The sequence below is a fragment of the Bacillus sp. FJAT-49711 genome, assembly GCF_018343715.1.
Classification (GTDB): domain Bacteria; phylum Bacillota; class Bacilli; order Bacillales; family Bacillaceae_C; genus Lederbergia.
The window spans coordinates 1258001-1315671 of the sequence record NZ_JAGYPL010000002.1; the positions used below are offsets into that span (position 1 = coordinate 1258001).

The 57671-nt window shown below is 38.0% G+C and carries 57 protein-coding genes and 1 riboswitch (1 of these 58 cut by a window edge); of the genes, 48 read left to right on the forward strand and 9 right to left on the reverse strand.

Features of this window, described 5'->3' with window-relative positions; genetic code table 11:
• Positions 1–248 precede the first annotated feature (248 nt).
• Positions 249–353, forward strand: a complete 105-nt coding sequence (locus KHA96_RS13350) for a YjcZ family sporulation protein (RefSeq protein ID WP_213129752.1) — start codon at positions 249–251, stop codon at positions 351–353.
• A gap of 85 nt (positions 354–438) precedes the next feature.
• Here the strand turns inward: KHA96_RS13350 and KHA96_RS13355 are convergent, their stop codons facing one another.
• The gene (locus tag KHA96_RS13355) at positions 439–1620 is read right to left on the reverse strand and encodes a M14 family metallopeptidase (protein ID WP_213129753.1); all 1182 of its coding nucleotides are present in this window, start codon (positions 1618–1620) and stop codon (positions 439–441) included.
• A 320-nt stretch (positions 1621–1940) separates the two neighbouring features.
• Positions 1941–3152 (reverse strand): ROK family transcriptional regulator, encoded by a 1212-nt coding sequence (locus KHA96_RS13360; RefSeq protein ID WP_213129754.1) that lies wholly within the window; start codon positions 3150–3152, stop codon positions 1941–1943.
• 156 nt (positions 3153–3308) lie between these two features.
• Between KHA96_RS13360 and KHA96_RS13365 the strand changes: the two genes are divergently transcribed.
• The 7 genes from KHA96_RS13365 (at position 3309) to KHA96_RS13395 (ending at position 11880) form a co-directional block, all read left to right on the forward strand.
• Positions 3309–4466, forward strand: a complete 1158-nt coding sequence (locus KHA96_RS13365) for a galactokinase (protein ID WP_213129962.1) — start codon at positions 3309–3311, stop codon at positions 4464–4466.
• Between the two features lie 18 nt (positions 4467–4484).
• Positions 4485–5474 (forward strand): UDP-glucose 4-epimerase GalE, encoded by a 990-nt coding sequence (galE, locus tag KHA96_RS13370; RefSeq protein ID WP_213129755.1) that lies wholly within the window; start codon positions 4485–4487, stop codon positions 5472–5474.
• 135 nt (positions 5475–5609) lie between these two features.
• A complete protein-coding gene (gene galT, locus KHA96_RS13375; protein ID WP_213129756.1) occupies positions 5610–7136 on the forward strand; it encodes a UDP-glucose--hexose-1-phosphate uridylyltransferase in 1527 nt (508 codons plus the stop codon).
• Between the two features lie 402 nt (positions 7137–7538).
• Positions 7539–8414: an ROK family protein gene (locus tag KHA96_RS13380; RefSeq protein WP_213129757.1), complete on the forward strand. Its 876-nt coding sequence runs from the start codon at positions 7539–7541 to the stop codon at positions 8412–8414.
• Positions 8415–8673: 259 nt separating this feature from the next.
• A complete protein-coding gene (locus tag KHA96_RS13385; protein ID WP_213129758.1) occupies positions 8674–9933 on the forward strand; it encodes an ABC transporter substrate-binding protein in 1260 nt (419 codons plus the stop codon).
• Positions 9934–10092: 159 nt separating this feature from the next.
• Entirely contained in the window at positions 10093–11040 is a 948-nt protein-coding gene (locus tag KHA96_RS13390) for a carbohydrate ABC transporter permease (protein ID WP_213129759.1), read from the forward strand.
• A gap of 21 nt (positions 11041–11061) precedes the next feature.
• Positions 11062–11880, forward strand: a complete 819-nt coding sequence (locus tag KHA96_RS13395; RefSeq protein ID WP_213129760.1) for a carbohydrate ABC transporter permease — start codon at positions 11062–11064, stop codon at positions 11878–11880.
• Positions 11881–12225: 345 nt separating this feature from the next.
• On the opposite strand, the gene KHA96_RS13400 is transcribed toward KHA96_RS13395, so the two are convergent.
• The gene (locus KHA96_RS13400) at positions 12226–12867 is read right to left on the reverse strand and encodes a YigZ family protein (protein ID WP_213129761.1); all 642 of its coding nucleotides are present in this window, start codon (positions 12865–12867) and stop codon (positions 12226–12228) included.
• Positions 12868–13143: 276 nt separating this feature from the next.
• Here KHA96_RS13400 and KHA96_RS13405 point away from each other — a divergent pair, with 276 nt between their 5' ends.
• The 24 genes from KHA96_RS13405 to KHA96_RS13515 all read left to right on the forward strand — a co-directional run bounded on the left by KHA96_RS13405 (position 13144) and on the right by KHA96_RS13515 (position 36730).
• On the forward strand, positions 13144–14286 hold the full coding sequence (locus KHA96_RS13405) for a sensor histidine kinase (protein WP_213129762.1): 1143 nt from the start codon (positions 13144–13146) through the stop codon (positions 14284–14286).
• 104 nt (positions 14287–14390) lie between these two features.
• On the forward strand, positions 14391–15071 hold the full coding sequence (locus KHA96_RS13410) for a response regulator (RefSeq protein WP_213129763.1): 681 nt from the start codon (positions 14391–14393) through the stop codon (positions 15069–15071).
• Between the two features lie 450 nt (positions 15072–15521).
• Positions 15522–16364 (forward strand): DegV family protein, encoded by an 843-nt coding sequence (locus KHA96_RS13415; RefSeq protein WP_213129963.1) that lies wholly within the window; start codon positions 15522–15524, stop codon positions 16362–16364.
• A gap of 184 nt (positions 16365–16548) precedes the next feature.
• Positions 16549–16683: a hypothetical protein gene (locus KHA96_RS23370; protein WP_349305748.1), complete on the forward strand. Its 135-nt coding sequence runs from the start codon at positions 16549–16551 to the stop codon at positions 16681–16683.
• The gene (locus KHA96_RS13420; protein WP_349305749.1) at positions 16680–17888 is read left to right on the forward strand and encodes an ATP-dependent helicase ComFA; all 1209 of its coding nucleotides are present in this window, start codon (positions 16680–16682) and stop codon (positions 17886–17888) included. The genes KHA96_RS23370 and KHA96_RS13420 overlap by 4 nt, the downstream gene beginning before the upstream one ends.
• 155 nt (positions 17889–18043) lie before the next feature.
• Positions 18044–18592 carry a ComF family protein gene (locus KHA96_RS13425; RefSeq protein WP_249315512.1) on the forward strand — a complete coding sequence of 183 codons (549 nt, stop codon included), beginning with the start codon at positions 18044–18046 and terminating at the stop codon, positions 18590–18592.
• Positions 18593–18650: 58 nt separating this feature from the next.
• Entirely contained in the window at positions 18651–19055 is a 405-nt protein-coding gene (locus KHA96_RS13430; protein WP_213129766.1) for a TIGR03826 family flagellar region protein, read from the forward strand.
• Between the two features lie 104 nt (positions 19056–19159).
• Positions 19160–19417: a flagellar biosynthesis anti-sigma factor FlgM gene (gene flgM, locus KHA96_RS13435; RefSeq protein WP_213129767.1), complete on the forward strand. Its 258-nt coding sequence runs from the start codon at positions 19160–19162 to the stop codon at positions 19415–19417.
• Between the two features lie 209 nt (positions 19418–19626).
• Positions 19627–21648, forward strand: coding sequence for a hypothetical protein (locus KHA96_RS13440; RefSeq protein ID WP_213129768.1), 2022 nt, complete (start codon positions 19627–19629; stop codon positions 21646–21648).
• Positions 21645–21941, forward strand: a complete 297-nt coding sequence (locus tag KHA96_RS13445) for an EscU/YscU/HrcU family type III secretion system export apparatus switch protein (RefSeq protein ID WP_213129769.1) — start codon at positions 21645–21647, stop codon at positions 21939–21941. Before KHA96_RS13440 ends, KHA96_RS13445 begins: the two co-directional genes overlap by 4 nt.
• A 48-nt stretch (positions 21942–21989) precedes the next feature.
• The gene (gene fliS, locus KHA96_RS13450) at positions 21990–22418 is read left to right on the forward strand and encodes a flagellar export chaperone FliS (protein ID WP_213129770.1); all 429 of its coding nucleotides are present in this window, start codon (positions 21990–21992) and stop codon (positions 22416–22418) included.
• 21 nt (positions 22419–22439) lie between these two features.
• Entirely contained in the window at positions 22440–23255 is an 816-nt protein-coding gene (locus tag KHA96_RS13455) for a flagellin N-terminal helical domain-containing protein (RefSeq protein ID WP_213129964.1), read from the forward strand.
• Between the two features lie 113 nt (positions 23256–23368).
• Entirely contained in the window at positions 23369–23806 is a 438-nt protein-coding gene (locus KHA96_RS13460; protein WP_213129771.1) for a YaaR family protein, read from the forward strand.
• Between the two features lie 15 nt (positions 23807–23821).
• Entirely contained in the window at positions 23822–24307 is a 486-nt protein-coding gene (locus KHA96_RS13465) for a flagellar protein FlgN (protein WP_213129772.1), read from the forward strand.
• Positions 24308–24327: 20 nt separating this feature from the next.
• On the forward strand, positions 24328–25803 hold the full coding sequence (flgK, locus tag KHA96_RS13470; RefSeq protein WP_213129773.1) for a flagellar hook-associated protein FlgK: 1476 nt from the start codon (positions 24328–24330) through the stop codon (positions 25801–25803).
• A 13-nt stretch (positions 25804–25816) separates the two neighbouring features.
• Positions 25817–26692, forward strand: coding sequence for a flagellar hook-associated protein FlgL (flgL, locus tag KHA96_RS13475; protein WP_213129774.1), 876 nt, complete (start codon positions 25817–25819; stop codon positions 26690–26692).
• Positions 26693–26777: 85 nt separating this feature from the next.
• Positions 26778–27311, forward strand: coding sequence for a DUF6470 family protein (locus KHA96_RS13480; RefSeq protein WP_249315513.1), 534 nt, complete (start codon positions 26778–26780; stop codon positions 27309–27311).
• Positions 27312–27329: 18 nt separating this feature from the next.
• Positions 27330–27767, forward strand: coding sequence for a flagellar assembly protein FliW (fliW, locus tag KHA96_RS13485; RefSeq protein ID WP_213129776.1), 438 nt, complete (start codon positions 27330–27332; stop codon positions 27765–27767).
• 4 nt (positions 27768–27771) lie between these two features.
• Positions 27772–28005, forward strand: a complete 234-nt coding sequence (csrA, locus tag KHA96_RS13490; protein ID WP_213129777.1) for a carbon storage regulator CsrA — start codon at positions 27772–27774, stop codon at positions 28003–28005.
• 165 nt (positions 28006–28170) lie between these two features.
• Positions 28171–28992 carry a flagellin Hag gene (hag, locus tag KHA96_RS13495; RefSeq protein ID WP_213129778.1) on the forward strand — a complete coding sequence of 274 codons (822 nt, stop codon included), beginning with the start codon at positions 28171–28173 and terminating at the stop codon, positions 28990–28992.
• Positions 28993–29106: 114 nt separating this feature from the next.
• Positions 29107–31041, forward strand: coding sequence for a glycosyltransferase family 2 protein (locus tag KHA96_RS13500; RefSeq protein ID WP_213129779.1), 1935 nt, complete (start codon positions 29107–29109; stop codon positions 31039–31041).
• A 171-nt stretch (positions 31042–31212) separates the two neighbouring features.
• Positions 31213–33630 (forward strand): bifunctional glycosyltransferase/CDP-glycerol:glycerophosphate glycerophosphotransferase, encoded by a 2418-nt coding sequence (locus KHA96_RS13505; protein ID WP_213129780.1) that lies wholly within the window; start codon positions 31213–31215, stop codon positions 33628–33630.
• A gap of 278 nt (positions 33631–33908) precedes the next feature.
• Positions 33909–35375 carry an SGNH/GDSL hydrolase family protein gene (locus tag KHA96_RS13510; RefSeq protein ID WP_213129781.1) on the forward strand — a complete coding sequence of 489 codons (1467 nt, stop codon included), beginning with the start codon at positions 33909–33911 and terminating at the stop codon, positions 35373–35375.
• An 815-nt stretch (positions 35376–36190) separates the two neighbouring features.
• The gene (locus tag KHA96_RS13515) at positions 36191–36730 is read left to right on the forward strand and encodes a D-lyxose/D-mannose family sugar isomerase (protein WP_213129782.1); all 540 of its coding nucleotides are present in this window, start codon (positions 36191–36193) and stop codon (positions 36728–36730) included.
• Positions 36731–36796: 66 nt separating this feature from the next.
• On the opposite strand, the gene KHA96_RS13520 is transcribed toward KHA96_RS13515, so the two are convergent.
• A complete protein-coding gene (locus KHA96_RS13520; protein WP_213129783.1) occupies positions 36797–37006 on the reverse strand; it encodes a hypothetical protein in 210 nt (69 codons plus the stop codon).
• A 711-nt stretch (positions 37007–37717) separates the two neighbouring features.
• On the opposite strand from KHA96_RS13520, the gene KHA96_RS23555 reads away from it, so the two are divergent.
• From KHA96_RS23555 to KHA96_RS13530, 3 genes are all read left to right on the forward strand, one after another.
• Positions 37718–37882, forward strand: a complete 165-nt coding sequence (locus KHA96_RS23555) for a glycine zipper domain-containing protein (protein WP_481748233.1) — start codon at positions 37718–37720, stop codon at positions 37880–37882.
• Between the two features lie 112 nt (positions 37883–37994).
• Positions 37995–38387 (forward strand): globin domain-containing protein, encoded by a 393-nt coding sequence (locus KHA96_RS13525; protein ID WP_349305750.1) that lies wholly within the window; start codon positions 37995–37997, stop codon positions 38385–38387.
• 44 nt (positions 38388–38431) lie between these two features.
• A complete protein-coding gene (locus tag KHA96_RS13530; RefSeq protein ID WP_213129965.1) occupies positions 38432–38881 on the forward strand; it encodes a DUF2269 family protein in 450 nt (149 codons plus the stop codon).
• Positions 38882–39118: 237 nt separating this feature from the next.
• Here the strand turns inward: KHA96_RS13530 and KHA96_RS13535 are convergent, their stop codons facing one another.
• Together KHA96_RS13535 and KHA96_RS13540 are read right to left on the reverse strand one after the other, a co-directional pair.
• A complete protein-coding gene (locus tag KHA96_RS13535) occupies positions 39119–39577 on the reverse strand; it encodes an NUDIX hydrolase (RefSeq protein WP_213129785.1) in 459 nt (152 codons plus the stop codon).
• A 105-nt stretch (positions 39578–39682) separates the two neighbouring features.
• Positions 39683–40144 (reverse strand): chemotaxis protein CheX, encoded by a 462-nt coding sequence (locus tag KHA96_RS13540; RefSeq protein ID WP_213129786.1) that lies wholly within the window; start codon positions 40142–40144, stop codon positions 39683–39685.
• Between the two features lie 89 nt (positions 40145–40233).
• A riboswitch (cyclic di-GMP riboswitch) is annotated at positions 40234–40334 on the reverse strand.
• A 177-nt stretch (positions 40335–40511) separates the two neighbouring features.
• Between KHA96_RS13540 and KHA96_RS13545 the strand changes: the two genes are divergently transcribed.
• Entirely contained in the window at positions 40512–41261 is a 750-nt protein-coding gene (locus KHA96_RS13545; protein WP_249315514.1) for a hypothetical protein, read from the forward strand.
• A gap of 98 nt (positions 41262–41359) precedes the next feature.
• On the opposite strand, the gene KHA96_RS13550 is transcribed toward KHA96_RS13545, so the two are convergent.
• Together KHA96_RS13550 and KHA96_RS13555 are read right to left on the reverse strand one after the other, a co-directional pair.
• Positions 41360–42292 (reverse strand): aldo/keto reductase, encoded by a 933-nt coding sequence (locus tag KHA96_RS13550; RefSeq protein WP_213129787.1) that lies wholly within the window; start codon positions 42290–42292, stop codon positions 41360–41362.
• 12 nt (positions 42293–42304) lie between these two features.
• On the reverse strand, positions 42305–43297 hold the full coding sequence (locus KHA96_RS13555) for a Gfo/Idh/MocA family protein (RefSeq protein ID WP_213129788.1): 993 nt from the start codon (positions 43295–43297) through the stop codon (positions 42305–42307).
• Between the two features lie 308 nt (positions 43298–43605).
• On the opposite strand from KHA96_RS13555, the gene KHA96_RS13560 reads away from it, so the two are divergent.
• Together KHA96_RS13560 and KHA96_RS13565 are read left to right on the forward strand one after the other, a co-directional pair.
• Entirely contained in the window at positions 43606–44130 is a 525-nt protein-coding gene (locus KHA96_RS13560; RefSeq protein WP_213129789.1) for a DoxX family protein, read from the forward strand.
• Positions 44131–44273: 143 nt separating this feature from the next.
• On the forward strand, positions 44274–46391 hold the full coding sequence (locus tag KHA96_RS13565; protein ID WP_213129790.1) for a sensor domain-containing phosphodiesterase: 2118 nt from the start codon (positions 44274–44276) through the stop codon (positions 46389–46391).
• Between the two features lie 301 nt (positions 46392–46692).
• On the opposite strand, the gene KHA96_RS13570 is transcribed toward KHA96_RS13565, so the two are convergent.
• Positions 46693–46911 (reverse strand): hypothetical protein, encoded by a 219-nt coding sequence (locus KHA96_RS13570; RefSeq protein ID WP_213129967.1) that lies wholly within the window; start codon positions 46909–46911, stop codon positions 46693–46695.
• A 734-nt stretch (positions 46912–47645) separates the two neighbouring features.
• Between KHA96_RS13570 and flaG the strand changes: the two genes are divergently transcribed.
• The 10 genes from flaG to secA form a co-directional block, all read left to right on the forward strand.
• Positions 47646–48011, forward strand: a complete 366-nt coding sequence (gene flaG, locus KHA96_RS13575; protein ID WP_213129791.1) for a flagellar protein FlaG — start codon at positions 47646–47648, stop codon at positions 48009–48011.
• Positions 48012–48037: 26 nt separating this feature from the next.
• Positions 48038–50113 carry a flagellar filament capping protein FliD gene (gene fliD / locus KHA96_RS13580; protein ID WP_213129792.1) on the forward strand — a complete coding sequence of 692 codons (2076 nt, stop codon included), beginning with the start codon at positions 48038–48040 and terminating at the stop codon, positions 50111–50113.
• Between the two features lie 46 nt (positions 50114–50159).
• Positions 50160–50564 carry a flagellar export chaperone FliS gene (gene fliS / locus KHA96_RS13585; RefSeq protein WP_213129793.1) on the forward strand — a complete coding sequence of 135 codons (405 nt, stop codon included), beginning with the start codon at positions 50160–50162 and terminating at the stop codon, positions 50562–50564.
• Positions 50564–50911, forward strand: coding sequence for a flagellar protein FliT (fliT, locus tag KHA96_RS13590; RefSeq protein WP_213129794.1), 348 nt, complete (start codon positions 50564–50566; stop codon positions 50909–50911). Before fliS (KHA96_RS13585) ends, fliT begins: the two co-directional genes overlap by 1 nt.
• Positions 50912–51024: 113 nt before the next feature.
• Positions 51025–51579 (forward strand): ribosome hibernation-promoting factor, HPF/YfiA family, encoded by a 555-nt coding sequence (hpf, locus tag KHA96_RS13595; RefSeq protein ID WP_249315515.1) that lies wholly within the window; start codon positions 51025–51027, stop codon positions 51577–51579.
• 188 nt (positions 51580–51767) lie between these two features.
• On the forward strand, positions 51768–53378 hold the full coding sequence (ggt, locus tag KHA96_RS13600; RefSeq protein ID WP_213129795.1) for a gamma-glutamyltransferase: 1611 nt from the start codon (positions 51768–51770) through the stop codon (positions 53376–53378).
• Positions 53379–53631: 253 nt separating this feature from the next.
• A complete protein-coding gene (ggt, locus tag KHA96_RS13605) occupies positions 53632–55245 on the forward strand; it encodes a gamma-glutamyltransferase (protein WP_213129796.1) in 1614 nt (537 codons plus the stop codon).
• 163 nt (positions 55246–55408) lie between these two features.
• Positions 55409–55975, forward strand: a complete 567-nt coding sequence (locus tag KHA96_RS13610) for a chromate transporter (protein WP_213129797.1) — start codon at positions 55409–55411, stop codon at positions 55973–55975.
• Complete coding sequence (locus tag KHA96_RS13615) at positions 55972–56505, forward strand: chromate transporter (protein ID WP_213129798.1); 534 nt, start codon at positions 55972–55974, stop codon at positions 56503–56505. Before KHA96_RS13610 ends, KHA96_RS13615 begins: the two co-directional genes overlap by 4 nt.
• A gap of 156 nt (positions 56506–56661) precedes the next feature.
• On the forward strand, positions 56662–57671 hold the beginning of the coding sequence (gene secA / locus KHA96_RS13620; RefSeq protein ID WP_213129799.1) for a preprotein translocase subunit SecA. 1504 nt of this gene lie beyond the right edge of the window; the window shows 1010 of its 2514 coding nt (coding positions 1–1010); its start codon is at positions 56662–56664; its stop codon lies beyond the right edge, outside the window.

A 57671-nucleotide genomic window follows, 5' to 3' on the forward strand; every position in this document is an offset into this window, starting at 1 on the left:
AAATATTTACAAAAAAAGGGAACTGGGTCGAAATAGACTGAGCGTTACCTTTTTTTAAAAAATAGAATGAAAGCGACTGGAAAATTTTTACTTTTAAATCAAAAGTTACATTTATTGGTTATCGTGCAACACTAGTGGTGAGTGCCTGGCACTCACACAACTTGGGTGCATTGCATTTCAAACGTCCACTCGCATTTTAGTGTATTGTCATATGATAGATCATCCTGTGATAAAGGTGGTGTAAGTGTATGAGTGGTGGCGGTAATGGAGCAGGTGGTTTTGCGTTGATCGTTGTTTTGTTTATTTTGTTGATCATTGTAGGAACTGCTTTTGTTGGCGGAGGTTATTATTAAAATGTTCTTTCAAGGGATGGGCGATGATTCGTCTGTCTCTTTTTCCGTTTTACGGAAAACAGGTCCTCCACGCTTGGGGGACCTGTTAGATTAATGCCCTAACTAATAACGGTTTTACGTGGGCATAAATTTCATCGAATTGAGAAATAGGGAGAGGATTTTGCCCGAGTCCAAGTTCAATTGTGAATCCTGGCCTGCGGAAGTCTTGAATGAACCAATCTTTATATCCAGCAAAGCTATCAACGTAGCGAACTGCTGTATAACCGCTTAGCCTTGCGAAATCATTCGCGAGTGTTTCCGATTCAGGGGGCTCCAATCCTTCATAGCCCCAATAAATTTCTCTTCCTTGTGTATGCAATGCAAGAAGGCGAGCAAAACTTTCGTTTCTGACAAGGTCAGCCATTGCCTTTGTTTCTGGCTCGGATAATGGGGAAGAGCCTGGATAATCCCGTGGACCCGGAACCTTAGGTTTTCGTTCTTTCTCAAACTCCCAATTCGCCGGGAACTGTTTATTCAAATCAACTCCGCGAATATTTGCTTTCCATCCTGAAAAATCTGTGCTTCCTCGATTCAACCGAATGACTTCCTCGCGTTTCGCAGCAGGAGGGCCGTTTAAGACAAGGCTGACGCCGTCGGGATTTACCATTGGAACAGCGGAAAGCTGGGATTGTTGATAGATGGATAATGCTGATACTCCACTAATATTTTGACCATTCGTTAATGCAAGCAAATACTCATTTAAAAATTTCATTAAAATAGGCGAGGTAATCCATTCATTTGCATGGAAAGAGGCATTCATTTGAATTTTTCGGTTGGTTTTCCCAACACGTAAATCGTACAGCGGTAAATTGTCCACACTTTTACCAGCTTCTCTTCTTCTAATGAAAGGATAGATAGCCAATAACTTTTCAATGTCTGCTTTCATTTTTTGGAAATCGTAATGATCTCTGCTATTCATCGTTAATGCCGTGACTCTCAAAGGTAGACGAATGTTTTGGCCAACCTGTAGTTGACTTGGATTTATATTTTGATTCATGAGCAATAGGGCATCGATATTAAGATGATGTGATTGGGCTATTTTCCAAAATGTATCCCCAGAGCGAATGGTGTAAGTATGTTCTGTAAATCCAGGAATTTTTATCAGCTGCCCTACTTGGAGAGCATTCGGATTAATACCCGGATTGGAATCAATGATCAAAACTGTAGGAATAAAAAATAACTGGCTGTAATGCCAAAGTGTATCTCCTGACCGGACTCTTATCTCCATTTACGTCCCTCCAAAAAAAGCTTTATCAATTTAGTAGTATGTGAAAAGCTAAGAAAGATGACAGAAACCTCTTTTAAAGGATGGATAGGTAGGCGAAAGGGATAGCTCTCTGTAAATTGTTCCGGAATTCCCGGTGAAATGAGAACCTTAATTAGTTTCGTCGAGAATAAACGTGGAATTCTCGACGAAATGTAAAACGTAATTAGATACATCGAGAATAAGCATGGAATTCCCGATGAAGTTTACATATTTACAAATATCATCGAGAATCGTTGCAGTCTACAATTTTGCGCAAAGAAAAGAAAGGGTTCCCTAAGCCTTCAACTAACAATTGAAACTTCTCCTTCAAAAATTTCACCAAGGATAAGAGCACATGCTCCGATGGCTGTTCCGTATGATCCGAGATTAGAACAATAAATCGGAGTGGATTTTGCCTGGCTTGTCAGTCCACGCTTTAAGATTGTTTCTTTTATTTTAGGTAAAATAATGGGGCTGGCATTTGCAACTCCGCCGCCAATAATTATTTTTGCTGGATTTAATATGTGAATTAAATTTGTAAGTCCAATCCCAATGTATTCCCCTGTTTTTTCTAAAATATCTTTAGAAAGTGCATCTCCACTTATTGCCGCTTCAAATACAGTTTTCCCCTCAATTTTAGTTAAGTCGCCTTCAATCATTTTAAAAAGAATTCCATCTGAATGAATATCAATTTGCTTTACAGCTGCTTCCGCAATAGCTGGTCCGGAAATTAACGTTTGCCAACAGCCAATATTACCGCAAGAACAGCGATTTCCATTTAGATCAATTGTCATATGGCCAATTTCCCCGGCCAAATCATATTTCCCGTGAAAAATCCTTCCATTTAAAACGATTCCAGCACCGACGCCATTACCGATATTAACTGTCACAATGTTTTCATCCTTTTTTTCTTCCATAAACCAATATTCACCAAAAGCCATCGCCCTTACGTCATTGTCTATTCTCACAGGAACATCAAATTCAGCTTCTAGTATTTTTTTTATCGGAATATCCCTTAAGTTCAATCCAGGTGCAAATAAACTTGTCCCTTTATCCACATCAACCGCACCATGCATGCCAACCCCAATGCCAATCACTTCTTTCGTCTCATGTTCAGAAGTCAAATTGGAGATCGTCTCATTTATAAGTGCAAGTAAATCATCACCGGAAATTGAAGAAGGAATAAGCTTTTGCGTTTTATTAATTGCATTTCCGGATAAATCAATAAGAATAGCACGAATCTTTTTCGCTCCAACATCCAATCCTATAATATAGAAGCGTTCACTATTGATGATTAATAATGTAGGTTTTCGACCGCCAATGGATTCACCTTGCTCGCTTTCGATTACAAATTCTTTCTCAATCAACTCGCTGACGAGGCTGCTCACAGTCGGCGGAGTTAATTTCGTTTCTTTCGCAATTTGGGCACGAGAAATCGGTCCATCCGTGCGAATTTTATTTAAAATAATCGTTCGATTTAAAGATTTCATCCATTGAAAGCTACCTTTTTTCATGAAAAAGCACTTCCTTAATATTTAAAAATATTGTTGCAAAACAATTACTCATATAATACCATATAAGTAAATTAAATTAATTAACAAAGTCGACTTTCATGAAAATTTTTTAAAAGTAGTTCATCATAAAATAAGAGGTGACAAGTCATGGAAAAAATGAAAGAATTACGCGAAAGGTTTACCGAAGTTTATGAGGGAAATGGAGAAATTCGTACATTCTTTGCACCTGGAAGAGTGAACTTGATTGGCGAACATACAGATTATAATGGTGGTCATGTATTTCCGTGTGCACTAGATGTTGGTACAACACTATTGGCACGGAAAAGGGAAGATAACCTTCTGCGTTTTTATTCAATGAATTTTCCAGAAATAGGTGTAATTGAGTCCCAGTTAGATACTCTTTTATATGAAGAAAAAGATGATTGGGCAAATTATCCAAAAGGTGTGATTGATGTCCTGCAAAAAGCAGGGATATCGATTCCATCAGGAGTAGATTTACTATTTTACGGGAATATACCAAACGGTGCGGGTCTTTCTTCGTCTGCATCCATTGAGCTTGCAACAGGTGTGATGCTCAACGAATTATTTGAATTAAATATTGATCAAATACAGCTCGTTAAATATGCTCAAATGGCTGAGAACAATTTTGTCGGTGTAAACTGCGGAATCATGGACCAATTTGCAAGTGGAATGGGAAAGGAAGGGCATGCGATATTACTTGATTGCCAAACCTTGGAATATACATATAGCCCGCTGCAATTATCAGATCATGTGCTTGTTATTGCTAATACGAATAAACGCAGGGGCTTGGCTGATTCTAAGTACAATGAACGCCGATCTGAATGTGAAAGAGCTCTCGCGCAATTACAAACAGAGCTTGATATTCAATCACTTGGTGATTTGACAGTGGATGAATTTGAAGCCCATAAGTATATCATTGAAAATGAAACCGACCGCAAACGCGCGAAACATGCCGTATCAGAGAATGCCCGTACTCTTGTTGCCGTTGAAAAACTAAATGAGGGTGATCTCGAAGCTTTCGGAAAATTAATGAATGCATCACATTTATCTCTAATGAAGGATTACGAAGTAACAGGTGAAGAGCTGGATGCTTTAGTTGAAGCTGCTTGGAATGAGGATGTGCTAGGTGCAAGAATGACAGGTGCAGGCTTTGGCGGCTGTACGATTAATCTAGTAAGTAAAGAAAAACTGGATGATTTTATAAAAAATGTCGGAGATGCGTATGAAGAAGCTACTGGTTTAAAAGCTGATTTTTACGTCGTGGGAATCGGCGATGGAGCTAGAGAAATATAAAACCAAGGAGGAATTTGGATGGCGATTTTAGTATGCGGTGGAGCTGGATATATAGGAAGTCACGCGGTAGCGGAATTACTGGCACGAGGGGAAAAAGTGGTTGTTATCGACAATTTGCAAAAAGGCCACTCTGCGGCGCTCTCTGAAGGAGCGGTGTTTTATGACGGAGATTTGCGGGATGAACCTTTTCTAGATCTTGTTTTTTCTGAAAATAACATTGATGCCATTATGCATTTTGCTGCAGATTCATTAGTCGGAGAAAGTGTGCAAAATCCGCTTCAATATTACGATAATAATGTTGGCGGTGCGATTTCTCTTGTAAAAGCAATGAACAAATACAATGTAAAAAATATTGTTTTTTCGTCAACAGCAGCAGTATACGGGGAACCTGAGGAAATTCCAATTCTTGAATCTGTTTTAACAAACCCAACGAATCCATATGGTGAAACGAAACTTGCCATTGAAAAAATGTTGAAATGGTGTGAAGGGGCTTATGGTATTCGTTACGTTGTACTTCGCTACTTTAATGTTGCGGGTGCACATACGAACGGGGTAATCGGAGAAGATCACACTCCTGAAACGCATTTAATTCCAATTATTTTGGAAGCGGCACTTGGAAAACGAGACGAAATTGCTATCTTTGGCGATGATTACGATACACCGGACGGCACATGTATCCGTGACTATATTCACGTTATGGATTTAGTAGATGCCCATATTTTAGCGATTGAAAAGCTGCGGAAAACCGAAAGCAGCGGCACGTACAATTTAGGAAATGGCAATGGATTCAGTGTGAAGGAAGTTATTGATGCGTCACGAAAAGTGACCGGAAAAGAAATCCCAGCCGAGGTAGCACCAAGACGCGCGGGTGATCCTGGTAAGCTCGTTGCATCATCTGAAAAAGCGAAAAAAGAACTCGGCTGGAAGCCAAAACACGCTTCAATTGAATCTATGATTGAAAGTGCTTGGACTTGGTTCCAAAAACATCCAAATGGGTATGTAGAGTGATTTAATATGCGGGAGAGGGTCACGAGGAATATTATTTCTATACTGTGTGGCATTACTCTTACAGTAAGTCCCAACTGTCTACTCCATACCGGAAAATCCCCGCACAGCAATTAGAAAAAGGAAAGTGGCGATCACATGTATATATATGAAGCTTTGGAAGAGCTCATACAATATGGATTGAAAAAAAGACTCATTGAAACGTGGGATGTTGACTTTGTACGGAATGAATTGCTGGCCACGTTGCGTCTTGAAGAATGGAAATCTGTTGATGTGCAGGACCCGGACGATCATTCGCCCGCAAGAATTCTTGCCGCCATTTTAGATTGGGCTGCAGAACATGATAGGCTGCCACACAATACGGTTACGTTTCGCGATTTACTCGATACGGAATTGATGAGCAAGTTTATTGCTCGTCCATCGACGATTATTCACAACTTTTATGAAATTTATAAAACAGAGGGAGCAGAAGCGGCGACGAGTTTCTTTTATCGCTTAGCGCAAGACTCTCATTATATTCGAACAGATCGGGTGGCTAAAAACGAGCATTGGTTTTCGCCGACTCCTTATGGTGATCTTGAAATTACGATTAATTTATCGAAACCGGAAAAAGATCCTGTTGCCATTGCCGCCAATAGAAATAAAAAGGAAGCTGCTACATATCCAAAATGCTTGCTTTGTAAGGAGAATGTCGGTTATGCAGGGAGAGTCGACCATCCAGCGCGGCAAAATCATCGAATCATTCCTCTAAACTTAAATGGAGAAGAATGGTTTCTGCAATTTTCACCATACGTTTATTATAATGAGCATGCAATTGTTTTTTCAGGTGAACATCGCCCGATGAAAATATCTAAAGCCGGTTTTGAGAGATTGCTTGCTTTTGCAGATCAGTTTCCTCATTATTTCATCGGTTCTAACGCTGATATTCCAATCGTTGGAGGATCGATATTGAGCCATGACCATTTCCAAGGCGGAAATCATATTTTTCCAATGGCAAAAGCGGAAATGGAAGAAATCTTTACATTTCCGGGGTACGAAGGAGTTGAAGCAGGCATCGTGCGCTGGCCAATGTCTGTCATTCGCCTTCGTGGGAAGGACCGCAAGCAAATTGCCGATCTTGCGGCATATATTTTAAACACGTGGAAGTACTATAGTGACCCTTCCGTGGAAATTCAAGCAACAAGCGGAGCTGAACCTCATAATACGATCACTCCCATTGTTCGCAAGGTAAATGGAAAGTTCGAATTTGATCTCGTTTTAAGAAATAATAGAACGAGCGATGAACATCCGCTTGGCATTTTTCATCCTCATGATGAGGTTCACCATATTAAAAAAGAAAACATCGGTTTAATCGAAGTGATGGGTCTTGCCGTGTTGCCTGGACGGTTAAAAGAGGAACTTCAACTCGTTGGAGAATATTTACTTAAACCTGACTATAAAACGAATCTTTATAAAGATGACGTCACTAACAAACACGCGGATTGGGCGTGCAAAGTGATGGAAAACCATCCAGAATTAAATGAAACAAATGCTCAAAATATTTTACGAGAGGAAGTAGGTCACGTCTTTTCTACTGTCCTTGAACATGCTGGTGTTTTTAAAAGAACGCCGGAAGGTCAAGCAGCATTTAAGCAATTTTTCAACCATTTGATAAAAAATTCTTAAGTCAGCCCACGTGCTGACTTTTTTTCATTGTCTAGCACCAGGCGCAGGCCCTCGAGGCCAAATAACCTGAGTCAATAAAAGTAAAGACCGGACTTTTTTGACTCAGAACTTTACTTGTCGGAGGCTCGCAGGATGCGGGTCAGGAAGGCGTTGCGACGTACAGGGAAGTACTAGTGCAGGCGAAGCGACAGGACGTCGCTGCACTGAGCATGCAACAGGACGTTGCGCCTTTAGCCTTCCTTTCCCCTTCAGGCGTCTTTCGCTTTTCCAACCTCGCCGTGTTTCCTTTATCTCGAAGTTTGTACGTTGCTAAACAGGCGCCTTGCACTTTTCTTATAAAAAAGTCCCATCATATGGTAAACTGAAGTGGATAAGAAACTTATTAGGATGGAGTGTCAGAATATGCTGGGAGCGATTGAAGCGGGCGGTACGAAATTTGTTTGTGCAGTTGGGACAAAGGAAGGAACCATCATTGAACGGATTAAAATAGATACGTTGACTCCGGAAAAAACGATGCCTGAAGTGATAAACTTTTTCAAAAAACATAATGTGGAAGCGCTTGGAATCGGTTCTTTCGGTCCTGTCGATATTGATAAAAACAGTCATACATATGGAAATATAACCTCAACGCCCAAAACAAGTTGGATTAATTTTCCTTTTCTTAAGACGATGGAAGAAGCACTACATATACCGATTGAATTCAATACAGATGTAAACGTTGCTGCGCTTGGAGAATTGATGAAAGGCGCTGCTCAAGGTCTGGATAGCTGTTTATACATCACAGTGGGTACAGGGGTTGGAGCAGGAGCCGTCGTTCAAGGGAAATTGCTTCAAGGTCTTTCTCATCCTGAAATGGGGCATGTGCTAGTAAAAAGACATCCCGATGATTCATTCGTTGGAAACTGTCCTTATCATAAGGATTGTCTTGAAGGAATGGCGGCTGGCCCTGCGATTGAAAAACGTTGGGGGCAGAAAGGCCATGAACTTCAACAAAATCAAAAAGTATGGGAAATAGAAGCTTATTATCTTGCCCAAGCACTCATGCAATACATTTTAACGATCTCACCGAAAAGAATCATTATGGGCGGAGGGGTTATGAAGCAAGAGCAAATTTTTCCACTCGTTCGAAATCAAGTTCAAAAATTATTGAATGGGTATGTTCCGCTGGTGCAAATTACGGAACAGATTGATGAGTATATTGTCCCACCAGCACTTGGAGATGACGCAGGGATAACGGGTGCATTAATGCTTGCAAAGCACGTTTTAGAATCAGAATAAAATGACAAAAACCAACATATTCGATGGAGAATATGTTGGTTTTTTGTCAAATAGTTCGAAAGTTCTAGTTAGAGTGAATAATTGGAAGTATCAGATTTTCGGATTGACAAATGATATAAACTTTTCTATGATTTTTTAAAGATGATAAATGTCTTTAGTATAATCATTTATCATTTTGTCACCTAGAGTCTTTAACCTTCTTTGTGCAAGCGCTTTCCATATTTAGGGGTACTTAAAACTAGAAAACGGGGTGCAAAGTATGACAAAAAGAAAAGTTTTTAGTTTTTTGACAATCATTTTGTTAGTGTTTTCAATGGTTGGATGTAGTAAATCTTCTTCAGGGGAGAAAGACGGAAAAGTTACTCTTACTCTATGGTATTGGAATCGGTCGATTGATGATGAGTTAATCAAAAAGGCAAGTGAGCAGTTCCCTGACATCAATATCAAGGCACAAAAAATTGATGGCGGCGAGTATAAAACAAAGCTGCAAACAGCCTTAACAGCAAGTACAGGAGCACCGGATATTGTTGGATTAAATGACTGGGTCACAGAATTTTTACCGAATCATGATAAGTTTGTAAATCTATTAGACTATGGTGCTGATAAAATAAAAGATGATTATTTAGAGTGGAAATGGAACTTTGGATTAACACCTGATCAAAAGAATCTAATTGCTCTTCCTATGGATACAGGTCCAACTGCTCTATTCTATCGCGAAGATTTATTTGCTGAAGCAGGTTTGCCTACAGATCCTGAAGAGGTCTCAAAAGAAATAGCAACTTGGGACGACTATATTGCAGCGGCTGAAAAATTACAATCCGCTACTGATGCAAAAATGTTCGATACGATTAATAGAGTCTATACTCAATCTTTAAGTCAAGGCGATAAGGCTTATTTTGATGAAAGTGATAATTTTATAGGCGATTCTGGCAATATTAAAGAATCATGGGATAGAGCCATCACGGTACATAAAAAGGGCTTAGCGGCCAATACAGAGGGCGATGGACCGGAGTGGAACGCAGCAATGAACAATGGACAAGTAGCATCATTTATCGGAGCTGTATGGATGAAAAATATATTGAAAGATGCCGCACCTGATACTGCAGGTAAATGGAGAGTTGCTAGAGCTCCAGGTGGAGATGGAAACAACGGCGGATCTTTTATTGGTGTTTTAAAAAGCTCTAAACATCCAGAAGAAGCTTATAAAGTCATTGAATGGATGATGAATCCTGAAAACCAACTTCAATCCTATGTCAAGATGGATTTATTCCCTTCTACTCCTAGTATCTTTGAAGACGAAAAAATGAGTAGTCCAGAGGATTTCTTCGGAAACCAAGAAACGACGACAGTATTTTCGGAATCCGCTAAAAATGTAAAGCCTAGATACTTTGGTGTTGATTATTCTCGGGTTAACTCCATTTTTGACGAAGCGTTAACGGATATAGCTAGATCAGGTAAAGATCCTGATAAAGCGTGGGATGAAGTACAGGATAAAGTTAAGAAAGAGCTTGGCAAATAATAATAAGTGTGTGCAAAAAAGGAAGAAACACCGATATATCTTTTTAGCATGAATCTTTGAACATTCTCAATAAGGAATCAGATGAGAAATCTTATCTGATTCCTTATCATCATAGAACGATTGTTTTCAACGAATAGAAGTTGAAAAGGAGAGAATTTTATGGAACACCCAGTAAAACCACAAGAAGCGCTGAGCAGCCCTATAGGGGTTGCCCCAAAAAGACAACTTTGGAAAGAAATTTATAAAAATAGGGCACTGTACTTATTTATATCGCCTTTCTACATATTGTTTATCATATTTGGATTGTTTCCGATCATATTTTCTTTATATTTATCGTTCCAAAAATGGGATGGAATCGGCGAAATGGAATTCGTGGGTTTAAAGCAATTTAAATATTTAATATCCGATTCAATGTTCTGGCAGGCAGTAGGCAACACCTTTATTATCTGGTTTATTTCGACCATTCCAATGCTTTGTGGCGCGCTCGTTATTGCCTTTCTATTAAATGCGCCATTTGTACGCGCTAAAGGGTTCTATCGATCCGCTTATTTCATTACGAACGTTACCTCGATTGTCGCTGTTACGATAATTTTCCAATCCATTTTTGGAAATCAGTATGGGTTGTTGAACTATATTTTAACGACAGTAGGAGCGGAGCCCGTTAAATGGTTAGATTCTAGTTTTCTTATAAAAGTGGTTATCGCTTCAATGGTTGTTTGGCGATGGACCGGTTATAACGCGATTATTTATTTAGCCGGGTTGCAAGCCATTCCCACAGATTTATATGAAGCGGCAAAAATTGATGGAGCGAATACGAGGCAGCAATTTCTCCATATTACGATTCCTTTGTTAAGGCCTGTTATCCTTTTTACAATTCTAATGACAACGATTGGATCCATGCAATTATTTACGGAGCCGCAAGTATTGCTTGGAAATTCCGGTGGTGTTGGCGGAGCTGGGATGACCATTACCCTTTACATGTATAAGCAAGGGTTTGTTGACAATCAGTTTGGTTACGCTTCAGTCGTATCCTGGGCATTGTTCGTCATCATAGCTTTATTCTCGTTAATCAATTGGAAAATATTTGATAAAGCTGGGGCTAGATAAGACAAGAGAGGATGGATTTTTATGAGAATAAAGTCAATAATAATGCATGTTTTATTATTGATCGGGGTCGGAATATCCATTTTTCCGTTTTACTGGCTTACAGTGATGTCAACCAATAAAACGAGTGATATTTTGAGATTTCCTCCCAAGCTTGTAGTTGGTTCAGAGTTGATAACGAACCTTACAAACGTATTTAGTAACGTAGACTTTTTCCAATCGTTTTTGAACACGTTGTTTGTTACGGTTATGCAAGTCATTTGTGTACTGTTTTTTTGTTCGCTTGCTGGGTTTACTTTTGCAAAATTCCAATTTCCGGGTAAAACATGGCTATTTGGTCTATTGCTCGTAACAATGATGATTCCATCCCAGTTATCCTTTATCCCGTCCTATATTATCATTTCGAAAATCGGATGGGTTGGAACGTATAAAGCGTTAATCGTTCCTGGTCTAGCGAATGCGTTCGGAATCTTTTGGGTAAGGCAATTTTCCCAAGAAGCCATTAATGATAGTCTGCTAGATGCCGGTAGACTTGATGGATGCAGTCATTTTCGCTTATATTGGAATATTGCACTGCCCATTCTACGGCCAGCTTTAGCTTTCTTAGGGATTTTTTCCTTTATCGGCGTATGGAACGACTATTTATGGCCATTAATCGTGTTGAATGACCCGGCACGATACACATTGCAATTAACTTTATCTCAACTTAATGGAATTTACACAACAGATTACGGAATGGTTATGGCAGGAACTTTACTCGCTACATTACCGTTAATTATTATGTTTCTATTTGTTAGTAGACAGTTTATTTCAGGAATTGCTGCTGGAGCGGTTAAGGATTAAATTTCAAAGTATAAAAAGGCTTAGGGGATGCAAATATCTCTAAGCCTTTTTTTCAGTTCATTAGACACTAAAGCTAGTTTGATGAATAAGCGGAAAAATTTCTTCTATTAATGAAATAGCACTCAAAAAAGCCTAAATAGACGGAAGAATTCCGACTATTGACTCGAAAAACATGAAAATGGATACTTTTGCCTTGCTTAATCGGAAAAATTCCGCTTATATCCCCTGAATCATGCTCTATTCTGCAGTATAACCGGAAAAATCCCCCTTATTTTAAGTGTCACGTTACTCAAAAAAACTAAGGGAATTTTTTTAGAATGTTGATCAATATAAACCGGGTTCAATTCATTTCGAAGGCACGTCCACCTCAAGATACAATTTCTCACCTTCAAGGATCGTAGCTTGTCCATTCGTCATATCAATGATCCATTCGTTAAACTTTTCCACTTCTGCATCTTCTACGTAAACTTCAAGCTCAACTTGATCGGAGTAATGAATTTCTTTCAGTTGGTATCGTGATGCACGCAATTCATTCTCAAGTTTTCCGAGCCAAGAATAATCCGCCTCCACATGCATAACAGTCATTAATTTCCGTTCCACAACTCCAACGGCGTTCAGTCCTTCTGAAGTCGACTTTCCGTATGCACGTATTAACCCGCCAGCTCCTAGCTTAATGCCTCCGAAATATCTCGTGACAACAACAATCGTATCTTTTAAATCACGCTTTTTTAATACTTCTAGCATCGGAACGCCTGCAGTTCCACTCGGTTCCCCGTCATCATTCGCTTTTTGGATTTGATTATGCTCTCCAATCAAATACGCGGAGCAATTATGATTCGCATTCCAATGCTTCTTTTTGATTTCTTGAATAAATTGTTGAGCTTCCTCTTCTGTTTCGACACGTTTTATATGTGCAATAAATCTTGATTTTTGTATGATGATTTCATGTTCTCCCTGCTTTTTTACAGTAAAATAGTGCAGAAGCAAGAAATCAGCCCCTCTCCACAATATGATTGTAAGAAAAACTTAATGTGTAACAAAATTATACATGATATAATAATGAAATAGAATCATATCAACTCTTTCTGTAGGTCTTTAAGACTGTCGTGTAGGTAAAAAGAACGGGTCGGGAGATTAAAATTTATAAAAATTCCGGTAATTTAGAATTATTTTAAAGAAAAGTCACTCCAAAAATAGTTGAAATATGCAAATTAATGTAAAATTAATTTAATGCGTAAAGGGGGGTATCCCTCGAGGTACATAATGCCACTAAGAAAAGTAGATGTTAAAGCTTTGGATTTTATTGTAGAGCAAATGATTGATACTGTGGACAAGAGTAAAGATGAGATTTTTCGCATCGGCGAGCAATGTAGACAGGAGCATGATTCTTTAATAGCGGAATTAAAAGAGATTAAAGAACAAGTGAAACAAGTCATTGTTGAAGGCGATGATCTAGAAATAAAAGCTAGACTCGCGAGAAAACGACTCTCCGAGGTCAGTAAAAACTTCCGAGCTTATAGTGAAAAAGAAGTCCGCGAAGTATATGAAAATGCACATGATCTTCAAACGAGACATACAATCAACAATCAGTTTGAAAAGCAATTGCGGCTCAGACGTGATGACTTGGAAAGAAGGCTCTTAGGTCTTCAGGAAACAATTGATCGCGCTGAAACTCTCGTCTCACAAATTACAATTATCTCTAACTATCTCGTTAGTGATATTAAAGATATTGGTGAAGTATTAGAAGATGCTAAAATGAAACAAGACTTCGGACTCCGTATCATTGAAGCGCAGGAAGAGGAAAGAAAACGGATTTCTCGAGAAATTCATGATGGGCCTGCACAGCTGCTAGCCAATGTCCTCATACGTTCCGATTTGGCTGAGAAGGTTCATAGAGAATTTGGACCTGAACAATCTTTAGTTGAAATTCGGAGTTTAAAAGAAATGATTCGAGCGGCGTTATATGAAGTACGTCGAATTATTTATGATTTACGTCCAATGGTGCTGGATGATTTAGGACTCATCCCTACATTACAAAGATATTTAGCAACCGTTGAAGAATATAACAAAGTAGTCAAGTTAGACTTTGTTCATATAGGAGAAGATAAAAGACTTCCCTCAAAATACGAAGTGGCGATTTTTCGTCTCATTCAGGAATCAGTTCAAAATGCACTGAAGCATTCAAAAGCAACTGTAATTACAGTTAAATTTGAACGAAGGCGTGACAGTGTATCTGTAGTTGTAAAGGATAATGGCATAGGATTTAATCCCGATGAAAAGAAAAATGGTTCGTTTGGATTGATTGGCATGAAGGAACGACTTGTTATTCTTGAAGGAATCCTAGCCATTGAATCAAGCCCAGTAACTGGTACTGCGATCAAAATGCAAATACCATTATTGGATTAATACATGAGTGGCAGTTGGACAAGTGCCCTTACAATTAAAGGAAGACTATCCAACTTTTAAACTATAAAAAATGCTAAATATAGAGGCATGAGGGGGAATTATTAGTGTCAACGAAAATCGTAATTATTGATGATCATCAATTGTTTCGTGAAGGAGTTAAACGCATTCTTGAATTCGAAAAAACGTTTACGGTAGTAGCTGAGGGTGAAGATGGCTCCGATGCAGTTGAGCTTGTAGAAAAATTTTCACCGGACGTCGTGCTTCTTGATATTAATATGAAAATGACAAACGGCATTGAAGCTACGCGTCAGCTATTAGAAGCATACCCAGAAACAAAAGCAATGATTTTATCCATTCATGACGATGAAGCATACGTAACACACGCATTAAAAACAGGAGCTTCAGGCTATATGCTAAAGGAAATGGATTCAGATGAACTCATTGAAGCTGTAAAAGTTGTAGCGGACGGCGGTTCATACATACACCCGAAGGTTACCCACAAACTAATTGGTGAATATCGCAGACTAGCAAATCAAACGAATAGTGGAGGCGGCTACCAACAGCCTGAAGTTCAAGTTCCACTTCATCTATTAACGAGCAGAGAATGTGAAGTATTGCAGCTTCTTGCCGACGGAAAAAGTAATCGCGGCATTGGCGAAACACTTTTTATCAGTGAAAAAACAGTCAAAAACCACGTAAGCAACATCCTTCAAAAAATGAATGTCAACGACCGCACCCAAGCAGTAGTGACTGCCATTAAAAATGGCTGGGTCGAAGTTAGGTAAAAATGAGAGAATCCATTCAGACTAAGTTTGAATGGATTTTCTTTTGTGCTTAGTGGTGGAGGTGCCCTTGCGCATTGGGAAACCGGTGGGAATGCAAGAATGAGGTGGTAATCGTGCCCTTGTGCGTGCGGAAAATGGTGAGGGGGTCACGAATAGGTGTTAATCGTGCCCTTGGACGTGGGGAAAACAGTGGGGAGGTCACGAATAGGTGTTAATCGTGCCCTTGGACATGGGAAAAGCAATGGGGAGGTCACGATTAGCTGCTATTCGTGACCGTGAGCAAAGAAAGAATGTTGAATAGGTCACGATTAGGTGTTTAACAACAGTGACTCTATCATTTGCTTCAATCATAATGGATGGGCAGGCTCCTCTACTGAAATGCCTCTTTTCAAAAGTAGATTAATTGGATAGAATGTAGAGAAGAATAAGGAAGTAAGTGAGGTGTATATATTGAAGACGGCAGTTGTGACTGATAGTACTTCCTACATACCGAAGCATATACGTGAAAACTTAAATATACATATGATTCCATTAAGTGTTGTCATTAACGGTGAGACGTATCGGGAAGAGATTGATATTTCCGGTAAAGATTTTTATGAAGAAGTTCGGAATGGGCAAAAGCTTCCAACTTCAACTCAGCCTCCTATTGGGGAATTTGAAGAACTATATAATACATTGGCTAAAGATTATGATGCAATTATTAGTATTCATCTTTCAAGCGGTATTAGCGGAACCTTTCAAGGTGCAGTCGCAGCAGGCGATGTTGTGGAAGGCGCAAAAGTATATCCTTATGATTCTGAAATCAGTTGTATGGCACAAGGTTTTTATGTTCTTGAAGCTGCCATGATGGCTCAATCAGGGAAAGATCCTGCTGAAATACTCACGCGTTTGGACGAATTAAAAGCATCCATGAGAGCCTATTTTATGGTAGATGATCTATCTCACTTGCAACGAGGCGGCAGACTTTCGAGTGCGCAAGCTTTAATTGGCAGTCTATTAAACATTAAGCCTGTTCTCCATTTTGTTGATAAAGTGATCGAACCATTTGAAAAAATCCGTACTCGTAAAAAAGCGATGAAGCGAATTGAAGAATTGCTTGGAGAGGATGCTCGTAAAGGAGTACCATTGCAGGCGACGATTATCCACGCTAATCGAGTAGAGGAAGCGGCGGGCTGGAAACATGAATTATCTATGCTCTATCCTAATGTCGAATTTACTATTAGCTATTTCGGTCCCGTCATTGGCACCCATCTCGGTGAAGGCGCAATGGGACTTTGTTGGACAATTAAATAACAGAGGGGAGGCACTCCTTCCCACTGTTTTTATAAATTATAAACCTCGAGGTGATTAAGTGTGAAAATTATCCCCGCTGACCTTCAACTCTTTCTCTCCGGTCGTTCCCTTCTTGCTTCAGAAATCCCTTTTCCTCCCGAAAAGTTGGACCAGCAAATTTCCATAGGAAACATTAAAACGCTGCATGGAATTGTTAAAAAGTCAAAAAGATGGCGATGTAACCGATGTGCAAATTCAACTCAAAGGCTATTTGCACATTATCCGTGTGCCAATTGTAATAACGAAAAAGGATGTTTTTATTGCCGCAAATGCATTATGATGGGACGAGTTTCTTCATGTACGCCATTGTACACTTGGTGCGGTCCTCCTGTTAACAACCTTCCAAAATCTCCAATTAAACTCCCACGTCAAAAAATGACTAGAACATCAACACCAAGTCTAAATCTTCCGATCAAATTCCATTACTCCTATCTTTCATGGGATGGAGAACTATCATCCGGCCAGAAACATGCTTCACAAGCAGCTATCCAAGCAGTTAAAACAAAAACAGATATGTTAATTTGGGCGGTTTGCGGAGCTGGGAAAACAGAGGTGCTTTTTGAAGCTATTGATAAAGCGTTGCTCGCAGGATACCGGGTTTGCGTTGCAACACCACGAACAGATGTCGTTTTAGAGCTTGCACCACGATTTAAAAAAGTCTTTCCACAAATAAAAGTTGCCGCTCTTTACGGAGGAACAGAAGATCGAAACGAATACGCTGCACTCACCATTTCAACAACGCATCAGCTCATGCGTTTTGAAAAAGCTTTTGATGTTATGATCGTGGATGAAGTTGATGCTTTTCCGTATTCTTACGACAAAAGCTTGCAATGGGGTGTTAATAAATCTACTAAACAGCAGGCAACCCGCCTGTTTCTAACTGCTACTCCAAATGAAAAATGGCAAATGGAATGTAGATTAGGGAAACGAAATCATGTTAAAATCCCTGCCCGCTATCACAGAAAGCCGCTGCCAGTTCCAACATTTAAATGGTGTGGCGATTGGAAGAATCAATTGGAAAAAGGCAGAATCCCCAAAATTGCCACAGCTTGGATAAAGGAACGGCTCAATTCGGACAAGCAGGCACTCCTTTTTTTACCCCATATAGAACTGATGGAAAAAGCACTCCCGCTATTTCGCAAACTACATCCAGGGATTGAATCTGTTCACGCTGAAGATCCCTTAAGAAAAGAAAAAGTTGAAAAAATGAGACAAAAAAAGATTCCGTTACTACTCACAACAACCATATTAGAAAGGGGAGTGACATTTCCGAATATCGATGTTGCTGTTATTGGAGCGGAGGATGATATTTTTACGGAAGCGGCTCTCGTTCAAATCGCGGGCCGAGTCGGTAGGAGTTCAGAGTTTCCAACAGGGAATATCACTTTTTTCCATCACGGGCGAACGAAAGCAATGATACGCGCACTTATTCATATCGATAATATGAACAAAGAAGCTTTGCGAAAGGGGCTGATCGATAAATGACAAACTATTGCTTATACTGTGACGCACTAATAATGAATGAAATGGATTGGGTTAAAATAATTTTTCCGAGAAAAGACTCGCCTTTATGCATAAAATGTAGAGAAAAACTGAAACCAATTAACGAAAAACCTTGCACTATTTGCTCAAGACCTTTAATGGAACTTGATTCTAAATTCATTTCTCAGCAAACATGTCTAGACTGTGTTCGATGGGAGCAGGACCCAAGATGGAAAGGCACACTTGATAAAAATATTTCTATCTATGTTTATAATCATTTTTTAAAAGACCTTATTGCACAATTCAAATTCCGTGGCGACTATGAGTTGGCAAAAGCTTTTTCCCCGGAAATATCCGCACAATTGAAATCCCTCGAATATGATCTCCTCGTTGCGATTCCGCTAAGTGATGAGCGTCTAAAGGAACGTGGGTTTAACCAATCAGAGGCCCTCGCACGTGAGACGGGATTCATCACATGGGACCTGCTAATTCGGACCCACTCGGAAAAACAATCAAAAAAGTCACGTGAAGAGCGCCTCTTACAACAACAAGTATTCGATGTAAAACAACCAGCTATGATTCCAGGGAAAAGTATTCTGCTTATCGATGATATATACACGACAGGCTCCACTCTTAGACAAGCATCCAAAATATTGAAACAGGCTGGAGCAAAACAAGTTCGTTCATTGACGATTGCAAGGGGTTAACAAAGAATAAATTTTGCCGATAAAAACAATAAGAGGATGGTTAAAAGGGGTTTATACAATGGATTTATTAAATTGCCCGAACTGCGGCGAGGTCTATGTGAAAAATTCAGTTCGTGATGTATGTGATAAATGTTACCGCGAGGAAGAAGCACTTTTTGATAAAGTATACCGATTTTTACGTAAGAAAGAGAATAGAGCAGCCAGAATAGAAAGTGTTTCCGAGGCAACGGGTGCTCCTGAAAAATTGTTGTATAAATGGGTCAAGCGTGGTCGATTACATACAGCACAATTTCCTAACTTAGGTTATCCTTGTGATCGATGTGGGAAAATTATTCGTGAAGGCCTGATATGTGAAGGATGTGCAACAGGTATAATAGGTGAGCTTGAAACATTTGAAATGGAACAAGAACGCGTTGAAAAATTGCATAAATCGGTTTATTATTCGCAGGAACGTAGAAAATAGTAGAAATTTGGCGAAAATATCCAGTAAACTTTTTTGTCGTACACCCGATAATAAAAGTACAAGACAAATTGTTCCAACTAGATGGAAAGTTAGGAGGGACTGAAATGAAAATTAATCCTTTTCGATCAGTGGAGATGAACCCGTATAAAAAGCAACTAAATAAGCTGGAGAAAAAGCCCGCAACCGCCAAAACAGATAAGGTGGAAATCTCTGCTGAAGCAAAAGAAATGCAGAAACTTCCGTCTATCGTGAAGGAACGGGAAGTGCGAGTGGCGGAATTAAAAAATCAAGTCCAAAACGGCAACTATAAAGTGGACTTGAAAGAAGTTGCAAAAGGTATTGCGAAATTTTACAAATTATAAAGTTTAATTAAATAGTCAGCGACAAATCGAATGGATTCGAAGCATTGCTCATGGAGGAGCAGCTAATGAAACGCGACGAAGAGGGAAAAGAGCCTAATTTTAGCGGCTCTATTTAAAGCTGCCGTCGTTTGAATCCAAGATCAAAGGGAATCTGCCCCAGCATCTTTGGGTTGCAGATTCTTTTGTTTTATGTAAAGGAGGCTGGAAAAATGCAAATTCAAAACGAAACGAAAACAGCAGTTTTCCCACAAGCTAACCTTCCTCAAACAATAAAAGAAGGTGGAACATACACCGCTACAGTGACTGAAAAGCTGCCGAATAACGAAGCGATTGTACAGGTTAAAGGCCAAGACATGCATGTAAAGTTTGAGGGGAATATGCCTGATGCCGGGAAAATCACATTGCAAATAGTAGATGGAAAGCAGGAAATTCCTATTGTAAGGGCAGTTGCATCTCAAAATGCTGCTCCTACTCCTAACGCTGTGGCTGGCCAACCACTTCCAGAAAGTTTAAGGCAAGCCATCCAAGTACTAAACCAATATCATATTCCAATTAGCAGGGAAACACTGAACAATATAAGAGCGTACATAGAAAAGGGACCGGGCACCTCTGAGCAGAGGCTGGAAACCATAATTAGTATTGCAAAGAAGCAGCTTGACTTTACTCCGAAGCAAATTAATGCGGTACATGAAGCGCTGCACGGTCGTAAGTTGGGGGAAGTGTTAAATGAACTGGCAGCTGAGATAGATCAGGATTTTAAAATCCAAAATCCTTCTATTGTAAGAAGTGGAGTTAGCCATGTGAATCTTATGAGCAGTGTCCAACAAGGAAATACTACGTCCTCCGAGGTTAATGAATTGCAGTTTGCCATTCGTGAAGCTTTGAAGCAGGTGAGAACATCATCTAATCTTTCGAATGTTATTCAATTTATTAGAGGGATACTGGAGCTTCCTGCTTCAATACAGCAAGCAGTGGATAGGGCGGAACAGTTTCAATCCTCAGGCAGGGAGCTTGCTGCGAGGCAGGAATTGGCAACAGCGTTGAATGATCTTGTGGAAAATGAGCCACCTGAACAAGAAGCAGAATTTGCTTATCGAATGAGCAATGACATTTTATCAGCGATACCCGTACAATCCCGAGATTTGATCGTCACCACTATCACGAAAAAACTATCGCAGGCAGCACTCGATTTTAAGGACATTAAGCGAGATATATCCAATACTTTGCGTATGGCTGAAAATCTAATAAGGCAAGCCCCCATTCAAGCAAGGCCGTCCTTAGAGGCAGTGATCAAACAACTTGATAATGCGATCTTAAAAAGTGATTTCATGTTATACACAGATATGGGAACCGAGAAAAAGCTGATGCAAGCAAGTTCACAGCTGCATGAAGCCAGAAAACTTCTTGGAAAAGGAGAAATTTCAAAAGCTAGTGAAATTGTGAGCCAAGTGAGAAGCACAATGGATAAGTTAATATTCCAGCCATCGGATCAGCGTGTGAAACACTTCGTCTCAAATGAATTATTGAATTTGGAGCGACTTCCACTCCAAAAAGAATTAATGCGTTCATTTGAAGAACCTTACCAAACAATAAGACAAGAACCGACTGCGCGGCACGCTTTCGAATATATTAGGAGAATGGGACTGACATATGATTCGGATATTGCTCATCGCCTTGTTTCAGGAGACGTATCCCGGACAGAGGCAGAATCCTCTTTGAAAAATAGTTTGCTAAGACTGATTCAGGCTGAAGGGAATAATGCGGCAAGCCAAAAAGCGGAGCAGGCTTTGAACAATCTAACAGGGCAACAGCTTATGAGCAAGACGGATAGCTCTGGGCTGCAAACGATGTTATTCACACTTCCGATCATACTCCGAGATCAATTGGAGAATGTAAAGGTATTTTTAAAATCCAGTCAGTCGAAACAAAAAATTGACTGGGAAAATTGCAGCTTATACTTTTTGCTAGAAACAAAGCGAATGGGTGATGTCGGAATTTTACTGACAGCTGTTGATAAAACCCTGTCTGTTACGATTAAAAATGATCGAATCGGCTTCCAAAATAAAATGGAGCCTCTCGTGAAAACAGCAAAAGGAAGACTTGAGGAAATTGGCTATACAATCGGTGCCATACAATTTACAAAGCTAACACCTGTAGAAAAAGCTGACGAACATAAGGAACAAAGTAAAACCCCTAGTTTTACAGAAAGAGGGTATGATTTTTCGGTATGATGCCAACGTATTTTAATCAAAAAAATCGTCGTTTGAAAAATGGACCATCAGCAGCAGTCATACGGTACGATGAGTCACATGACAAGGCTCCCCAAGTTGTAGCTCACGGAACAGGCGCAATTGCTACGAAAATAATGGAGCTTGCGAATGAACATGGAATCATGATGCAAGAAGATGCTAATTTAGTAGGACACTTGTTGGATATTGATCTCGGTGACAATGTTCCGCCTCAACTGTACACCGTTATTGCAGAAATTTTACTTTTACTTGAGGAAATGGATCGACACTATTAAAAATTGCTCGCAATATCCGATATGAAATATGAATGGAGGCAGAAACGAATGGATTTTTTATCAAAAGAATTAATCTATCAAAAGACACCACAGCAACTTACTGCATTCCTATATGAAGCGTGCATTGATCATTTAAAAGAAGCGATCACATGTATTGAAACAAAAGATTATCCAAAAGCCAATACGAATCTACAAAAAGTGAATGATATAATCGAGCGCCTAGGAGTTGGATTGAATTACGAAGCAGGCATCATCGCGGACCAACTTGATACGCTCTATAACTATATGGCAAACGAAGTAATCTTGGGCAATTTGAAAAAAGACATCCCTATTTTACAGGAAGTTTTAAGCATAATGGAGCAACTGGCAAGTAGCTGGAACGAAGCGATGCAAATGGAAAATACAGAAGGACAGCGCGAGCGTTTTCGGAAAACAAGCGCCTATGAAAAAAATGTTATGGTCACAAACCGCGATTAATCGATGAAGGGAAAGAAAAACATGAGAATCAATCATAATATACAAGCGTTAAATGCATATCGAAATCTATCCCAAACAATGGCAAGCACTTCGAAAAGCTTAGAGAAGCTTTCATCAGGACTTCGAATTAACCGTGCTGCTGACGATGCGGCTGGACTTGCCATCTCCGAAAAAATGCGTTCGCAAATTCGCGGATTAGGAATGGCAGAGAGAAATGCGCTAGATGCCGTTTCTTTGATTCAGACTGCAGAAGGTGCATTAAATGAGACGCATTCGATTTTGCAGAGAATGAGAGAGTTGAGTGTGCAGGCGGCGAATGGGACGTTGGAAAATGATGACCGAGATTCTATCCAGCTAGAGATTGATCAGTTAATTGAAGAAGTTGATAGAATAGCTAAAAAAACTGAGTTTAATGGAAAAGTCCTGATTGATGGGACAAATACTGAGAATTTTAAATTCCAAATTGGTCCAAATAATGAGGATACATTGGAAGTAGAGCTGGATGGTATGACTGCCGATGAATTAAAAATAACTGGCCTTAAAGTTAATACTGCTGATGATGCTGGAAAAGCTATTGATACACTTGACGAGGCTATCAAACTTGTCTCCGACCAACGTGCAAAACTCGGTGCCTATCAAAACCGTCTCGAACACACAGTTACAAACCTGCAAACAGCAAACGAAAACTTAACTGCTGCAGAATCACGCATTCGTGACCTTGACATGGCGCTTGAAATGACGAACTTTACACGTAATAATATATTGAACCAAGCGGGACAAGCAATGCTAGCTCAAGCGAATCAATTGCCGCAAGGAATCTTACAGTTGTTGCAATAATATTTTATAGTTTCCTGCCTTCCTTGTAAGGGAGGCTGGGTAACTATTCATTGTGAATAATCAGTAGAAAATCTCAATGTTAAAATAGTAAAAAGAAGTCCGGAGTGATTTTCATGGAAGTGCGCAGAGTCGAAAAACCGGGAATTAACAGCGTGCAGAAAAAGGAACAGCAAGCAACAGAATCGGTTCGTTTTTCCGAAGTAATGGCTAAAGGGCGAGAAAATATCGTATATGAACGAATGGCAAAGCTTCGCCAAGATATCGAAGCGCAAGGCCAGAAACTTGCTAAATCACAAACAATTGAAGATTTTAAAAAATATAAGCAGCTTGTCAAATCTTTTATGGAGGACGCCGTCAAAAACGGATTGCAGCTTGAAGAACAGCGTGGTCTTGATTGGCGGGGGCGCACGAAAGTGTATAAAATCGTGAAAGAAGTTGACAAAAAGCTGATTGATTTAGCAAATACTGTCCTTGACAAAGAAGAAAAAGGGCTTGAAATCCTTAGCTTAGTCGGGGAAATACAGGGACTGCTTATAAATATTTACACTTAAAGAGGAGGGACCAACATGTCGGTCCAGCTACTCATAGAATCGATGGAAAAGCTGCTGATTTTGCATCAGCAATTATATGAAACAGCTATAGAAAAAACAGAAGTGATAAAAGCAAATGACATAAAAAGTTTGGACAAGTTGCTTCGAGAAGAACAGAAACTTGCCACATCCATTCAAATAGCAGAGAACAAGAGACAGCAGGCAACAGCGATTTTATCAAATGGCGATAAAGGAACGACCGTCTCACAACTTATTCAGAAACTGGAAGGTCTGGACAAAAATAAGCTTTCGGAATTACAAGAAAAGCTATCAAATGTGATATTAGAATTACAAGAAACGAATGCACTCAATCAGCAACTCCTACAATATTCATTACAGTTTATAAACTTAAATCTTGATTTACTTGCACCTGAACAGGAACTGCCGAATTATACAAAAACGCAAAATGAAGTAAGTGATAATGCAAATATCGGGAGATCGGTTTTTGATTCGAAAGCATAATATTTAAAGGAGGACAAGCGATGCGTTCTACATTTATGGGGCTTGAAACGGCGAAACGCGGCATGTATACACAACAAAGTGCCATATACGTCACTGGCCATAATATTTCCAACGCGAATACACCCGGATATACCCGTCAGCGCGTTAATTTTGAACAAACGACACCTTATCCCGCTGCATCTTTAAATCGTCCACAAATCCCTGGACAATTGGGAACGGGGGTTAAAGACGGAACGATTGAACGAATCCGTGATCGATTTGTCGATGAACAGTTCCGGGGTGAAAACAATAAATTCGGTTATTACGAGACATTAGCTCAATCAATCTCAAAAATTGAAGACGTTATGAATGAACCAAGTGATAACGGATTATCAAAAGCAATGGCACAATTCTGGCAATCGTTGCAGGATTTAAGCACAAATCCAGAAAACGAAGGAGCAAGAAGAGTTGTCATTCAACGTGGAACAGCGGTAGTAGAAACATTCCAATACATTTCCCGTTCATTAACAACACTGCGAAACGATACAAAAAAAGAACTGGATGCAACAGTAAGGGAAATTAATAACCTTGCTACCCAAATTGCTTCCATCAACAAGCAAATTAGTGAAGTTGAACCCCATGGGTATTTGCCAAATGACTTATACGATGAACGCGATCGTTTAATTGATCAGCTATCAAAGCTCGTGCCTATTGAAACTTCTGATATTCATTATGGTGGAAATTCTTTGTCCATCGCCGACGGAGGCAGAGATGTTTTCATCGTCGATGGTAATGGCAATAAAATAAATCTTGTACAAGGTAATGAAGCTTCAGAATTAAAAGATATTGATAATCTTGACTTACCTGAAAGCAAAGGGAAATTAGCTGCTCTCATCTATGCATATGGAAATGAAGATGATGCGACTGGTTTATATCCGGAAATTTTAGATCAGCTTGATAAATATGCGTATTCATTCGCTCAAGTTTTTAATGCTGTTCATAAACAAGGCTTTGATTTGAATGGAGAAGAAGGAATTGACTTTTTCTCTTTCACTGATCCAAATTCTTATAAAGGGGCTGCAGGTTCAATAAGCGTAGCCATAACGCAGCCTTCACAAGTAGCAGCTTCTTCTGTCGCAAATGAAAAAGGGAACGGACAAAATGCATTGGATCTCGGGAAAGTTAAAGATATCGTCGTTACAAATTCCAAAGTAACGATTGGCGGAGACACATTAGATCTTGAAATCGAATCCGGCACCTTACAATCCTTTTATGAGGGATTAATCGGTGAAATGGCCGTAAAAGGTCAACAAGCTAACCGTCTCCATTACAACACAGGAGTTTTGCTTAGCTCAGTTGAAAATAACCGCCGCTCAATAAGTGAAGTGTCACTTGACGAGGAATTTTCGAACTTAATTCAGTTCCAGCATGCCTATTCTGCATCTGCGAGAATGATTTCAGTCGTAGACGAAATGTTGGAAAAAATTATTAACGGCATGGGGATTGTCGGTAGATAAAGGGGTGTGAATCATGCGAGTAACAAATGGAATGATATCTAAAAATGTTATGAATAACATTAATCTAAGCTATGGTCGTCTTGATAAGCTATTTAATCAAATTCAGACTCAGAAAAAAATTTCCCGTCCATCTGATGACCCAGTTGTTGCGATGAAAGGGATGTTTTACCGAATGAATGTGCTAGAAGTTGAACAGTTTAAACGCAATTTTTCGGAAGCACATAACTGGGTGGAGACGACGGACTCCGCAATTGGGGAAGCAAGCAAGGTGTTGGAGCGAATTCGCGAACTGACCGTGCAAGCAAGCAACGAAACGTATGATGAAGGCCAGCTTGAGGCAGTCAAAGAAGAAATCGCCCAGTTAAAATCTCATATCAAATCCATTGCCAATTCAAAAGTTGGAGATAAATATATTTTTAATGGGACGGATACATTAACCCCGCCTGTAGATAGTGCAGGGAATGTTTCATTTAATTCGAAAAACGTTGAGTTTGAACTTGCTAAAGGAATATTTGTTCCAGTCAACCTGAATGGTGATCAAGTTTTTGGAGAAAATGGGGATGTTTTTAAGATGTTAGATGATCTTGAAACAGCACTCGGTAATGGTGATACACAAGCGATTGGTGGCTTTTTAGATAAAATAGATGCCAGTGCCAATAAAATGCTTTCAGCAAGGGCAGAGCTAGGAGCACGGACAAATCGATTAGATTTCATGGAAGAGCGAATTGATAATCAAGAAATCATCGCCAAACGAATCATGTCTGACAACGAGGATATTGATTTTGAAAAAGTAGTGATGGAATTTAAACAGCAAGAAGCGGTACATACTGCGGCAATGTCCGTAGGTGCACGCATCATTCAGCCAACATTAATGGACTTTTTAAGATAAGATAAAAGGGATGCTCTCTTGTTTGGGACATCCCTTTACTTTTACAAGAAGGGGCTTGGTACATGTGCAAATCCCACAAATTAGAATGGAATCTCAGTTTGCGAAAATAGGGATGGATACAGTGCCTGATAGACAATCGATACAGCAGCCAAATGCGGATCTTCATATCGAGCAGCCTCTTGCAGACATGAAAATGCGTACGATTCCTGGTCGGCTAACAATTGATCAAACGCAAGCATGGGAGGATATGGATATAAAAGGTATTTTTCAGCGAGTGAAGGAAAATGCTGCAAGGGGAAAGCAAAAACTAATGGAAGGCATTGCCCGAGTGTCTAGAGAAGGCGATGAAATGCTTGATATTCATTCAGGACGGAATATTTTAGTAGAACAAGCAAAGCGAAAAGCGAATCGGCAACCTGTAGACACGAATATCACTTGGGTTCCTTCTCCATTTTCTGTTAAAATTCATTATGAACCTGGTAAAACGGATATTCAATTCCAGACGAGAAAACCGATCATTGATGCGAGAGAGAGGAAACCAATTATTTCTTATACTCCGGGAGATGTTAATATTTATGTAAGACAACACAACAACCTTAAAATTGACTTTGTAAAATAAAAAGTGGAGCGTGAACTTATGAACATACAAACTAAATACCACGGCGAAGTCGAAATCGAAGAAAAGGATATTTTAACGTTTGAAAAAGGAATCCCGGGATTTCCAGATGAAAAGAAATTTACATTGCTGCCGTTGCCTGACATGAGTTCCGTTTCGATTATGCAATCAGTTGAAACAGCTGGGCTGGCTTTTGTGGTCGCGGATCCGTATAGTTTTTTTGAAAACTATGATTTTAGCTTGGATGAAAATACGGTGGAACAGTTGGGGATTGGAAGTGGTGCCGACGTGAGTGCATTCGTTATTTTGACTGTGCATGATCCATTCGAAGAGAGTACCGCCAATTTGCAAGCACCTATCGTAGTAAATATTAAAAAGAATACGGCGAAGCAAGTAATTCTAAATAACGAAAACTATCAAACAAAACACCCACTCTTCGGGCAATTGGCAAAGGGGTGACGAGATGCTCGTACTAACAAGAAAAAAAGGCGAATCCATCCAAATCGGCGACGACATCGAAATCACAATTGCTTCAATTAAAGGAGATCAGGTTAAAATAGGTATCAACGCTCCGAAAAATGTGGAAATCCATCGGAAAGAAGTGTGGCTAGATATCCAAGGCGAAAATACCGCAGCATCTGCAGAAGTTAGTGATCTGTTTGGGATTTTGGCGAAGGCGAAAAATAAAAAAGTTTAGATTTATTTTTTTATAAAAAAATATCAAAAACTATTAAACTTTCTCGAACCATGACGATATTACTAGTGAAGCGAATCACAGGGAGCGGCCGATCCTCAACATTCGCAAAAATAAACAAACGATTCACAAGGACGTGAGTCGCACATTCAAGGAGGAAAAAAGAATATGATTATCAATCATAATATTGCGGCGTTAAACACACATCGTCAACTTGGTAGTGCAACAAACGCACAATCAAAATCGATGGAGAAACTTGCTTCTGGTCTTCGTATTAACAAAGCTGGGGATGATGCAGCTGGTCTTGCAATCTCTGAAAAAATGCGTGGACAAATTCGTGGATTGGATATGGGTTCTAAAAACGCACAAGATGGTATTTCGTTAATTCAAACTGCTGAAGGTGCATTAAACGAAACACATAGCATTTTACAACGTATGCGTGAATTAGCTGTACAAGCATCTAATGATACAAATACAACTACAGAGGATAGAAAAGCTTTAAATGATGAATTCACAGAATTGAGAAATGAAATTGATCGTATTTCTGAACAAACTGAATTTAATACTAAGAAACTATTGAATGGTTCTGTATCATCAGTAACATTCCAAATCGGGGCAAATAGCACACAAACATTAACAGTTAATCTTTTGAAGATGGATAAGGTCGAATTAGGAATTGATTCAATTGCGTTGAATACTGGTACTGCAGGTGACATCTCTGCACATATTTCAACACTGGATGATGCCATCAATGAGGTATCTGACTTCCGTTCAAACCTTGGTGCGAATCAAAACCGCTTAGAACATACAATCAATAACTTAAACACTGCTTCAGAAAACTTAACCGCTGCTGAATCACGTATTCGTGACGTGGATATGGCGAAAGAAATGATGGAACAAACGAAGAATTCTATTCTGTCACAAGCCGCTCAAGCAATGCTTGCTCAAGCAAATCAGCAACCACAAGGAGTTCTTCAATTACTTCGTTAATATGGTTAAGTGAGCCAGCCAGGGAATATGCTGGCTCCTTTATAAAAATATCGTACCAATATTTTGGTACGATATTTTTATAAAGGCAATTTATTATTATAGGAGTGATTATCTTTGACCCCTTTTATTTCACTTTGTATGATTGTAAAAAACGAAGAAAAGGTATTGAAACGTTGTCTAGAATCCATACACAACCACGTAGACGAAATAATAATAGCAGATACTGGTTCAACAGATTCTACTAAGGAAATTGCTAAGCTGTATACAACTAATATATATGATTTTGACTGGATTAATGATTTTTCAGAGGCTAGAAATTTTGTTCAATCCAAAGCCAAAGGGCAATGGATTATTTATTTAGATGCAGACGAATATGTAGATAATGAAAATCTAAAACAAACAATACAACATCTAAGAGAATCTGAGGAAACAATTAACTATGATGCTTATGTTGTTACCCAAATAAATTTCGTCGGAAATGTCGGCGGTAATGTAGGACAGTGTCCAACGATTAGAATATATAAAAATGATTCTAATATTTATTTTCATAGAAAAATTCATGAACAATTATTTAAAAAAGAAGGGCAGCTATCAATTGGGTTTTTAGGATTAAAAATTTATCACTCTGGTTATTTATCTGATACAACAGAAGGGAAAAATAAAAACGATAGAAATGTAAAATTAATTAAAAAAGAAATTAATAAAAATAATAAAAATGGTTTTGACCATTTCAATTTAGCCAATGAGTTTCTAACCCAATGGAAGATAGAAGATGCGTTATCTTCCTACAGAAGGTCTTTTCAATTAAAAGGATCAATTGACAAATTGTGGGTACCAATGGCTGTTGAAAGAATAGTCTTCTGTTTAATCGAATTAAAGAGGTATTCTGAAGCTTTAGATGTCATAAGTGGGGCAATAGATCAATGGCCTAATGTGGCAGATTTTAGAAGTCAAAGGGCATTGATTTATTTTAAGCAATATCGCTTTTTTGATGTTGAAAATGAGTTATCCCCACTTATTAATGAAAAGCATAAATATACTACAGTACAAAGTTTAAGTTATCTTGATTATTTGCCGAACTATATTTTAGGTAGAATAAATGAATTAAATAACAATTTATCAGAATCTGTTTATTACTATGCTCAAGCATTAAATTTTAATGATAAAGATATAGAAACGTTACAACCTTTCTATAAATTATTGTTAAAAAATGAATCTGAAGAAAAATTCACAGATTTTATTGATAATAGCACTTTAATGGAAAATGAAATGAACAGAATTTATTTCTTGAAAATTCTTCTAGATGCTGGTGAAGTTAATATAATTGAGTATTATTTAAAAAGATGGGGCATTAACCCTTCCACTGGATTTAAATTCAAAATGAATATCTCAAAAAATAGGTATAATTTTGCCAGATCTCTTTTAAATAAAAATTCCATTAGTAACTTTATTGCTGAAGGTTGGACAGATTCCTATGATATCCTGCTGTTAGCCCTTCAACTTAATAAAAAAGATATTTTTTATCAATTGTTAGATGAAGATAAAGAATTAAAGTGTATGCAAATATTATTTGATGAAGGTTTTAATGTGGTAAAAGTAGAAAAACTAAAAAATCATCTTTTAATATTAATAGATCGTTGCATCATTCTAAAGAAATATGAAATAATTGACAAAATTATTGAAATTGCTTATAAGTATTCCCTGCATATAGATATTGGGAATTTATTCTATAAACATGGCTTTAAAGAAATTGCAGTTGATTTATATGGTCAATTAGGGGACACGCAGTTGTTTGACAATCAATCTTATGTAAATATCATTGATTGGTTCATTCAATTGGATAATGTTGAAGAAGCCTTACTATGGGCATTTACGGCAATAGAACAAAATAATAATGATTTTAGAATTTATAATGCAATACTCCAACTTTTAGAAAATAGAAATGTGGCAATAGATATTGTTGAAGTAGTAGAACTAGCTTTAAAACATTATCCAGATTCTAATTATTTGCAGAGGTTAATTAGTTCTAAACAGTTAATGAATAAATAGTTTGAATTAAATTTAATATCTAGAATTTATTGAACACCTATTTACGAGGTTCCAGTCAGTTTAAAACTATCAGGAATCTTGAACTGGTGTTCTTTCTTTCCGACTAATAAAAGTGAATTATTTTCGGATAAGTCACTTTTATTGAGCTTATGTTTATGTAGGAGGATTTAAATGAAAGATTTAATTAGTGTAATTGTTCCAATGTATAATACTGAGGTCTATATAGAAAAAACGATTCAATCTATCGTAAATCAAACTTATCAAAATCTTGAGATTATCCTTATTAATGATGCTTCAACAGATAAAACAAAGGAAATTGCAATTAAATATGCTGATAAGTATCCTTGGATAAAATTAGTTAATCAAGAATTTAATAAGGGAGTATCAGCTGCTAGAAATTTAGGTTTAAAAATAGCGAAAGGAAACTATATTACCTTTGTAGACTCAGACGATTTATTGACAAAACAAGCGTTGGAAATACTTTATGATACTGCAAAGGAAAATGATGCAGACCTAGTTTTGGGATTATATAAAAACTTTTCAAAGGAAGGTACAAGAATAGGAAATATATATAAGCAATTTAAAAGCCTAACGAAAAAAGGAAGAATATTTACCTTTACAAATCCAGAGATTTTTTCTCATGTATACATTGTGGGGAAACTTTATAAAAAAGAATTAATTGAGGAAGTTTCATTTCCAGAGGGGATATCATATGCTGAAGATCAGCCATTTACAATATACTCTTATCTGAATGCCAAAAGGATTTTTGTTGCTCCATCAGTAGTTTATTATTACAGGGAAAGAGAAGTGGGCGAATCAGCTACACAATTAGCAGTTAAATATCCATTAAAAAATCTGCAGTCAGTATTTGATTCTTTTCAAATAGGTCGAAAATATGTTGATGGTTTTCTACCAGATAAAGATAATTATGCTTTATTATTATATTTAAGTAGGGTATTAGAAGGAAGTATAAGATTTATATTTGAGGGCGCTATAATGTTAAATAATCAAACAGTCCTTAATATATTTATCGAAATGTTAAATGGCTGGATAGAAAAACTAGATGATTTTATGATATTAGGTACAGATAGTTTCCAAAAGGTCTTTTTTGATAATGGGGAGTTGTACATGAAGTATTTTAATTCAGAAAATCAACGACTTTATATTCAATTATTAAGGCTCATCAGGGATAAAAAGAATCAAGGAAATATTGATTATAAATACGAAAATAAAACTAAAAACTATTTTATTGATTTGTTTTTAAAAGAAATTAACCCTTTCCTTGTTAGCTGTAATATAGTAACAGAAAATGATTACTCTGTTTGTTATCCTACTATACATTACTATAGTAAGGAACAAGGAAAAGTCACTATTCATTTTTATTTAGTTGAGAATATGAAAACAACTTTAATGAAAATTTCTATGGTTAAAGAAAATGACAATTGGTCATTTGGTGAACTAAAAATTAATAACCAGAGCCAAATACGGAAAACTAAAATTAGTAAGAAAAAACCAAAAATTTTACTTACATATAGGGAATTTAGTGGATGTAATACTTTTGCTTTATACAAATCAATTCCACCTTATATTACGAAGGAATTTGAAGTGGATTTTGTTTCTGGAAATCGTATGTCTTTGGATTATGTTGGTAAGGTATTGGAAAGTGATATCATAGTTACAACAAATATGGAATACGGTTTTGATAAGTTTGGGTTTAATCCCGAAAAGATTGTTATTGATTTATGGCATGGATTTCCGTTAAAAAAAATGTTTTATGAAGATCCATATTACCGAGATAAAAGTTCAATTGCTCCTTATTGGAAACAGTTTAATTATCTATCTTCATATTCAAATCTATATAATGAAGTAGTAAATAAATGCATAAATGTTGATCCGAATAATTTTTTTATCACTGGAGCACCTCGTAATGACTTTTTATATGTAAAGGACAGTAGGAAAAAGTTATTTAACTTATTGGATAAGGAAGATAAAGGCCAAAAGATGATAGTATATATGCCTACCTTTCGTCTTTCAGATCAGAAAAAAAGTATAAAAGATATATATAACATTTTTGGATTTGAAGAGTTTGACTTTAAACAATTTACAACATTCTTAGAAGAAAATAATTTTGAGTTGATAATTAAAGCTCATCCCATATTTGGTCAAGATTTTGAAAAAGTGCTGGGGGAGAATACGTGTGTGTCACTAATTAAATCAAATGATCTAATGAATAGTTACGTTGATTTTTACGAAATTTTGGGGGCTGCAGATTTATTAATAACTGACTATTCTTCGGTTTACTTTGACTATCTTTTATTGGATAAGCCAATTATTTTTACACCGACAGATTTAGAAGAATATCAGGTTGAAAGAGGGTTTATATTAGATTCTTATGAACAATGGACACCAGGTCCAAAAGTAATAACGCAATTAAAATTGCAAAATGAAATTTTAGGATTTAAGAATAATACCTTGAAATATAAGGATTTTCGGAATCAGATTAAAAATAAGGTGCATTATTATAAAGATTCAAACTCTAGTGAAAGAGTATGGGAGTTTATCTCCTCCCTTAACAAACGGGATAACTAGCTGTATGTTTTTTTATTTTATTTTCAAAAACGGTACCGGGAAAATTTGAAAAGCTGAAAATGGACAAGTCAACAGTAAATGACTTTCAAGATAAAAATAATGTTTATTTTATAATATCCCAAGGGTTCGCATAAACATAGAAGAAAATTTCACCTCAAAAATAGAAGGTAGAGTTCTAGAGTATCTATCTTTACATGAATACTCTATATTTTAGCTAAATTTATTTACATTAATGTACTTTTATAGGTTGTTTTAAAAATAAAAGGTGGTCATATATAGTGAAACTAAGCAAAAGGGAAATCGCATCAGTGGTGGTAATGATAAACGATATATACGAAATATTAAACCGTAAAACGAATAAAGATATTGAATCTGAGAAGGTTCTGCCAGTTGTTGCTAAAGTTTGTATTAAATTGCATCCTTTATATAAAGATAATTCTTTTTTTATCTCACTATTTAAATTTGTTAATGAATTATTATTACTTAAAAATGAAACATCACAAATTGACACTACGAATCAAATGAATAATAAAGAAAAGTATAAATTATTATCATTACTTGAGCAATTTGAAAATTCACTGATTGAAAATGCCCAGTTTCATATATACTTTTATAATTGTACAACGAAGGATATTAAAATAAAATTGGGACTAGTGCGTTCAATTGGGGAATTTACTATATATGCAAATCTGTTGGATACAATGTCGTCGATTAAAGAAGAATTTCAAGTTTTTTCGGTACTAATTTATTCAGGGCAATTGTCAAAGCAGGAACTTGCTAATTTTGATTTTAGTTTTCAAAAGGGTGAAATAATAGAATCACTAGACAAACTAAACAATGAGTATAAAAATCTTGATTATTATAGACATGATAGGTTGTATCTTGAGGCTAAGTTAGAAAGTTTAAAGATAAGACAAGATATTCAGATTTTACTTTCGGGCTCATCATATACTATGTGTGGACTTTTCGAGGAGCATATGCCACTGCCTGCTCGGAATGTAGCAGTTGATGCTCAAGATTTATACTATACATTAAAAACCATACGGACTGCACTTGCCTATAATAGGAATATAAGATACTGTATTGTGTCATTTGCTTATTATTTTTGGGGCTACGACTTATCACTTTCAACATCTATGTACCAATACAAGCGTATTACCGAAGTGAATTATCCTATATTTAAGGACAAGCATAATTTTCCTGGGAATCCGGATGTGGAAATGAATATTATTTCCACAAGTATTACACCTATTAAAAGAAGACTTTTCCAATATAAATCCTTGGAAGAACTATTGATAGAGAAAGTAAAACTATCCTATAAGGATTCACGTTACTATCCTTATTCGCGCACTGAAAGTGAAACTCTAAAACATGATGAAGCAACAAATTTAGAGTTTGCACAAAAGAGAGCCACAAGCCATAATAAGTTTTTTAAGTATATGAATACCGTTCAAGAGAATCTAAAGCTGTTCGATGATTTTGCTGAAGAGATGGAAGAGTTAGGAGTAAAACTTATTTTGTATACACCTCCTGTTACTGAGTATTATCGAAAAAGTATCGATCCTAAGCTAATTTCTGGTTTTTATTCATGTATGAATCCTTTAAAGCAAAAGTATAATTTTAAATTAATAGATTTATTCCAATCAGATACTTTCAATAATGCCGATTTCGTAGATTACGATCACCTAAATGATTATGGAGCGAAAAAGCTGGCAGAAATTTTGGTGAAAGAGCTAGATTTTTAAAAAAATAGGTAGGCTATTTTTAAACGGATCAAAGAGTTGCCACTTATCCTAAAAAAGTACGTTCTTATCGTTTAGCTAATAGAAAAAAGATGTATGGTGCCTATTCTGCTGTAGCTAACGGTCAACCAGTTTTATCAGAGTATCAACGATTAAAACTTCTTCAAATAGCTTCGATAAGCTTCGAATCAATTGCTCAAAAGTGAATGGCGTATCAGGCATAAAGTTTATCGATTTACTACAAAAAATGCAAAGTACAGTATGAAAACTACTATCTCGGAAAGTAATACGGTACAATATTTAGATAACAAGTTTGCGACGGGAACGATCTATTATTACAAGATTCGTCCATATAGGGTAGTTAGCGGAAAGAACTTATATGGATCATATTTAGTATAACTAATGGAAAACCTGTATTAAATCCTTCTTTTAAACTAATAGCCAAAAATGTATCGTTGACCTCAAACAAACTTTCATGGTTTGAGTCAGCAAGAGCGTCTGGGTATGAAGTATATAGGACGATAACAGAAAATGGAAAATAGAGGTTTGAACTCTTAACGGTAAGGCGGTAAGCTTTACAATAAAAAATTAAAAAAACGAACAATATATTATTACAAAGTTCGTGCATACTGCTTAGTAAATAAGAAAAAAGTGTATAGTACATATACGCCTGTTATTAACTATAACAATTAATGTAAAGGAGTACTTCATCCTTATGGAAGTACTCCATTTCATAAGGTAATAAGCCATTCAAATTTTCGCAGAAATAAAAAGTTAGTTGGTTTGTAAATCTATGAGAATTTAAGGAGGTAAGAAGAGTGAAACTCGATCAATATGAAAGAATCCGTCACGATTCACTAAAGTTATTCAATAAGGCGAATATTATTTTAACTGAAGAAGAGAAAAAAAACATAGAAGTCGCAGACTTAGGCTTAGGTAAAATAGAAAACACAGGGTTACAATTAGTTACTTATGTAAATACAGATCTAGTTTGTGCAAAGGAACTAGCTTTACTCCCAAATCAAACTTGTCCTGAACACAAACATCCAAAAAGAGAATTTGATGATGGGAAAGAAGAAACGTTCAGGTGTCGATTTGGAACAGTCTATCTTTATGTAGAAGGGGATAAAGTAAAAAATCTCTCCTCTCAGCCTCCAGAAGGTGATGAAGAATATTATACTGTTTTTAATGAGATCATCCTTCGCCCAGGGGAACAATATACAATCTTACCTAATACTCTCCATTGGTTTAAAGCAGGAAGTGAAGGAGCGGTTGTATCCGAATTTTCTACAAGAAGTACTGATGAAGATGATATATTCACGGATCCAAGGATTAAGAGAATACCTGAAATCAGTTAAGCAAAATGCATGAAGGGGACGTCCGGTCTTATTGGATATCCCTTTCATCCTATTATTCGATCTCCATCAACTCGTAGCTAACGGACTTCCTTTCGGATTAACCGCCATCCAGAGCTGTGGTGGCTCCTCCCAAGTTATTTTCTCCACTTTCCAAGATAATTCAACTCCCTCACTCGGCTCTATTTTATCGATTGCCTGAATGTGGTCGCGGTCTACTTCTAACCCTTCATTCACAAAGATTTCACCCATAACAGCAAACGCTGCCTTGTCACCCATATTCGTTGCAGTTGCTGTAACGTGTAAATACCATCGGATTCTTTTGTCGCTTCTGGGTCAGAGATGGTGACCCTAGCAAGCGCATTTTACGCTCTAATCAATTCGATAGTATTTATATATTTAGTTGAAGCTCTAGTGTCAAAGTTGTCACTGATTATTGCAGATGAATTGAGCCACGACTGCGGAGTTTTGATCCATTCATTGCGGATAAAAGAGCCACCATTTGCGGAACTCAGAGCCACAGCGTAGCTGCTTGCCATTGACTGTAACGTCCGATTCTTAGTATCCGTTGGAAGGGGGCGGGGCCCCACCAGCGGATGCTTAGAAGCGATTTGTCCGTGTTATCATGTTTGAGCAGGTGTGCCTATTAGGCATTATTTCTGCCACACTTGCGATAAATCCACCACACGGACAAAAGTTAAGTCAATGGTGGCGGAGTAGCGAATTTACTCTATATTTGGCAGTAGAGTAGCATTTACCCTTACTAATAGTGGCTCTTTTATCCGCACTAGCTGGCTCTATTGTCCGCAAACAGTGGCTCAAAACTCCGCACAGGTGGCTCATTCTGGCCGCAATACTCAGTCACATCATCAGTTGTAAAAATAACGATAAGCCTTACTTAAATTCTTTATTACTAATTTAGTTTTTCGAAACATTACATATCTTTAATCGTATATAAATTAACACTATTTTTTTCGGAAGGTGAGTGAAATGTCAAAAAACAATAAATCTCGAAACAATTTCACTTCTGGAATAGTTTTCGGTATGCTGATAGGAGTAGCTTTAGGGATGGCTTTAGATAATTTAGCAATTGGAATTGCGATAGGTGTTGCGATTGGAGCAGGAATAGGCAGTGCGAATAGCAAGAAGAAATAAAATGAAACTTTTCTATTCACTGACTTCAATTCCTCCACTGTGATGTATATCACATCATGATTTTTGTTTTATAATATATAATGTTATGAAAGACACTTCGGGAGGGATGAATGTGAAGGAACCTCGATTACAAACCGTCTATGATGAAATCGGTGGTGAGAAGATAGAGGAATTAGTAAATGCATTTTACCCTCGGGTTTATGCTGATCCAAATATAAGCCCGCTTTTTGAAGGGGATATGCATATTATTATGGAAAAACAAAGGAAGTTTTTGACACAGTTTCTTGGCGGTCCCGCCCTTTACAGTATGGAATATGGTCCACCTGCGATGAGACATCGCCATCTTCCTTTTGAAATAACACCAAGCAGGGCGAACAGCTGGCTTCGTTGTATGAAAGAAGCCTTTGATGAGGTCGGTTTAAGTAATCATCCAGCAGGTGAAATGTTTTTTAGCAGACTTACACAAGTGGCTGGGATAATGGTGAATTCCGAAGAGGATGATTGAAAAAGTCATCCTCTTCATAATGAAGCGAGGGAACATCAGTGGCAATGTTTTATAAAATTTTAGTTTTTATACATATATTTTCCGCAATTTTAGGAATGGGTCCTGGTTTTGTATTAAGTCTAATCGGAAAATCGGCGAAAACAATCACGGAGCTACGACATGCATATAAAATAAAAAACCGAGTTCATATTTTTGTCATGATTGGCGGAACAGCGTTACTCGTTTCGGGCTTGTTAATGGGTGCAATTAACACAAGCTTATTTCGTATGGGGTGGTACAATGTAAGTCTTTTTCTATTCTTACTTGCCCTCGCTATAGGACCAATCGTTCTATCACCTATTTCAAAACCACTTAAAGCAAAAATTGAAGCGCATGAAGGGGAAGAAATCCCTGAAGAGTATATTCGTGAAGGAAAGAGACTTGTTTTCTATGAAAATATTGAGAGTTTCATATTTTTAGTCATTATCGCGTTAATGATTTTAAAGCCGTTTTAGTGATTGTAGTAAGGTGCACAAAAAATTATTTGAGACATCCAATAGAAACGTGAATCGTCTAATAAGATGTGCCAAACTTCCAATAGAAACGTGAATCATCTAATAGAATGCATTGAACTGCAAATATAATCGTCAAACGGATAACAAACACGCCGGAACTATAAATAGAATCACAATATTATGCTAAAACCACTTGAAAAACGCACCATAACTAAAAAATCCTGAATGAATTTCCGTCTACGATATTTTACTCAAATAATCATTAATCGCTTCCCTATGGCTTCGAACCATGTTTTTGGGAAGCTGCTCAACTTTGAAATACTGAAGATTCAAAGATTCATCGCCGTCCAACGTCAAACATCCATCCAAAATATCCCTCGTCACGTACACAATTGTGACAACATAAAATTCATCACCATTTTGTGCTTTTACAAAATTCTCTGGTCCGGAGGAAACGGAGACTAGTTCTAACTCACCTATCACTAAACCCGTTTCTTCTAAAACTTCTCTTCTTGCACAATCCTCGGTAGATTCAGTTAGCTCCATTAATCCACCAGGCAATCCCCACACTCCGTATGGATAACTTCGTTGTTGCAGCAAAATTTTATTAACATCGTTTACAACTATAACGACAGCGCCGACTAATATTACAGGTCTTTTACCAACTAATGCGCGCAATTCTTTTACATAATCCATACGCAACCACCTTTCTCTTACCATTCATTATGCACAATTAAAGGAAGTCTGTCAGTGAGAGTGGATAAAACAAAAAAGCTGTCACGCATTTGACAGCCTTCTTCTTCAATCAAGCAATAAAAATATATCCATTTCCCCGGTTCCGTCCATGACGATTGTCAGCTGTATCGCCTTTTCATAGCCAGACAATGTTGTATTCCCTTCCATAATTGTAGGGGAAGTAATATCCGTTTTAATTCCATTTTCAACAATGATTGTTGATAAGCAGCCTGCGATCATATTACCGAGTTCTCCGCTGAAAGATGCGAGCATGTCCCCGTCTAACGACATTCCAAACATGACTTCACTGATCGAACTAAATACACCTGGATTTGAGGATAATATTAGGTTTCCTTTAATATCTCCTGTAATGCCTATCAAAACACCATATTGAAGATGTAATGATTTCCCGAGAAGCTGTGGTTTTTTTATTTCATGCTTTATCGGAACGACATTTTTGAATGATGTGAACGTGCCATTTAACAAGTCTCTAACCGTTCTATTTCTTTCTTCGATGGATATTGACAAATTTCGCACTCTCCTTTAATTAAAATAAGCTATTCTCAAAAGAATAGCCAAAAAGATTTTTATATTAACGACAATATAAAAAATCAACATTTGGTAACCAGGCGATCATAGTAATAGGAATAATGCCCTATAAAACCGTAGACCCTTAGCTTTGCGTCCTATCTTTTCAAATAGTTTGCCTTTTTCAATTTGAGTTATATGAGACTTTGTATTCAGTACTTTAGTATATATCACTTTTCAACAAAATTCTACATTATTTGCAAAAGTTAGCAATGAAAGAATTTAATGTAAATATGTTCTCTCTACATAATTCTGAATATAATGCGAAAAATAATATGCAAACACACCATATGTGGGAGATGATGCAATGAAAAGATATTTTATAATGCTCGTGGCAGTGGCTTTATTGTTTCCTTTTTTGACTATATCTCCTGTTTTTGCGGCAAAAAAACCGAAGACTATTTTAGAATATCACCATGATGTAACAGGTGATGGAATTCCCGAGAAGATTACTGTTTACGGTATTCCATTCAAAGATAACAAAGACTATTATCAAGAAGTATGGGCAGAAATAAATGTAAAAGGGAATCCAAAAGTAACGATCAATTATGAGGGTGGATTTGAACCGAAGCTAGAATTTGCTGATTTAAATCATGATGGTGTGGATGATATTCTTTATTCAAGTGCGACAGGGGGAAGTGGAGGACTTTATAATTATGCTTTACATACTGTGAAAGATGGAAAGCTTTATGAGCTGCCTCTCCCAGAACCAATTGATATCGAAAGCTCCTTTGAAAATAATTTCCAAGCAATAATGAAAATACAAGGAATCCATAATCCAATCCACTTAGATCTCTCGAGTCGGAAAGCAGACTATATCAGGTTAGGTCTTTATCAAAAAAATGGGGTATTGAATGAACCAACAGAGCTGATGATTGACCCGATTGCGCTCTTTAAAATAGTGAAAATAAAAGGGAAAGAAGGGTACGGCCTAAAAAGCTATCGGCAAGTGAGTGGAGCTTACCATGCGGATGGAATTGGGACAGTGGAAGTACTTTCGTATTTTGAAGATGGTAAATGGAATACGATTGATGTGCAATGGAAGCCTTCAAGTTAACCCGGTGAGAGGTAATTCTCACCGGATCTTTCTATTTCCAGCACCTATCAACTAGTTGAGATTTACATGGGTCAACATTAATAGGATTGGCATTCTTCTTATCGAGTACGAAGATCAAGCCACTTAATTTCATCTTCTGTCAATTTAATATCGGCAGCTTCTCTGCATGACACCATTTCCTGCTTGTTTTGCGGTCCAATAATGGCAGCAGTTGGGAAGCTTTGGTTTAATACATATGCTAAGCTGATTTGGATTGTTTCCACGCCTTTTTCTTTCGCAAGCTGTTCCGCACGGCGATAACGCTCCCAGTTGTCGTCGTTATAAAATACGCGTACTAAATCTTCATTAGAGCGATCTTCAGGTGTGAATCTTCCAGTGAAGAATCCGCGAGCTTGTGAAGACCATGAAAACAGAGGCATATTGCTTCCTTCATGCCAAGCAAGCATTGGATCATCAACAGATACACATCCTGCCCAATATGGTTCTTGTGCCTTAGCAAGACTTAAGTTAGGGCTGCTAAATGAAAAACCGACTAAACCATGCTTTTCCGCATAGTCATTTGCTTCTTGAAGTCTTTCGAATGACCAGTTAGATCCACCAAAAGCTCCGATGCGTCCAGCTTCAACGTGAGCATTTAGTGTTTCTAAGATTTCTCCGACAGGCACTTCTGGGTTATCGCGATGAAGAGCATATAATTCAACATAATCTGTACGAAGTCTTTCTAAACTGATTTTTAGTTCTTCATCAATTGCTTGTTTGCTGACACGTGGGCCTTCATGATTTGGATGAGCCCCTTTTGTTAAAATGATAACATCATCGCGGCGCTTGTTTTCTTCCATCCAAATACCGATGGCTTCTTCACTTTTTCCACCATAGTAAATGTAGGCAGTATCAATCGTATTTCCGCCAATTTCCAAATAATTGTTTAAAACATCTGTCACAAGGTCCATTTTTTCCGGAGTGAAATAATCGGAACCCATAACTAGACTTGATATGTCTTTATCTACACCTTTAACTCGGATACTTTTCATGCGTTCATCCCCTTAATTTAAAATAATTCTTTCTTTCTTTTCCGCAGATTCTAAAGCTGCTTTTACTGCTCTCATATTTTTAATAATATCATCATATGGGAATGCAATAGGTTTCCCATCGAGTACGCTTTCTGCAAAACGATCAGCCTGCAGCTTATAAGAATTAACATTGTCATCTGGAACGGTTTCAATTTTCCCGCCCTTGATTATTTCATACGATTGATCACCAAGAAATGCAGCTTTTAAAACAATTCTTCCGTCAGAACCGAGTATTTCTAATTCATTACGGAACTCAGCCCACATCGCACAGTCGAATGTCAATGCTACTCCATTAGAAAATTCCATTAAACCTGACGCCATCATATCGACATTGTCGTGTTCAGGCGAGAAAAATGCGTGCGTCGTAACAGCCTGGGGTTCTTCATCTAGTATTAGACGAGCTGCACTTATTGGATAGCAGCCGACGTCATATATGGCTCCGCCGCCCCATTCTTTTGTATAGCGAATATTATTGTAATCACCGGCATTATTAAAGGTAAATACCCCATGGAGTCCACGGACTTCACCGATTTCCCCATTTTTAATCCGGTTTTTAATATCTTCATACCTCTTTTGGTGGCGATACATGAAAGCCTCGGCGAGGACCACACCGGCTTTTTCACATGCTTCAACCATTTCTTTTGCTTCTGCCTCATTTAACGCAATCGGCTTTTCGCATAAGATATGTTTCCCTGCTTCAGCAGCTTTGATGGTCCATTCCTTATGTAAGTGATTTGGCAGCGGGATATAAACGGCATCGATTTCTGGATCGCTCAATAATTCTTCGTAGCCTCCGTAAGCTTTTTCGATCCCTAACTCATCAGCAAAGCTTCTAGCGTTTTCTAATGATCTACTAGCTACTGCAATCACTTCGCTGCGCTCTGATTCTTGGATTCCAGGTATAACAGAACGTTTACCAATACTAGCTGTACTCATAATTCCCCAGCGAACTTTCCTATTTGACATCTACATAATCCCCTCCTTTTAAAAAGTAGTATAGCATAAACTAGTCTTATCGCCATCTAATTTGTCATCGTTTTCATGATTGAAATATAAAAATTCATAGGAGCATCCAATTATGTCAAATTATTGAAATGTTGGAAAGGACTGTTGCATTTAAGAAGTAACCATAGTATATTATAAATGAAAAGAGATAGTGAAATAATTCACAAACTTACAAAGCATCATATCACATAAAGCACTTATAAATTTTTTTAAACAATAATGTGAAGTATTTCACAAATACTCTTTATCAAAAAAATGGAGTGATTAAAATGAAAAAACTATTCGATGAAAGAGTCATTGGCATCTTATGGGCAGTCTTAAGAATATGGCTCGGAGTACAATGGTTGCAGGCAGGCTGGCACAAAGCATTTGGAGGTTTTGATGCAACAGGATTCTTACATGGAGCAATTGCAAAAGCTGGAGGAGAGGCACCAATCGTTCAAGGCTGGTATGCAGCGTTTTTAGAAAATGTCGCCTTACCAAACGTAAAATTATTTAACGTCATGATTGCATGGGGCGAAGTATTAGTCGGCATTGGATTGATCCTTGGTGCATTAACTATTCCAGCACTCATAGCAGCAGGTATTATGAATCTAAACTTCCTCTGGGCAGGAACGATTGCTACGAATCCAACATTGTTAGTAACGGCATTTGTTCTACTAATCGCTTGGAAAGGTGCAACATATTGGGGAGTTGACCGGTTCTTAATCCCAACAGTGAAAAAAGCCATTCAAAATCGTAATCAACATAAAATGACTAAAACGCCAAACGTTCATGCCGGTCAAAATGCATAAAGTTTGATAAAAGAATCGCTACTCACAAAGGGCGGTTCTTTTATTTTGCAAAAAAACACATGTATTCGCTATAAATCTTCTTTTTTTTGCCGATAAAAAGGTTGCGAGGATTTTTTATTTTAACAACACAAGGACGTGTTTAAATGGAACTGCATCATGCTCCCTGTATACTGCTTTTTAACAAACAAAATCAATCCTTTACCCCAATTAATGATCGAAATAGAATCTTTGAGCAATATCATGCGTCTGTGACACCAAAGCTATTAAAAATGGAAATAGACAGTGGGGCAGAGGTTGAATTAATGATTGGAGATCATCTTTTTGAAGTGACGGCTAACTCCCTTTCAAAAAATGACTGTCTTTTTATTCTTTTACCTTATATCGAAAAGGGTTTGTTTGAAGCGGTTGAAATGGAAAAAACATTAAGGGATCAGCAACAACGACTTTTTGAATTAGCTAAAGCAAAAACCCTTTCTAAAGCGGAGATTCAATCGATGCTACGGGAAATATGTGAAACCATTTCAATCTTATTAAATTGTGATCGAGTGGGCATCTGGATTTTTAATGAGGATCAGACGATTTTAACATGCCGCAATTTATATGATCGACAATCGCATAGACATCTTTTAGGTGTTGAAATGCATTCCACAACTATGCCGCGCTATTTTAAAGAAATTGTTAAAAATAGATCTTTAGCTGTTACTGACACGGAAACGGATTTGCGTGTCCAAGAGCTGAAAGATGGATACTTCCAACAAATGGGCAATATTAAATCACTACTAGATGTACCTTTGATTTTAAGTAAAGGAATCGGCGGAGTTTTGTGCTGTGAGTCTTTTTCAATAAAACCTTGGTCCGAGTTAAATCAAACAATCGCGGGTATGCTTGCGGATATGGTTAGTTTCATATTCGAGCGGTTGAATTGGATTGAAGTGGAAGGGAAAATGCTGGAGCTGGCGTATACGGATCCTTTGACAGGGCTTTCAAATCATCATGCTTTTCTTGAACAAGTAAATGCGAAAATGAAAGAACTAAAACCTGGTGAAAAAAGATTGATCGTTTATTTACAGCTCGATCAGTTTAATAGTATTCAAGACGTCCTTGGTTATAGCAGCGGGGATGAAGTGCTATTGACTACCGCAAGGCGGCTACAAGAATCCATTCAATCAAAAGGACTTGTATCTCGGATCGGTTTTGGCCACTTCGCTTTATTTTTACCTGCAAATTCAGAAGGTGAAATGAAGTGTGTAAGTATGGAGGAGATTGCCAATCGCCTTCATGCACCAATGTTTATTCAAGGGCAGGATGTATATGTTACACATAGTTATGGAATAAGTATTTACCCTGATCACGGAAAAGATGCGAATAAATGCATCCAAATGGCCCAAGTTGCGTTAAATACTGCAAAGAAAAAGCATGCAAGATCTGTTCAAGCAAGATTTACTGAAGATATGATTAATATGAGAGAAGATGATCTTCTAGCGGAAATGAACTTGCGTAAAGGACTTGATTCCAATGAGTTTGAACTATATTATCAACCAAAAATAAATAGTTTTACTGGTGATATTATAGGATTTGAAGCATTAATCCGTTGGAATCATCCGGAAAAAGGACTAATTCCGCCGCTTGAATTTATCGGATTGGCAGAATCGACAGGACTTATTATGGCAATCGGGGAATGGGTGATTGTTCAGGCCTTCGTTCAGCTTGAAAAATGGAAAAATAATGGAGATCAGGAATATACACTTTCTATTAATATATCACCGCGCCATTTCCTGCATTCAAGGTTAAATCGCTTTTTAAATGAATGCTTGGATAAATATGAAATTAACCCACGTCAGCTCGTTATTGAAATAACTGAAAATGTAGCGATGGAAGACTTTGAAAAAGTTAGAAATAAGATGATGGAATTACAAAAGCTTGGCTTTTCAGTAAGTATCGATGATTTTGGAACAGGTTTTTCCGCCTTTCATTATTTGCAGCATTTCCCAATCCAAGAAATAAAGATTGATCGGCAATTTATAAGGGACATTGCCAACAACGAAGTTAGCAAAGGAATTGCCAAAACGATTATAGACTTGGCGAACTTGTTAAAATTGAATGTTGTCAGTGAGGGTGTGGAAACAATTGAACAGTGGAAAACACTAAAAAAACTCGGCTGTCCCCAGTTGCAAGGTTTTTATTTTTCAAAACCAATGCCAATCAATGAACTTCAAGCTTGGCTAATTAATCATCAACGAGACGGACTAACTTTACATTAAAAGTAAAAATAAAAAGAGCCCCCAGTCAGTCTTAGGGGCTTTTTCTTTGAGATTTCTACTTATTTTTGGAGCCCATATTTTTAAATTGATTCACCAATTTGTTGCGAGACTTTTCGTTTCTGAGTAAATAGGCTGCACCAAGTGCTAATGTGGTAAAAATCGCTTTATTTTTCATGGTCGCTTATCTCCTTTTAAGTAGATTTCTCATATCTTCTTATTCCCTATTTCTAATGGAATAAACGAATTCTCGACATTTCCCGGGAAATGTCGAGAGAAATGAAGTTGCTCTCAGCTTCTATTTTTACCAGTAGTAAGGGTAAGGATACGGATAGCCATATCCATAGCCGTAAGGGCCAGCTAGTAGAGAGCCTGCTGCAAGGCCACCTACAAAGCCTAATGGAAATCCTCCAAATCCGAAACCAAATGGTCTTCCAAAACCAAATCCAAATGGACGGCCAAACCCGAATGGCCTTCCAAACCCGAATGGTCGACCAATCCTTCTTTCATCGTGATATCCCATTAGAATGGGATCATACCCATGTATATGTTCGTAATGATTCACGTGGCATCCTCCTATTTATTTATTGGGTGAACTTCACTCCATCATATGCGGAATATGAAGCTTTGGAGCAAATAGGAAGACTAAATGGGCACTTGTCTAAAACAGAAAGGAGACTGGTGAATTCACCAGTCTCCCGGACCCTTTAGGGGGTCTCCACTCCATGGTCCACTTTGCAACCACCAATATCGTACTTCATAAGAAACCACTCCTTTGATGGAAAAGTGATATATGGAGTTGTACTAATCCTTTTCCCGAATTCGATTAAATAAAACATATATTTTGTAAAAAGTGGGGATTTAGTAGAAAAAAGTTTGTTTATATTGATCATTACAATATTGATGATAGTATCACTTTCTGTACTTCAATTTTCAAAACCTATATCGTTTATATTTATATCTCTATTAAAGAGGAAAGTTTTAATAACCAGAAGAGCGTATAAGAATAGAATTTGGATGAAAGTATGCATTAATTGCATATTTGAGAGCTAAAAACAGGTCTGGTGAAAAGCTAAAATATATGCAGTTAATGTTTTTGGAGATGCACGAGGTTTGCAGTAGTCCATGATATATAAGCATAACATTCAAAAGATGTACTATATTCTTGAGGATGAAATTCTTAAACCTAAACAAATGGAAATGATTGCCGATATTACAAATATATAATATTTAAACTGGTACGAAGGGGAGAGGCCAATGGTGGGACAAGTTGGAGGCGGTCTATCGGTAAATGTAACGTATAAGGAACCAGTAGTAGTCAAGGCGGAAGAAGTAGTGGCTGCTCAAGTGCAGAAACAAGAAGGAGAAAAAATACAATCAGCATCTACTATAATGCCAATGGAACAAGTAGAAAAAGTGGTCAACAGCATGAACGACTTTTTAAAAGCTTCACCTTCTACTCATTTAAAGTTCCAGTATCACGATAAGCTGAACGAATATTACGTGACGATTGTCGATGAAGTCTCTCAAGAAGTCGTTAAGGAAATACCAGCAAAAAGAATGCTTGATATATTTGCGGCGATGACCGAATATTTGGGGTTAATGGTCGATAAAAAAATCTAATCTGTTGCGAATTGGAGGTATAGCAGATGAGAATTGCAGGTCTTGCAAGTGGCATGGACATTGAATCCATGGTTAAAGATTTAATGAGGGCAGAACGCATGCCCCTTGATAAATTAAAACAAAAAAAGCAAATCCTTGAATGGCAGCGCGACGACTATCGTGCATTAAACACAAAACTGCTGTCGTTTAGAGATAAGCTTGCTAACTTAAAGCTAACACCAAACTACCGTGCGCGAACTGTAACTTCGTCCAATGATGCCTATGTTTCGGCTACGGTGACGAGTGGTGCCTCGCAGGCTTCGTATTCTATTTCTGAGGTAAAACAGTTGGCGAGAGCTGCTATAAAGGTAACAAATAACAAAATTTCAAGTGACTCGAATAAAATTGATCCTACTAAAAGTCTTGTGAGCCAGCAAGGGGTATTTGGAAATGATATTGTCTGGCAACAAGGTGTTGTAGAAACAAAAACATTTAATATTAAAGAGGCTGGGCAAGAAGTAAAGCTTGATTTATTTGGTGGTAATATCCAACCAGGTGCGAATATTAAGGTTAACGGAAAAACGCTTGAAGTTGTAATGGAAAATCCGAGCGCAGGCCAAGTAGCTATAGGTACTGATGGTTTATTAACTTTCGGAACACCTTTGGAAAAAGATAGCGTTGTAAAGGTAGATTATGCTATTAACAGAAAAACAGAAAGTATCGATGTAGCAGATGATGTTCCATTAAATGTGATTAATCTCGGAAGATCCGTTAAAGAGGATGTTGAGATTACAGTAACATTAGATGATGGAAGAACGATTAATTTAAAAAAAGGTAATCAAGTCGAAAACGCTGAGGGTCTTTTTGAACTTATCGATGAAAATGATAATAATAAGGTATATGGAAAAATAATTTTATCTACGGGTTCTATCCATTTTGATAAATCATTTAAAGTTGACGAAAATGGGGATCCAACAATTGGTGTACCTTCTAAATCTAATATTGAAATATCCTATACACAAAATTACGCATCATTCGATATCAAAACGCAGACATCCAAAGGCGAAGTAAATGAAAAGATCTTTATAAACGAAAATGATACTCTAAACAGTGTTATTCGAAAGGTAAACGAATCTACAGCAGGCGTTACAATGTTTTACGATTCTTTTGCCGATAAAGTGACCTTAACAAGAAAAGAAACTGGAAAGTTTGGTAATGAGAATCAAGAGGAAATTTCCGTTACTGGACAATTTATTAATGATGTCTTGGGATTTGCTCAAAGTAATTATACTGACGGGCAAAACGCTGTTTTCAAGATTAATGGACTGGAAACTCAACGCAATAGTAACACTTTCGAAATGAGCGGAGTCACTTTTACCCTTAAACAAACATTCGAAGCAACAGCTGGTGTCCAACCGGTTTCTATCTCAATCGCAAATGACACAAATCAAGTATTCGAAAACATTAAAGCATTTGTCACACAATATAATGAATTAATTGCTGAGATTAATGGTAAGTTAAATGAGGATCGATATCGCAGCTATAAACCATTAACTGATGATGAACGTGAAGAATTGTCCGAGAAGCAGCAGGAAAAGTGGGAAGAGATGGCAAGGAGTGGCCTGCTGAAAGGGGACACTGTTCTTTCCAGCGTTTTATCAAGCATGAGATTGGACATGTCCAGCGTGGTTGAAACGAATGGTCTTTTTAGACAGCTTGCCAGTATTGGCATTAAAACGACTGCCAATTATTTAGAAGGCGGGAAGTTGGAAATCGATGAGGCTAAGTTGAAGGAAGCCATTGAAAATGATCCGCAATCTGTTGAAAACTTATTCCGCGGCGATGGAACGACATCTGATCGTGGAGTCGTGCATAGACTATATGACACGGTCGATGCCTCAATGAAAAAGTTGCAGGAAAAAGCAGGACGGGCAACTTCTACGAATCAACAATTTACGATTGGCCGAGAGCTTGACAATGTAGGTAAAGGAATCGATCGTTTTGAGCAAAAGTTAAAGTTGACGGAGGATCGCTATTGGCGTCAATTTACCGCTATGGAAAAAGCGATTCAACAAGCAAATCAACAATCCGCGTATTTAATGCAACAGTTTGGGGGCTTTTAGGTAGTCATCAGAAAGAATGAGTCCTTAAAAATGAGGAGTGAACATAATGGCAAGCGCAAATCCTTACCAAGCTTATCGTACTAACGCTGTTACGACAGCCTCCCCCGGTGAGCTTACATTAATGCTTTATAATGGTTGTTTAAAATTTATGAACATGGCGAGAAAGGCTATTGACTCCAATGATATTGAAGGGAAAAATACGAATATCCAAAAAGCCCAAAATATTATTACCGAGTTAATGGTTACTTTAAATATGGATATGGACATTTCTAAAAATATGATGGCTCTTTATGATTATGCCAATCGTCGATTAATCGAAGCAAATATTCATAATGACCTTGACATGATTCAAGAAGTTGAGGAACTCATCACTGAATTTCGTGATACGTGGAAGCAAGCCATTCAAATGAATCGGCAGATGCAACATGCAGTTGGAGGCAGTGGGGTTTAATGAATGCTGTCGAAAAATGCGTGGAGATTACTGAAGTAATAATAACTCTTACGAAATCAAGCTCAAACGATCGAGACGAGATCATCAGTGAGATTGAGCGGTTATTAGACCAACGGTCAGAATGGCTGGCTAAATTTAAAAGTCCGTTTTCCGAGAAAGATCAATTGGTCGGAAAACGACTCATCATGTTAGACAAGGAAATGACGAATCAATTAAAAAAGATCCAGATGGATATTCAAAAGGATATGAATGGACTGGAACAAAGAAAGATATCCGCAGAACGATACGCCAATCCATATGCAGCTACCGAACAAGTGGATGGAATATTTTACGATAAAAGAAAATAAAAATTTTTAGTCAAATTTCACGTTTTCGACAAAATTTTTATTGAAAACAGGCAGGATTTTTAAGTTGTATATAGAAGTATATATACATAGCATTATAAAAGGAGGAGTTATATATGCTGAAATTCCAAATACGTGGTGAAAACATCGAGGTCACAGAGGCAATTCGTGATCATGTTGAAAAGAAAGTTGGAAAACTTGAGCGTTACTTTAATGAAACTCCTGAGGCAAATGTACATGTAAACTTAAAAGTGAATCCTGATAAAAGATCTAAAGTTGAAATTACCATTCCTATTCCGCAACTGACGCTTCGTGCAGAAGAAGTAAATAATGATATGTACGCAGCGATTGATTTAATTGTTGATAAACTAGAACGACAAATTCGTAAACATAAAACGAAAGTAAATCGTAAGTTCCGTGAAAAAGGAAACACGATTGAATTTTTCAATACAAGTGCTAATGGAGCGGCTCAACTGGAAGAAGAAGATGACGAAATGACCATTGTCCGCACGAAACGCTTTGACCTAAAGCCAATGGATAGTGAAGAAGCGGTACTGCAAATGAATATGCTCGGGCATAGCTTCTTTATCTACACAGACGCTGAAACGGATGGAACGAATATCGTATACCGTAGAAAAGACGGGAAATATGGGCTAATTGAAACAAATTAATAAATAAATTAAAGCATGCAGCTTAAAGGCTGTATGCTTTTTTTATAATAACAGTAGTAATTATTAATCAATTAATTTAGAATTTATAGTAAGGGTTTACATTACTCAATATGGAGAAGGGATGCAAGGACAAATATATATTATATGGGGTATGAAAGATATAAAAAAATTACTAGGGAGAATGTTAAATGAAAACAGATCATCAATACTATCCTTACCCATCGCAGAGAATGACTGTTCATGGGCAAAAAGGGATGGTGGCCACGACCCAACCATTGGCGGCACAAGCGGGATTGAGGGTAATGCAACAGGGCGGAAATGCCATTGATGCAGCAATCGCTACGGCTGCCTGTCTTACGGTTGTTGAGCCCAATTCTACAAGTCTAGGCGGTGATTCCTTCGCTCTCGTATGGACGAATGGAGAATTGCACGGACTAAATGCGAGTGGGCCGGCTCCAAAAAGCATTTCTATCGAGAAAGTGAAAGAGATGGGACACGAGAATATGCCAGGAATCGGGGTGCTTCCCATCACGGTTCCTGGAACACCCGCTTCATGGGTTGCTTTGTCAAAGCGTTTTGGAAAACTGCCTTTAACTGAGGTTTTAAAGCCAGCCATTGAATATGCCCGCGATGGTTTTCCGGTATCGTCCGAGATTGGAAAGTTTTGGGATATACGCTTTCATGAATATACTGAAAAGTTCAAAAGTGAGGAATTCAAAGAGTGGTTTAATATATTTGCCCCTAATGGAAGGGCTCCAGAAATTGGAGAGATTTGGAGGTCACCTGACCATGCCGACACTTTACAAACCATTGCAGAAACAGATGGTGAGGCTTTTTACAAGGGAGAGCTTGCGGAAAAAATGGCCCAATGTGTGGCAAAATACAATGGATTTCTAACAGTAGATGACCTTGCTGCATATGAACCTGAGTGGGTTGAGCCTATAAAGGTCAACTATAAAGGCTACGATGTTTGGGAGATCCCGCCAAATGGACAAGGAATTGTCGCATTAATGGCTTTGCAAATGTTAAAGGATTTTGATTTTGCGGCGAAGGATTCGGTTGATGCGTATCATAAGCAAATTGAAGCAGTGAAATTGGCGTATATGGATGGATTAAAATATATTACCGATCCGAAAAGCATGAAAGTTACGGAAAAGGAACTGCTTTCTGAGGAGTATGCGGCGTCAAGACGCGCTCTTATAAATGAACAAGCGATTCTTCCAGAAGCGGGCGAACCTGTCCCAGGTGGGACGGCATACTTAGCTACCGCAGATGGAGAAGGCAATATGGTTTCCTTTATTCAAAGTCATGCAGGTGATTTCGGCTCTGGTATAGTCGTGCCAGGTACAGGAATTTGTATGCAAAATAGAGGCAGTGGGTTTTCTTTAGATCCTGATCACCATAATGCATTAGAAGGTGGGAAGAAAACCCTCCACACGATTATTCCTGGTTTTATTACAAAAGATAATGAACCAGTGGGGCCATTTGGTGTTATGTGTGGAATGATTCAACCACAGGCTCATGTACAAGTTGTCATGAATCTAGTCGATTTCTTATTAAATCCGCAAGCTACTTTGGACGCTCCGAGATGGAGATGGATTAAAGAAAAAATTATCGAGGTGGAACCGCAATTCCCTGATCATATCGCAAAAGCTTTAGTGCGAAAAGGACATATTGTCCAGCGTGCTGTCGATTCTGGAATGTTCGGAAGAGGACAAATTATTTGCAGGGATCCGAAGACAGGGATATTAGCCGGGGGAACAGAGCCAAGGGCCGATGGCAGTATTGCAGTTTGGTAACTTAATATATTTGAAAATAAGGATAAAGTCCATTGCTTTATCCTTATTTCCTTTTCTATTTTTTCCCTACATAGTAAAATGAAATTTATGTTATGAATAATAAAACATTTCTGCTATTTGATATAACATTAATGAGGAAATCGATTTTATCTAATAAAAAAGTGTTATAGGTTAGTAATGTGAAACTCTACCCTCGAGTTTCTATAAACCAATTTTTGTAGTAATATCCAAAATGAAAGAAGGAAGCGCGAGTATGAATTTGGATCATTTATATCAACCTTATACATCTCAACGTACAACGGTTTTTGCAAAAAATGGGATGGTGGCAACTTCACAACCATTAGCTGCTCAAGCAGGATTGGATATATTAAAAAAAGGTGGAAATGCGATTGATGCAGCGATAGCGGCAGCAGCGGCACTGACTGTCGTTGAGCCGACCTCTAATGGAATTGGAGGAGATGCATTCGCACTCGTTTGGACGAAAGGGAAACTTCACGGTTTAGATGCTAGTGGTCCTGCTCCGCAATCCATTAGTCTTGAAAAAGTTAAAGCACGTGGATATGAAAAAATGCCTACGCATGGCGTGGTTCCGATTACCGTTCCTGGTGTACCATCTGCTTGGGTTGAGCTTTCTAAAAAATTTGGTAGACTTCCTTTAACTGAAACGCTGGAACCAGCGATTCAATATGCGGAGGAAGGCTTTCCGTTGACACCTGTTTTAGGAAAGTATTGGAGGCTTGCATACAATCGATTTTTAGATTTATTTTCAACGAAGGAAGAATTTAAGCCTTGGTTTGAAACTTTCGCGCCAAATGGAAGAGCACCAGAAATTGGTGAAATATGGCGTTCGCGAGGTCATGCAGCAACATTAAGAGCGATTGCCAATACGAATGCAGAAAGTTTTTACAGAGGAGAGCTTGCTGAAAAAATAACTTCATATGTAAAAAAACATAACGGTTTTCTTTCAATGGAAGATTTAATTTCGTATAAAGCGGAATGGGTAGAGCCTATCTCGGTAAAATATCGTGGATATGATGTTTGGGAAATTCCTCCAAGTGGACAGGGAATTGTTACACTTATGGCACTAAATATTGCGAAAGGCTTTAATTTTACAGAAAAAGATAATGTAGAAACGTATCATAAACAAATAGAAGCGATGAAGCTCGCATTTATGGACGGAAAAGCGTTTATTACAGACCCTGAGCATATGCCAATTAGCGTGGAGCATCTTCTGTCTGAGGAATATGCCGAAAAACGCAGGCAGGAAATAGGCACTGAAGCGATAGAACCTAGCGCAATTGAGCTTCCGAAAGGCGGTACTGTTTACTTGGCAACAGCCGATTGTGATGGAAATATGGTTTCTTTCATTCAAAGTAACTATATGGGTTTTGGTTCAGGGATTGTCGTTCCGGATACAGGAATAGCTTTACAAAATCGAGGCCATGACTTTTCCTTGGATGAACAGCATCCGAATGCATTGAAGCCCGGGAAGAAATGCTACAACACAATTATTCCTGGATTTTTAACGAAAGACGGCGAGGCAGTTGGTCCTTTTGGTGTAATGGGTGGATTTATGCAACCACAAGGCCATTTTCAAGTCGTTTCGAATACAATTGATTTTCATTTGAATCCACAAGCGGCTCTCGACGCTCCGCGCTGGCAATGGACAGAAGGGAAAAAAGTTGTGTTAGAACCGAATTTCCCTCTCCATATTGCACAAGCTTTAGCTCGTAAAGGCCACCAAGTACAATTGTCCGTTGACAGTGGCAGTTTTGGACGTGGCCAAGCCATTTGGCGTAATCACGAAACTGGCGTTTTGATGGGCGGAACTGAGTCGCGCACGGATGGATCGATTGCTGCTTGGTGAAATGATTGTTCTTATCAAGGAGTAAAAGTGACTTAGTCGGGTGTAAGCGTGGCTTATCCGAGAGTAAAAAATATATTTAGAAATTAGAAAAACGAATGAAATTTAACTAAAAACACAAGTAAGCTGCAAATCACGTAGTGCTTCTAGTAAAGGCGGTTTTATCATGAAACAAAAAGATATTTTTATTGCATTTTTTCGTTCAGGCATGCTTGGTTTTGGAGGAGGGCCGTCAGCGATTCCCCTCGTTCACAGAGAAGTTGTTCTTATATATAAATGGATGAACGACGAAGAATTTTCTGATGTTTTAGCGCTTGCCAATGCATTACCAGGACCGATCAATACGAAAATGGCCGGCTACATCGGATGGAGAGTCGGTGGATTTTGGGGAATGATGAATGCTTTATTTGCGACCTCGATTCCAACCGTCGTATTAATGATCTTATTTTTGACCCTTTTAACAGCCCATAAGGATAAGCCTTGGGTGGCAGGAATGTCTAAAGCTGTATTGCCTGTAGCAGGTGTATTGCTCGGTGTATTAGCTTGGGACTTTATCGTAAAATCGAAGAAAACGCTCGGATGGCTCTGGGGTACCATCCTTATTCTGACGAGTGTGATCGTATTGGAGTTTCTTCATATTCATCCAGGAATTTTAATCGCCGCTCTTCTTACTGCAGCAATTGTTTTAGGGAGTAGGAAGAAGGATAAGCAAGAAAGGAGAGGCCAATCATGATTTACTGGCAAATTTTCCTTGCATTTTTTATTCCAGGAATTCTTGGCTATGGGGGAGGGCCATCTTCCATCCCTCTCATTGAAAATGAAGTAGTAGGGACGTATGGATGGCTCACTGTTCACGAATTCAGTGAAGTGCTTGCTCTTGGGAATGCACTCCCAGGCCCAATCGCGACAAAAATGGCAGGATATATTGGCTATCAACAGGCAGGTGTGCTCGGAGCTGCCGTCGCACTATTTGCAACAGTAGCCCCATCTATGATACTCATGATTATGTTGCTCGGTCTTTTACTAAAATATAAACATTCTCCTCAAGTAAAAAAAATGACGCAGCTTGTCAGACCTGCAATTGCTGTCTTACTCGGCATCATGACTGTGAATTTTTTCGTCAACTCGATTTCGTCGGGAGGTGCAGGATATCTCCACACCACTATTATCGGGATTGCAAGTCTATTATTATTAGAAAAGTGGAAAATCCATCCTGCTTATGTCATTGGGGGGGCACTTGTCTACGGGGCCATCTTCCTGTAAAAAAATAGGAATCGATCCTCAGGCAATGCGTTTGTTGTCATGAAAAGCCGATAGTGTTAAGATTAGTAAGCAGATATAGTTATTTTGAGCTACATTCATGCAACGTATCCTGTATTTTATTTTTGCCTGAATTTTATTTGTAAGGGAGCGTTATATATGGTTGCATTTTTAAATAAATTATTTGATCCTAATACACGGGAAATAAAGCGCTTGGAAAAGTTCGCGGAAAGCATCCAAGCATTCGAATCAGAAATGGAAAATAAATCGGATGATGAATTACGCGATAAAACTGCAGAATTTCAGGAAAGATATCAAAAAGGGGAAACACTTGATAGTCTTTTAGTAGAGGCGTTTGCGGTTGTTCGTGAAGGCGCACGTCGTGTGCTGGGTCTTTATCCTTATCCAGTTCAGCTTATGGGGGGAGCTACCCTCCACGAAGGAAACATCGCTGAAATGAAGACTGGGGAAGGTAAAACGCTGACGGCTACGATGCCTGTTTATTTAAATGCGCTTACTGGTAAAGGCGTGCACGTCGTAACAGTAAACGAATACTTAGCGAATCGTGATGCCACGGAAATGGGAGAACTTTATCAGTTTTTAGGACTGACAGTCGGTCTTAATTTAAATAGTATGTCCAAAGAAGAAAAACAAGAAGCATATGCAGCAGATATTACGTATGGTACTAATAACGAGTTTGGGTTTGACTACCTTCGTGATAATATGGTTCTTTATGCAGAGCAAAGGGTACAAAGACCTCTCCACTATGCGGTTATTGACGAGGTTGACTCGATTTTAATTGACGAAGCGAGAACACCATTAATTATTTCGGGGCAAGCTCAAAAATCAACACAATTGTATTTGCAAGCCAATTCTTTCGTCTACATGCTAAAAAAAGAAGAAGATTATACGTATGATGAAAAAACTAAAGGGGTTCAGTTAACAGAAGAGGGGATTAATAAAGCTGAACGCGCCTTTAAAATCGATAACCTTTTCGATATTTCACATGTGACATTAAATCACCATCTAAACCAAGCGTTGAAAGCACATGCAAGCATGCATCTCGATGTAGATTATGTTGTCCAAGAAGGCGAAATCATCATCGTTGACCAATTTACAGGTCGCCTTATGAAAGGGCGCCGTTTCAGTGATGGGCTCCATCAAGCCAT

Coding starts and splice junctions, on each gene's coding strand:
- KHA96_RS13445 (WP_213129769.1), top strand. CDS start 21,645: ATGATGCCAACGTATTTTAATCAAAAAAATCGTCGTTTGAAAAATGGA.
- fliS (WP_213129770.1), top strand. CDS start 21,990: ATGGATTTTTTATCAAAAGAATTAATCTATCAAAAGACACCACAGCAA.
- KHA96_RS13560 (WP_213129789.1), top strand. CDS start 43,606: ATGAAAAAACTATTCGATGAAAGAGTCATTGGCATCTTATGGGCAGTC.
- KHA96_RS13390 (WP_213129759.1), top strand. CDS start 10,093: ATGGAACACCCAGTAAAACCACAAGAAGCGCTGAGCAGCCCTATAGGG.
- flgM (WP_213129767.1), top strand. CDS start 19,160: ATGAAAATTAATCCTTTTCGATCAGTGGAGATGAACCCGTATAAAAAG.
- fliS (WP_213129793.1), top strand. CDS start 50,160: ATGGCAAGCGCAAATCCTTACCAAGCTTATCGTACTAACGCTGTTACG.
- KHA96_RS23555 (WP_481748233.1), top strand. CDS start 37,718: ATGTCAAAAAACAATAAATCTCGAAACAATTTCACTTCTGGAATAGTT.
- KHA96_RS13365 (WP_213129962.1), top strand. CDS start 3,309: ATGAAAGAATTACGCGAAAGGTTTACCGAAGTTTATGAGGGAAATGGA.
- KHA96_RS13555 (WP_213129788.1), bottom strand. CDS start 43,297: ATGTCAAATAGGAAAGTTCGCTGGGGAATTATGAGTACAGCTAGTATT.
- KHA96_RS13530 (WP_213129965.1), top strand. CDS start 38,432: ATGTTTTATAAAATTTTAGTTTTTATACATATATTTTCCGCAATTTTA.
- ggt (WP_213129796.1), top strand. CDS start 53,632: ATGAATTTGGATCATTTATATCAACCTTATACATCTCAACGTACAACG.
- KHA96_RS13610 (WP_213129797.1), top strand. CDS start 55,409: ATGAAACAAAAAGATATTTTTATTGCATTTTTTCGTTCAGGCATGCTT.
- KHA96_RS13440 (WP_213129768.1), top strand. CDS start 19,627: ATGCAAATTCAAAACGAAACGAAAACAGCAGTTTTCCCACAAGCTAAC.
- KHA96_RS13355 (WP_213129753.1), bottom strand. CDS start 1,620: ATGGAGATAAGAGTCCGGTCAGGAGATACACTTTGGCATTACAGCCAG.
- KHA96_RS13520 (WP_213129783.1), bottom strand. CDS start 37,006: ATGGGTGACAAGGCAGCGTTTGCTGTTATGGGTGAAATCTTTGTGAAT.
- KHA96_RS13550 (WP_213129787.1), bottom strand. CDS start 42,292: ATGAAAAGTATCCGAGTTAAAGGTGTAGATAAAGACATATCAAGTCTA.
- flgL (WP_213129774.1), top strand. CDS start 25,817: ATGCGAGTAACAAATGGAATGATATCTAAAAATGTTATGAATAACATT.
- KHA96_RS13380 (WP_213129757.1), top strand. CDS start 7,539: ATGCTGGGAGCGATTGAAGCGGGCGGTACGAAATTTGTTTGTGCAGTT.
- KHA96_RS13480 (WP_249315513.1), top strand. CDS start 26,778: ATGGAATCTCAGTTTGCGAAAATAGGGATGGATACAGTGCCTGATAGA.
- hag (WP_213129778.1), top strand. CDS start 28,171: ATGATTATCAATCATAATATTGCGGCGTTAAACACACATCGTCAACTT.
- flgK (WP_213129773.1), top strand. CDS start 24,328: ATGCGTTCTACATTTATGGGGCTTGAAACGGCGAAACGCGGCATGTAT.
- KHA96_RS13360 (WP_213129754.1), bottom strand. CDS start 3,152: ATGAAAAAAGGTAGCTTTCAATGGATGAAATCTTTAAATCGAACGATT.
- KHA96_RS13405 (WP_213129762.1), top strand. CDS start 13,144: ATGCCACTAAGAAAAGTAGATGTTAAAGCTTTGGATTTTATTGTAGAG.
- galT (WP_213129756.1), top strand. CDS start 5,610: ATGTATATATATGAAGCTTTGGAAGAGCTCATACAATATGGATTGAAA.
- galE (WP_213129755.1), top strand. CDS start 4,485: ATGGCGATTTTAGTATGCGGTGGAGCTGGATATATAGGAAGTCACGCG.
- KHA96_RS13425 (WP_249315512.1), top strand. CDS start 18,044: ATGGAACTTGATTCTAAATTCATTTCTCAGCAAACATGTCTAGACTGT.
- KHA96_RS13455 (WP_213129964.1), top strand. CDS start 22,440: ATGAGAATCAATCATAATATACAAGCGTTAAATGCATATCGAAATCTA.
- ggt (WP_213129795.1), top strand. CDS start 51,768: ATGAAAACAGATCATCAATACTATCCTTACCCATCGCAGAGAATGACT.
- KHA96_RS13460 (WP_213129771.1), top strand. CDS start 23,369: ATGGAAGTGCGCAGAGTCGAAAAACCGGGAATTAACAGCGTGCAGAAA.
- KHA96_RS13350 (WP_213129752.1), top strand. CDS start 249: ATGAGTGGTGGCGGTAATGGAGCAGGTGGTTTTGCGTTGATCGTTGTT.
- KHA96_RS13545 (WP_249315514.1), top strand. CDS start 40,512: ATGAAAAGATATTTTATAATGCTCGTGGCAGTGGCTTTATTGTTTCCT.
- fliD (WP_213129792.1), top strand. CDS start 48,038: ATGAGAATTGCAGGTCTTGCAAGTGGCATGGACATTGAATCCATGGTT.
- KHA96_RS23370 (WP_349305748.1), top strand. CDS start 16,549: ATGGAATTGTTAAAAAGTCAAAAAGATGGCGATGTAACCGATGTGCAA.
- flaG (WP_213129791.1), top strand. CDS start 47,646: ATGGTGGGACAAGTTGGAGGCGGTCTATCGGTAAATGTAACGTATAAG.
- KHA96_RS13570 (WP_213129967.1), bottom strand. CDS start 46,911: ATGGGATATCACGATGAAAGAAGGATTGGTCGACCATTCGGGTTTGGA.
- fliW (WP_213129776.1), top strand. CDS start 27,330: ATGAACATACAAACTAAATACCACGGCGAAGTCGAAATCGAAGAAAAG.
- hpf (WP_249315515.1), top strand. CDS start 51,025: ATGCTGAAATTCCAAATACGTGGTGAAAACATCGAGGTCACAGAGGCA.
- fliT (WP_213129794.1), top strand. CDS start 50,564: ATGAATGCTGTCGAAAAATGCGTGGAGATTACTGAAGTAATAATAACT.
- KHA96_RS13420 (WP_349305749.1), top strand. CDS start 16,680: ATGATGGGACGAGTTTCTTCATGTACGCCATTGTACACTTGGTGCGGT.
- KHA96_RS13535 (WP_213129785.1), bottom strand. CDS start 39,577: ATGGATTATGTAAAAGAATTGCGCGCATTAGTTGGTAAAAGACCTGTA.
- KHA96_RS13430 (WP_213129766.1), top strand. CDS start 18,651: ATGGATTTATTAAATTGCCCGAACTGCGGCGAGGTCTATGTGAAAAAT.
- KHA96_RS13395 (WP_213129760.1), top strand. CDS start 11,062: ATGAGAATAAAGTCAATAATAATGCATGTTTTATTATTGATCGGGGTC.
- KHA96_RS13385 (WP_213129758.1), top strand. CDS start 8,674: ATGACAAAAAGAAAAGTTTTTAGTTTTTTGACAATCATTTTGTTAGTG.
- KHA96_RS13565 (WP_213129790.1), top strand. CDS start 44,274: ATGGAACTGCATCATGCTCCCTGTATACTGCTTTTTAACAAACAAAAT.
- KHA96_RS13465 (WP_213129772.1), top strand. CDS start 23,822: ATGTCGGTCCAGCTACTCATAGAATCGATGGAAAAGCTGCTGATTTTG.
- csrA (WP_213129777.1), top strand. CDS start 27,772: ATGCTCGTACTAACAAGAAAAAAAGGCGAATCCATCCAAATCGGCGAC.
- KHA96_RS13505 (WP_213129780.1), top strand. CDS start 31,213: ATGAAAGATTTAATTAGTGTAATTGTTCCAATGTATAATACTGAGGTC.
- KHA96_RS13615 (WP_213129798.1), top strand. CDS start 55,972: ATGATTTACTGGCAAATTTTCCTTGCATTTTTTATTCCAGGAATTCTT.